Consider the following 54,488-nt stretch of genomic DNA (forward strand, 5'->3'; position numbering starts at 1 on the left):
CCGTAAACCCCCAGGCCGGCCCAGCCGCTGGCGGCTGTGCGTTCGGGCGCTTGCGAAGCAGTGCTTCGCAAGCAAAGCGCCCTCACCCATGGGGGCTTGGCCGCGGCATCCATGCCGCGGACACTCCCGCAACCGGACCCACCCCGCCTTCGACAGTTTTCCGCGATCTGTCGGAACGGCGTACTGCTCTGGTAGGTGTCGACCTTGGTCGACACGGTAGATCCACGTCATGCGTGGATGAATTCACTCAATATCTGACAGATGTGTCGACCAAGGTCGACACCTACCAACAGCCGCGTGAACCTGTCGAAGGTGGGGCGGTGTCGGAGTGCGGGGTGTCAGCCGCATGGGCCCGAGGCATGCCTCGGGCGGGTTGGGCAGGACGCCCAACCCCGGTCTTGCCGTGTGCGCAGGAAAGCGCACACGAGCAAGCGGCTGCCAAGCCTGCATGGACGTACTTGCGGCGTCCCCGCACTCCGACACCGCCCCGCCAACCCACGGAATGCCAGCTTCTGCTGTTGCCGTTGAGGTTGCCGGCCAGCGGCCGGCACTACCAGGGGGGCAGGGCGCAGCCCTGCCGAAAAACACGCACAAAAAAACAGCAGGCCGAGGCCTGCTGTTTCGGTGTAATGGTGCGCCCGGAGAGATTCGAACTCCCGACCGCCTGGTTCGTAGCCAGGTACTCTATCCAACTGAGCTACGGGCGCCAATTACATAAACTTGTTGTGCTGACTGTGTATGGTGCGCCCGGAGAGATTCGAACTCCCGACCGCCTGGTTCGTAGCCAGGTACTCTATCCAACTGAGCTACGGGCGCGCGGTACACAATCAAATTTTACTGCATTTCCAGCGGCGGATGCTGAAAACCTGTCGAGTGGTGCGCCCGGAGAGATTCGAACTCCCGACCGCCTGGTTCGTAGCCAGGTACTCTATCCAACTGAGCTACGGGCGCCCTGCGACAGGAGCGGAATTATGCGGATGTCGGCGCGTACCGTCAACAGTTTTGTGAAAATTTTCATCCAACTGAATGAAAAAGCGGTCCGCCACAGCGTCAGGGGCCTTCAACCAGGCGAAATGATCCGCACGCGTGCCCAGTTCCTGCGCCGACAGCACGCGCAGCTGCGCGTCCACATTCGGCAGCTTGGCCAGCAATGTCTGCATCGATCCGGTCGGTGCCAACCAGTCGTGTTCCATCAACACCGCCTGCGCGCTGCCATGCACGCGCGCCATCTGTGCGTCGAGGTCTTCGTCCATGCCGGCCGCGGCATAGTGGTTGTTCAGGCCCACGCGCGCCCAGTCGGCGATCAGTCCGCGCGCTTCGGTGCCGCCGAAGCCGAGGCGCCGGCCATGCAGCACGCCCTGGCGCTGTGCGATCCACGGCAGGAAGCGGTAGACCAGTGGCAGCAGCCAGCCCCGCGGTGGCGGGAAGCCGCGCCAGAACGGTGAGCCGCTGGCCGCCAACCACAAGCGGTTGAAGTGCTGCGGATTGCGGCCGGCATGCACGCAGGCCAGCTGACCGCCGAGGCTGTGGCCACCGATGATCCAGGGCAGCGCGCCGGCCTCGTCATCCGCCGCGACAAGGACCGCCTGGCTGGTGGGCAGATCCTGTTCGAGTACCTCGCGATAGCCCCAGTCCTGCGTGCGCGACGGCCGCAGTGAGCTGCTGCCATTGCCGCGCCACTCGTGCAGGTACACCGCCACGCCCTTCGCCGCCAGCGCCTGCGCCAGCGGCAGGTAGTGGCGCGCGGCCACGCCCAGTGCCGGCAGCCACAGCAGGCGCGCGATGGGCTGTGCAGGCACGCAGGCAATCACTTCGTAGCGATGGCCATCAGCGCACTGCACGGCGAGGACGTCCGGTGTGAGGCTCATGCGTGTGGTGCCGCGCCGAAGTGATCGAGCACCAGCACCTCGCTGCGGCCGGGGGCATAGCCCTGCTGCAGGCCGCGTGCAACGTAGTCGATACCGGCTTCGCAGGCATTGGCCAGGCTCAAGCCGTTGCACAGTTGCGCGGCGATGGCCGAGGCCAGCGTGCAGCCGGTGCCATGTGCGTCCAGCGGCAGGCGGGCATGGATGAATTCTTCGCTGCTGACGCCGTCGAAGTAGCGGTCGATCACGCGGTTGCCTTCCTGCAGATGGCCACCTTTGAGCAGCACCGCACCGGCGCCCAGGTCGAGCAGGGCGGAAGCGGCGCGCTCCGCGTCATCGCCGTTGCCGATCTTCCGTCCGACCAGCAGCTCTGCTTCCGGCGTGTTCGGGGTGATCAGCGTGGCCAGCGGGATCAGCCGCTCGCGCATCGCCTGCAGGGCGCTGTCTTCCAGCAGGCGCGCGCCGCTGGTGGCGACCATCACCGGGTCCAGCACCACGTGTGGCGGGCGATGGCGCTCCAATGCATCGGCGACGGCATTGATCACCTCGGCGTTGGCCAGCATGCCGAGCTTCACCGCGTGGATGTCGAAGTCGTCGAAGCAGGCGTCCAGTTGCGCGCGCAGGAAATCGATCGGCGGTACATGCACGGCGATGACGCCGCGGGTGTTCTGCGCGGTCAGTGCAGCAATCGCGGAAAGGCCATGCACGCGATGCGCTGCAAAAGCCTTCAGGTCGGCCTGGATGCCGGCACCGCCGCCGGAGTCGGAGCCGGCGATGGTGAGGGCGGAAACGGGAGTGGTCGGGCTCATCCAGCGATTGTGCCGTGGTCACCGTAAAGGCGGTAGCGTCGCCGCTGATAGATGGGGTCAGATCCCTTTTCCGCAGGAAAAGGGATCTGACCCCCCGGAGCGCCGCCCTCAATGCCGCCAACGCGCCCACTGCTGGTACAGCACATAACCCAGTCCGGTCAGGCCGGTCAGCAGGGCGGGGGCAAGCAGGGCGTCGTACTGCCAGCGCACGAACAGCCAGGCGCCGAGGATGCCGCCGGCGAGGAAGCCGCTGATGATCAGGCCGCTGAGGGTCAGTCGCCGTACCTGCAGTGGCAACCCGCGCAGCAGGTGGCCCAAGCCGATGCCGAGGTCGGTGAACATGCCGCTGAGGTGGGTGGTGCGCACCACCGCGCCGCTGAAGGTGGTGGCCATCGCATTCTGCAGGCCGCAGGCCATGGCGGCGGCCAGTGCACCCCATATCTGGTGCCGTTCGAACAGCGGAATGGCTACCAGCAACAGTGCTGACTCCAGCGCCAGCGCCACGCCGTAGCGTCGGCCCAGCTGCAGGGTGCTGTCCTGGATCAGCAGGCCGCTGAGCATTGCGCCCAGCGAGAACGCGATCAGCAGTCCCCACAGGTGTCCGACCGCGCGCCAGTCACCCTGGGCCAGTGCCATGCCGAGCTGGCTGGTACTGCCGGTCATGTGGCTGACCGCCTGGTGCTCGAAACCGAGGAAGCCGACCACGTTGACCATGCCGGCCACGCACGAGAGCGCGACCGCGCCGATCCAGACCCAGGTGGGCAGGCGTATTCCCATCGGCGGGGCCCCTCAGGGCCCGCCGAAGCCGCCGTTGAACTGCAGCTCGCTGAAGGTGTTGCTGGCCGGGTCGAACACCGCGCCCCAGAACTGCGCGCCGCCATCGCAGACGCGGATCGCTTCGCGGGCCGGATTGATGCCGCTGTCGTCGGGCAGGTGGAAGGCATTGATGTAGATCAGCCGTCGGCCTGCGCTTTCGATGCCGACGTACTGCCGGTCAAAGTCGAGCACCTTCGGCACCTGGGCCTCCAGCGAAGACAGGTTCGCTTCCAGCTGGTCGATCTGCTGCCGGCTGGGTGCCCAGTAGCCGCTGACCCGCCCGGCCTCGCGGCCGGGGCTGGGCCGCGAGCAGGTGTCGAGCACCTGCGCGGCGATGATCGGGCGGGTGACCACCCAGGACTGGCCGGTGCGCTCGGCGGTCGGCACACTGGCCGGGCCGCGCGTAGTGGTGCAGGCGCCCAGCACGGCTGCGAGGGTGATTGCAGCCGTGGGCAGCAGCAGGCGGGTGCGGCGGTTCACAACACCTCCGAAGCGTAATCGGCCAGGCGCGAACGCTCGCCACGGCGCAGGGTGATGTGTGCACTATGCGGCCAGTTCTTGAAGCGATCCACCGCGTAGGTCAGGCCCGAGGTGGTCTCGGTCAGGTACGGGGTGTCGATCTGCTCGACGTTGCCCAGGCAGACGATCTTGGTGCCGGGGCCGGCGCGGGTGATCAGCGTCTTCATCTGCTTCGGGGTGAGGTTCTGCGCCTCGTCCAGGATCAGGTAGCGCGACAGGAACGTGCGGCCGCGCATGAAGTTCATCGAGCGGATCTTGATGCGGCTGGCCAGCAGGTCGTTGGTCGCCTGGCGCCCCCACGTGCCGCCTTCCTGGTTGTGCGTGAGCACTTCCAGGTTGTCGGTCAGCGCGCCCATCCACGGCGTCATCTTCTCTTCTTCGGTGCCGGGCAGGAAACCGATGTCTTCGCCGACGCTGACCGTGGCGCGGGTCATGATGATCTCGCGGTAGCGCTGCTGGTCCATCGTCTGCGCCAGGCCGGCGGCCAGCGCCAGCAGGGTCTTGCCGGTGCCGGCGGTACCCAGCAGCGTGACGAAGTCGATCTCCGGATCCATCAGTGCGTTGAGGGCGAAGTTCTGCTCGCGGTTGCGTGCGCTGATGCCCCACACGGCGTGGCTGCCGTGGCGGAAATCATCGACCAGCGACAGCACCACCTTGCCGTCACCGACCACGCGGCTGACGCGCAGCTCGACTTCATCTTCGCCGGGCAGGTAGACGTACTGGTTCGGGTACCACTCCTCGCCGTCCTGCGCCTGGATTTCGTAATGGGTACGGCCCTTGTCGCTCCAGCTGCGCAGGTCGTCGCCGTGGCGCTTCCAGAAGTCTTCCGGCAGCTCGGTAGCGCCGGTGTAGAGCAGGCTGAAATCGTCCAACGCGCGGTCGTTCTCGTAGTCCTCGGACACGATGCCGGCGATGGCGGCCTTGATCCGCAGGTTGATGTCCTTGGAGACGAACACCACCGGCAGGTCGGGGGTTTCTTCCTTCAGGGCCAGGATCGCGCCGAGGATGGCGTTGTCCGGGATCACCTTGCCGAAGCTCTTGCCAGCGTCGAAATGGCTGGTCTGGAAGCGCAGCTTGCCGGCGCTCTGCTTGCCGCGCAGCTGCAGCCCATTCGGGCGCTGCAGCGGAATGCCGTCGGCCAGGTTGTCCAGGCCGGAGGCCTGCACCAGCTCGTTGAGGAAGCGGCTCACCTGGCGGGCGTTGCGGCTCGCTTCGGAGGTGCCCTTCTTGCCGTTGTCCAGCTCCTCGATCACCTGCATGGGCAGGTAAACGTCGTGCTCCTCGAATTTGAACAGCGCGGTCGGATCGTGCATCAGCACGTTGGTATCCAGCACGTAGATGCGCTTGCCTCGGGTCATCGTCGATTCCTGGTTACGGACAGGGAAAAACCACCACGGCCTGCTGCCTGGCAGGGTGATGGCAGACACAGTAGGCAGTGGGACTCACTTGGACTGGGAGGCCTTCAGTTCGGCGAGAACGGCATCGGCATGGCCGGCGACCTTGACCTTGCGCCAGGACTGCACGATGCGGCTGTCGGGGGAAATCAGGAAGGTGCTGCGTTCGATGCCACGTACCTGCTTGCCGTACATGTTCTTCATCTTGATCACGTCGAAGGCGCTGCACAGCGCTTCGTCGCCATCGCTGACCAGGGGGAAGCCGAAGCCCTGCCTGGCACAGAAATTGTCGTGCGACTTCACCGAATCGCGCGAGACGCCCAGCACGACCGCGCCGGCCTTCTTGAACTTCGGCAGCAGCGCGTTGAAGTCGATGCCTTCGGTGGTGCAGCCGGGAGTGCTGTCCTTGGGGTAGAAGTACAGCACCAGCCACTGGCCGGCATAGTCGCCGAGGGTGGCCTGGTCGCCACCGGACAGCGCCAGCGGCAGGGAGAGGGTGGTGCTGTCCAGGGTATCGCCGTTGTTCATGAGGTCCTTCTGTCGAGCCTGGGTTCTTTCCAAGACAATTGCATGAAACGCCACGCGCCCGTGAGAGGCGCGCGAAAAATCAGGAATTCATTCAGAACTTCATCGGGTCCATGATCGCGTCCAGGTTGAGGTGGTCGCAGAACTCAAGGAAATCGTCGCGCAGCGCGGCGATGTGCATGTTGGCCGGCACGCCGATGGTGACCTGTGCACTGAACATTTCCGCACCGGTCTGCATGGCGCGGTAGCGCGTGCTCTGCAGGTTCTCGATGGTGATGCCCTGGCGGTCGAAGAAGTCGGCCAGCTGGAACAGGATGCCCGGCTTGTCGGCGGCGATCACTTCGACGATGTACGGCAGCAGGTTGGACTGCGCCTGCTTGGCGGCGGTGCGGTACCAGACCAGCTTCAGGCCCTCCTCGCGCTCCAGCCGGGTCAGCATCGCCTCGAGCTTGGCCACCGAGTCCCAGGAGCCGGTGGCCAGGGCGGTGACCGAGACATCGCGGCCGACCGTGGCCAGGCGTGCGTCCACCAGGTTGCAGCCGCTGTCGGCGATGCGGCGGGTGACGGACAGCAGGGGGGACTCCGGATGCGTCGTATAGGCGTTGATCAGGAGGTGGTTTTCGCTCGGCGCGGGGCGCGGGGTGGTGTCGGTCAAGGCGATTCCGGGTAATGCATGCATGAGTCTGAATGCCCGCCAGAGGCGGGGATCCACCGGTGTCCAGCATACTTGCCCGTGCTTTCGCGCCGCAAGTAACATTCAGGCCGCCCCCAGCCTTTCGTGGCGGGCGTTTCCCTTCCCAGCCAAGAGCAGCACGTCCTTGTCCCTTTCCGGCCTCATCACCGCGCTGGCGACCCCGTTCCGGGCCGACGGCGCCCTCGATCCCGATGGTTGGCAGCGCCTGCTGCACCTGCAACTGGAGGGTGGCGTCCATGGCGTTGTCGTGGCTGGCTCGACCGGCGAAGCGGCGACCCTGACCGATGCCGAGTACGACCAGCTGCTGGCCAGCGCCGTCGAACGCATCGGCGGCCGCATCCCGGTCATGGCCGGCACCGGCCTGTCGGGCACCGCCAAGACCATCGAACAGACCCGCCGTGCCGCCGCCCTTGGCGCCAGCCACGCACTGGTGGTCACCCCGCCGTACGTGCGGCCGACCCAGGCTGGCCTGATCGCGCACTATCGCGCGGTGGCCGACCAGGGCGGGCTGCCGGTCGTGCTGTACAACGTGCCCGGCCGTACCGGCTGCGACATGCAGCCGGAGACCGTGGCCGAGCTGGCCAGCCACCCCAATATCGTCGGCATCAAGGAAGCGGTGGGTGACACCGGCCGGGTGCAGGCGCTGCTGGCGCTGCGCAGCCCGACGTTCGCGGTGCTCAGTGGCGACGACGGCACCGCCGCGCGTTCGATCCGGGCTGGCATCGATGGCCTGATCTCGGTCGGTTCCAACGTGCTTCCGGGCGCGTATCGCCGGATGTGCGAGCTGGCTGCCGCGCACGACCACGAAGCCACCGAGTCGTGGGACGCGCGCCTGCATCCCTTCCATGATTTCTGTGGCGTCGAACCCAACCCGATCCCGGTCAAGGCGCTGCTGCGCCGCATCGGCATCGGCCATGACCTGCGCCTGCCGCTGCTGCCGCTGTCGGCAGCACATCATCCCGCGGCCGACCACCTTGCCGGCGACATCGCCGCCCTCGAAGCCCTTTCCAGCCACTGACCTTCCGTCTTGGTCTGACCCAGGAGATTCACATGCGTCAATCCGTTTCCACTGTCCGCGTGCTGTCCTACGCCCTGCTTGCTGTAGCTGTTGCGGCCGGCACCACCGGCTGCTTCAAGCGTGGCGTCAAGGGCGACTACGCCCTGGCCCCGGAAATGCGCCCGCTGGAAGTACCGCCGGACCTGAACCTGCCCAACGCCACCACCGACAACAAGGTGCCGACACTGGCCTCGGCCACCAAGCCGGCGGCGCCGGTCGCCGCAGCCCCGGCGGTGGGCAACACCGGTTTCACCATTGCCGGTGGCAAGGATGAAGCCTTCGCCAAGGTCGGTACCGCACTGGAAGGCGTGGAAGGCGTGACCATTGCCAGCCGCGCGCAGCTGCTGGGCTCGTACGACGTGGCCTACGAAGGCAGCAACTTCCTGGTCCGCGTGGTGGCGGTTGATGCAGGTGCCTACATCTCCGCGGTCGACCCGCGTGGCCTGCCGGCCACCGCCGAAGCGCCGGTGAAGCTGATCGCCGCGCTGAAGGCGAAGCTGGCTCAGTAAGGGTCGCCCTGGTAGAGGCCGACCTTGGTCGGCGCTTCCGTGCCAACCAAGGTTGGCACCTACCGGAAGACGTGCTTGGTAGAGGCCGACCTTGGTCGGCGCTTTTGTGCTAACCAAGGTTGGCACCTACCGGAAGACGTGCCTTGGTAGAGGCCGACCTTGGTCGGCGCTTTTGTGCCAACCAAGGTTGGCACCTACCGAGAACAGAAAAGGGCGCCATGGGCGCCCTTTTCCGTTGCCGCCGCGGGCGCTTCTCAGCGCTCCAGCAGCTTCAGCTTGTCCGGCTTGCCGTCCCATTCGCCGGCGTCGGCGGGCGGGTCCTTGCGCACGGTCAGCACCGGCCATTCCTTCGCCAGCTCGGCATTGAGGGCAACGAAGCCTTCCTGGCCGGCGGGGACGTCGTCCTCGGGGAAAATCGCGTTGACCGGGCACTCCGGCTCGCAGAGGGTGCAGTCGATGCACTCATCCGGGTCGATCACCAGGAAGTTCGGGCCTTCGTGGAAGCAATCCACGGGGCACACTTCCACGCAATCGGTGTGTTTGCACTTGATGCAGTTTTCGGTGACGACAAAGGGCATGGGCTGGGGGTGGATCGATTCCTGAACCCGCCAATTCTAGAACAGGTTGGCCCCCGGTGTCGGGATGGGACGGAAAACGGGCGTCTGGCAGGCGCGGCCATTGGCGGCACGGCAGGGCGTGTGCGAGGCTGCGCGACAACCGGTCCTGGTGGCCGGGCTCCCTTCCCAGCAGGATCGTCCATGTCCCAGGCCCCGTCCCGCACCGCCTCCCACGGTGGTGAAAACACGGCGTTCATCGTCCTGATCAGTTGCGTGGCCACGCTTGGTGGCTTCCTGTTCGGCTTCGACAGTGGTGTCATCAACGGCACGGTCGATGGCCTGCGCCAGGCCTTCAACTCCAGCGAGGCGGCGCTGGGTTTCGAAGTTGCCTCGATGCTGCTGGGCTGCGCGGTCGGTGCATTCCTGGCCGGTTGGTTGGGCGACCGCCTGGGGCGCCGTGGTGTCCTGATCGTGTCCGCGCTGATGTTCCTGGTCTCGGCGCTGGGCGCCGGGGCGGCCCACGCGTCCTGGCTGTTCATCGCGGCCCGCGTGCTGGGCGGCTTTGCGGTGGGGGCGGCCAGCGTGATGTCACCGGCCTACATCGCCGAAGTCGCCTCGGCGCGCTATCGCGGCCGGCTGGCCACGGTGCAGCAGATGGCCATCATCTGCGGTTTGTTCGCGGCCTTCCTCAGCAATTACCTGCTGGCCCACGCTGCCGGCGCCTCGACCGAGCCGCTGTGGCTGGGCCATGAGGCGTGGCGCTGGATGTTCTGGATGCAGGCGCTGCCCTCCGCGCTGTTCCTGCTGTTGCTGCTGGTGATTCCGGAAAGCCCGCGCTTCCTGGTGCTGAAGGGCCGCCAGGGGCAGGCGAGGGCGGTGTTGTCGCGACTGTACGGCGAGGCCGCTGCCCGGGCCAAGCAGGCCGAGATCGAAGCCAGCCTGGCACAGGACCAGCACAAGCCGCGCTTCGGCGACCTGCGCAGCAGGGCTACCGGCAGGCTGCGCCCGATCCTCTGGGTGGGCATCGGCCTGGCCATGTTCCAGCAGCTGGTCGGCATCAACGTGGTGTTCTACTACGGCGCGGTGCTGTGGCAGGCGGTGGGTTTCTCTGAAAGCGACGCACTGCTGATCAATGTGCTGTCCGGCGCGCTGAGCATCGGCGCCTGCCTGCTCACCGTGCTGCTGATCGACCGCATCGGGCGCCAGCCGCTGCTGTGGGTCGGCTCGGTCGGCATGTCGGTGGCGCTGGTGCTGATGGTGGTGGCGTTTGCCAGCGGCAGCCTGGCCGGCGGGCGCCTGCAGCTGTCCGATGGCATGGGACGGCTGGCGCTGGTCGCCGCCAACGTCTACGTGGTGTTCTTCAACATGTCCTGGGGCCCGGTGATGTGGGTGATGCTGGGCGAGATGTTCCCCAACCAGATCCGCGGCCCGGCGTTGGCTGTTGCCGGTGCGGCGCAGTGGACGTCGAATTTCGCGATCACCGTGACCTTTCCGATGCTGCTGGCCGGCATCGGCCTGGCCGGGGCCTATGGCATCTATACGGTGGCGGCGATCCTCTCGATCTTCTTCGTGGTCCGCTACGTGCGCGAGACCAAGGGCAAGGAGCTGGAGCAGATGGAAGGCTGACGGCGACTGGCTTCGGTTGCGTTCCGTTGGCGCCTGCTTGTCCAGAGTGTGAGGGGGCAGGCTGATCTGGCCCCCTCCTGACAGTTTCATGGTGCGTGCGGATGCGGCGAAGCGCTGGTCGGTTGTTGCCGCAGCTGGCGGGAAACCGTCCAGAGTCGGTGGGGTCACCCAGGGCAGGACCGTTGGCGCCAAGGATGGCGCCATCGAGCCCCCATGGATGGGTTCACGGCGTGTCCTGCCCTGGGTGACCCCACCGGCTCGAGCCGATTGCAGGGAGGCGCCAAAGCGACCAACCCGACCGCAATCACTGCAATCCCGGAAAACAGAAAAGCCCGCACAAGGCGGGCTTTTTCGGTTCCTGCTGCGGCGACTGGCGCTCCCTAGGGGACTCGAACCCCTGTTTTAGCCTTGAGAGGGCCACGTCCTAACCACTAGACGAAGGGAGCGTAACTGTGTCGCTGCCGAGGCAGGAGCGCTAGTATATGCACCTCGATGCCATTGGGCAATCCCGAAACTTCAACCGGAAGCGCCAACATCATTTCCTCTGCTACATCACCGTTCAGCCTGCGCGTCATCCCGCGCGACCAGCACACGATCTCCCGCAAGGACATCAGCCCGAACGCCCTGCGCGTGCTTTACCGCCTGCGCGATGCCGGCTTCGGCGCCTACCTTGTCGGCGGCGCGGTGCGCGATCTGCTGGTCAATGGCCAACCCAAGGATTTCGACGTGGCCACCGACGCCACGCCCGAGCAGGTCAAGCAGCTGTTCCGAAACTGCCGCCTGATCGGCCGCCGGTTCCGCCTCGCCCACGTAGTGTTCGGTCGCGAAATCATCGAAGTCGCCACCTTCCGTGCCAACAGCGATGACGGCAGCGGCGACCGCGAGATGGAAAACGGCATGCTCGTGCGCGACAACGTGTACGGCACCATCGAAGACGACGCCATCCGCCGCGACTTCACCTGCAACGCCCTGTACTACGCCATCGAGGACTTCTCGGTGCGCGACTACACCGGTGGCTTCGAGGACGTGCAGGCGCGCCTGATGAAGCTGATCGGCGACCCGGTGCAGCGCTACCAGGAAGACCCGGTACGCATGCTGCGAGCGGTGCGCCTGGCGGCCAAGCTCGGCTTCCAGATCGAAGAGGGTACTGCCGCGCCGATCCCGCACCTGGCCGGCCTGCTCAACGAAGCCGCGCCAGCGCGCCTGTTCGAGGAAGTGCTCAAGCTGTTCCTGTCCGGACACGGCGTGGCCAGCTTCGAAGGCCTTGAGCGTTACGGCCTGCTCGACGTGCTGTTCCCGGAAAGCGCCAAGGCGCTGAAAGCCAACCGTACCGGCGCGCTGCGCCGCATGCTGGTCGAGGGCCTGGCCAATACCGATGCGCGGGTGGCCAACGACGAACCGGTCTCGCCGGCGTTCCTGTTCGCGCTGCTGCTGTGGCCGGCGTTCTGCCGTGCACAGGCGACCCTGCTCAAGCAGGGCGTGGCACCGGAAGAGGCGCAGCGCCGCGCCGCCGACCGCGTCACCGTGCAGCAGTTGAGCACCATCGCGCTGCCGCGCCGCTTCTCGCTGCCGATGCAGGAAATCTGGCTGCTGCAGTCGCGCTTCAGCTCGCGCCAGCGCAAGCGCGTGTTCCGCACCCTGACCCATCCGCGCTTCCGTGCCGCGTTCGATTTCCTCAGCCTGCGCCAGGTGGCGTCGTCCGAGCACGCCGCCGATGTCGAGTTCTGGCGCGAAGCGCAGGCGCAGTCCGGTCGTGAGCTGGAGTCGTCGCTGGATGCGATGCACAGCGAAGATGGCGATGACGAGAGCGGAGCGCCGCGCAAGCGCCGCCGTCGCCGCCGTCGTCCGGGTGCCGCGGCCGGTGCAGCGGGCGAGTAAGCGATGACCCTTGCCTGGATCGGCCTCGGCGCCAACCTCGGCGACGCGGCCGCCACCGTCGGCGCGGCGATTGCCGCGCTGGACGGCCTGCCCGGGACCCGGCTGCGCCAGGCCTCGCGGCTTTACGCAACGCCGGCCTGGGGCAATGAAGACCAGCCGCCGTTCGTCAATGCGGTGGCCTCGGTCGAAACCACCTTGCCGGCCGATGAGCTGCTGCAGGCCATGCTGGCGCTGGAGCAGCGCTTCGGTCGCACGCGTGATCCGGCAGTGCACTGGGGCCCGCGCGCGCTGGACCTGGACCTGCTGCTGTATGGTGCGCAGGCGCTCGACCAGCCTGGGCTGAAGGTGCCGCATCCGTACCTGCACGAGCGTGCCTTCGTGCTGGTGCCGCTGGCCGAAATCGCGCCGGAACTGACAATTCCTGGCCATGGACGCGTGCAGGATGCAGTGATGCGGGTCGATGCCTGCGGGATCGCGCCGATAGGGTGATAATGCCCGGGTTATCTCCCCCGGTTATCAGCACATGAGCACCCACGCAGACAGCAAGCCCTGGACCGTTCCCGCCCTGGCCGAGGCCAAGCGCAATGGCCAGAAGCTGGTCATGTTGACCGCCTACGACGCCGGCTTCGCCCGCACCTTCGATGCCAACGGCGTCGATCTGATCCTGATCGGCGATTCGCTGGGCATGGTCGTGCAGGGTCATGATTCGACCCTGCCGGTGACCGTGGCCGACATGGTCTACCACACCCGGGCCGTGGCCCGCGTGCTGCAGCGTGCGCTGCTGGTGGCCGACCTGCCGTTCGGCGCCGATGCCACCCCGGAACGCGCGCTGGATGCCTCGCTGCAGCTGCTGCAGGCCGGTGCCGAGATGGTCAAGATCGAAGGTGCCGGCTTCAAGGTCGACATCATCCGCTACCTGGTCGAGCGCGAGATTCCGGTCTGCGCGCACCTCGGCCTGACCCCGCAGTCGGTGCTGCGACTGGGCGGCTTCAAGATCCAGGGCCGCGGCGATGCTGCGCGCCAGCTGGTGGAGGACGCCAGGGCCGTGGCCGCCGCAGGCGCCAGCATCATGGTGCTTGAATGCGTGCCGACCCCGGTCGCTGCCGAGGTGACCGCTGCGGTGGATGTGCCGACCATCGGCATTGGCGCGGGCCCGCAGTGCGATGGCCAGGTGCTGGTGCTGCACGATTTCCTCGGCCTGGACAGTGGCCATCGCCGTCCCAAGTTCGTCAAGGATTTCCTTGCCGAAGGTGGCTCGGTGGCCGGTGCCACCCGCGCCTTTGCCGACGCGGTGCGCGACGGCAGCTTCCCCGACGAACAGCACGCCTACGCCCAATGATCCAGACCTTCAACGAGCTCGGCGCGTTGCGCGAGCAGATCGCCCAGTGGAAGCGTGAGGGCCTGCGCGTGGCGCTGGTGCCGACCATGGGCAACCTGCATGGGGGGCACCATTCGCTGGTGACCCTGGCCCGCCAGTACGCCGACAAGGTGGTGGCGAGCATCTTCGTCAATCCGACCCAGTTCGGCCCCAACGAGGATTTCAGTCGCTACCCGCGCACGCCCGAGGCCGACGTGGCCGGGCTGGAGCAGGTCGGCTGCGATGCCGTGTGGCTGCCCAGCGTGGAGACGATGTATCCGCTGGGCGTGGACAGGACCACGCGCATGCACGCGCCGGGTGTCAGTGAAGTGCTGGAAGGCGCCAGCCGCCCGGGGCACTTCGATGGCGTCTGCACGGTGGTGGCGCGCCTGTTCCTGCAGGTGCAGCCGGACGTGGCCGTGTTCGGCCGCAAGGACTACCAGCAGCTCGCCGTGATCAGGCAGATGGTGGCCGAGCTGTCGTTCCCGATCCAGATCGTCGGTGCTGAGATCGTGCGCGACGAGGATGGCCTGGCCAAGAGTTCGCGCAACCAGTACCTGAGCGACGAACAGCGCCCGGTCGCGACCACCATCCACCGCACCCTGCTGGGCATGCGCGAGGGCTACGTGGCGGGGCAGGCACGTGATCGCATCGAAGCCGACGCCACGGCCGCATTGCAGGCAGCCGGGTTCCAGGTCGACTACGCGGTGCTGCGCACCCCGGAGCTGGTCGAGCCGACCTTCGACGGCGGTGGCCGCGTGGCGCTGATTGCCGCGCGCCTGGGAACCACCCGGTTGATCGACAACCTGGAGTTCTGAGTTCCGGCGGCGCCGCGCGATGCATGGGGTCAGATCCCTTTTTCCAGGGGAAAAGGGTTCTGACCCCGGTTTCACCGCCTACCTGAACAGGTTGCCGGCCGTGATGCCCCGCGCTGCGCGGGTGCTAGAATCCGCTCTTTCCTTTGCCGTTGCAGCGCCCCCATGCACCTGTCCCTGCTCAAGACCAAGATCCATCGCGCCACCGTCACCCATTCCGAGCTGAACTACGAAGGCTCGATCGCCATCGATGACAACCTGCTGGCTGCCACCGGCATCCGCGAGTTCGAGCAGGTGCACATCTGGGACGTGACCAATGGTGCGCGTTTCTCGACCTATGCCATCCGCGCCGAAGCCGGCAGCGGCGTTGTCTCGCTCAACGGTGGCGCCGCGCGCCACGTGCAGGTCGGTGACATCATCATCATCGCCGCGTTCGCCAGCATGACCGAGCAGGAAGCTGACAGCTTCAGGCCGAAGCTGGTGTACGTTGATGGCAACAACCAGATCACCCACACCAACGACACGATCCCGACCCAGGCCGCATGACAACGAACAACGGATTCGACTCGCTGCATTCCCACGCCCAGCGCCTGAAGGGCGCAAGCATTCCCAGCCTGCTCGCCGCCGAACCCGGCCGTGTACAGGAGCTGGCGCTGCGGGTCGGTCCGTTGTACGTCAATTTCGCCCGGCAGAAATACGATGCCGCGGCGTTGCAGGCGCTGTTGGCGCTGGCTGCCGAGCGTGATGTCGGTGGTGCCATCACGCGCCTGTTCCGCGGCGAACAGGTCAACCTGACCGAAGGGCGCGCCGCGCTGCATACCGCGCTGCGCGGCGATGTGGTCGATGCGCCGGTGGCGGCCGAGGCCTATGCCACCGCGCGCGCGATCCGCCAGCGCATGGGCGTGCTGGTGCGCGCGCTGGAAGACAGTGGCGTGACCGATGTGGTCAGCGTCGGCATCGGTGGTTCCGACCTTGGCCCGCGCCTGGTCGCCGACGCGCTGCGTCCGGTCAGCGGTGCGCGCCTGCGCGTGCATTTCGTCTCGAACGTGGACGGCGCCGCCATGCAGCGCACGCTGGCCACGCTGGATCCGGCCAAGACCGCCGGCATCCTCATCTCCAAGACCTTCGGTACGCAGGAAACGCTGCTCAACGGCCAGATCCTGCACGACTGGCTGGGCGGCAGCGAGCGCCTGTATGCAGTCAGCGCCAATCCGGATCGCGCCGCCAAGGCCTTCGCGATCGCCGCCGATCGCGTACTGCCGATGTGGGACTGGGTGGGTGGCCGCTATTCGCTGTGGTCGGCGGTCGGTTTCCCGATCGCGTTGGCGATCGGCTTCGAGCGCTTTGAGCAGCTGCTGGAAGGCGCCGCACAGATGGATGCGCATGCGCTGGATGCACCGCTGGAGCGCAACCTGCCGGTGCTGCATGGCCTGACCGACATCTGGAACCGCAACCTGCTGGGCCATGCCACGCATGCGGTGATGACCTACGACCAGCGTCTGGCGCTGCTGCCGGCCTACCTGCAGCAGCTGGTGATGGAAAGCCTGGGCAAGCGCGTGCAGCGTGATGGTGCGCCGGTCACCACCGACACCGTGCCGGTGTGGTGGGGTGGGGCAGGCACCGATGTGCAGCACAGCTTCTTCCAGGCGCTGCACCAGGGCACCAGCGTCGTTCCGGCCGACTTCATCGGCTGTGTGCACAACGATGATCCCTACACGATCAATCACCAGGCCCTGCTGGCCAACCTGTTGGCACAGACCGAGGCGCTGGCCAATGGCCAGAGCAGCGACGATCCGCACCGTGATTACCCGGGCGGGCGGCCGAGCACGCTGATCCTGCTCGACGCGCTCACGCCGCAGGCACTGGGTGCGCTGATCGCCATGTACGAACACGCCGTGTACGTGCAGTCGGTGATCTGGAACATCAACGCGTTCGACCAGTTCGGTGTCGAGCTCGGCAAGCAACTGGCCAGTGGCCTGCTGCCGGCGCTGCAGGGCGAGGATGTGGCGGTTGCCGATCCGATGACCCGCGAGATCCTGGCGCAGCTGAAGCGCTGATGCTCTGGTAGTGCCGGCCGCTGGCCGGCATCCAGGTGATGCTTCAATCGTTCATGAGGTTGCCGGCCAGCGGCCGGCACTACCGCAGCAGATGGGTTGCCGGCCAGCGGCCGGCACTACCGCAGCGGATGGGTTGCCGGCCAGCGGCCGGCACTACCGCGTCACCGGCTCGGGTCGCGCTCCGGGCTTGGCCGCTTGGCCAGTTTGCGCTGCAGCGAGCGCCGGTGCATGCCGAGCAGGCGCGCGGCCGCTGACACATTGCCGCCGGTCTCGTGCATCGCCTGCTGGATGTGTTCCCACTGCAGGCGGCTGATCGGCGTCATCGCATCGGGCACTTCCATTTCGCCATCGTCGGCCGGGCCGTCGTCTTCCTCGCCGAGGGCGCGCAGGATCATCGGCACCGTGGCCGGCTTCGGCAGGTAATCATCCGCACCCAGCTTGATCGCCTCCACCGCGGTGGCGATGCTGGCGTAGCCGGTCACCAGCAGGATCCGCATGTCCGCGCGCAGCGCGCGCAGCGGCTGGATCAGTGCCAGGCCGGAATCGCTGCCCAGCTTCAGGTCGATCAGCGCGAACGCCGGTGGATGCTGCCGGGCCAGCGCCAGCGCACTGGCGGCATCCTGTGCGGTCTGCGTTTCAAGCCCCTTGCGGGCCAGGCTGCGTTGCAGGGTACGCAGGTACAGCTCGTCGTCGTCGACCAGCAGGCCCAGGGTGGAATGGTGAAGGCTCATGGGGTGTCCTCGCGTGGGGCCAGCGGCAGGCGGAAGCCGACGCGGCTGCCGGCCCCCTGGGCCGGGCGCATCCACATCTCGCCGTCGAGGCGTTCGATGGTGGCATGGGACAGGGCCAGGCCGACGCCCATGCCCTCGCTCTTGCTGCTGCCGAACAGCTTGCCCGGCAGCACGGCGGCACGGGCGTCGAAGCCATGGCCGTAGTCGCGGACTTCGCCGATCAGGTCGTCGCCTTCGATGCGCAGGTCCAGGTCCACGCGTGGCCGGCCGGCTTTCTCGCCGGCATCGGCGGCGTTGTTGAGCAGGACCATCAGCAGATGGCCTACGCCCGGGTCCAGCGGCAGCCGCAGCGGCGCATCATCGTTGCGGTGCAGGTCGATGGTCGGCCGCACCAGGCGCCATTGCTCAAGCACCTGCTGTGCGCTGGAATGGCTGCGGCCCGGTGCGTCGGCCGAGGCCGGAGCAGCCAGCGCCAGCACGCGCTCCCGGCACTGCACCAGCAGCTCGCGCAGGGTTTCCATGTCCTCGCGCACTTCCGGCTCTTCGCTGCGCTCGGCCACATCGTCGGCGAGCAGGGTCATGGTCGCCAGCGGCGTGTTCAGTTCATGCGCCACCGAGGCGGCATGGGTGGCCAGCGCGACGATGCCCTCGTTGCGGGCGAAGCGCTCGCGCAGTGCCGACAGTTCCAGTTCGCGCTCCCGCAGGGCCAGCGCCAGCCGGGTGGAGAAGGCCAGTACCACCGCGGCGGAGATCAGGAAGTTGGCGACCACGCCCCAGCGATTCAGGTCCTGCGCGCGGAAATAACCGTCCGGCAATGGCTGGCCGAAGATGCCGCTGGCGGCGTAGCCGAGCAGGCAGGCCAGTGCGACCGCCAATGCCCAGCGCAGGGGCAGGGCGAACGCGGCCAGCGCGATCAGGATCAGGAACAGCGAGCTGAACGGGTTGGCCATGCCGCCGCTCCAGCCGACCATCCAGGTCAGGATGATCACGTCCACCAGGATGTGGCCGAACGCGGTCAGCGGTGCGGTGTCAGCCGCGTCCGGACGCAACTGGGTATAGATGTTGAACAGGGCCAGCACCGCCACGCCGGCCCATAGCGGCAGCTGCGGCAACGGCAGGCCCAGCACCCAGGTGGCAACCAGGATGGTGGCGGCCTGGCCGCCTACGGCAAGCCAGCGCAGGCTGCACAGGGTACGGAGAAACGGGGCGTCGGGACCGGTCATTCACGCTCATCGTATGCGTTCACGGGCGGCTGTGCCTGCGACAATCGGCCGCAGCCGTGCCACCGGCTGAATGCGAGTCACCCGGAATGCGGGGGCGGGCGGTAGAATGCGCCCATGCATGACGCCGTCACCCGCCCGACTCCTCCCTCCGATGCCACCTCCTGGCCCCGCCGCCAGACCCATGCCGTGCAGATCGGCGGGGTCACCGTAGGCGGAGGCAAGCCGGTCGTGGTGCAGTCGATGACCAACACCGACACGTCCGACGTGGCCTCCAGCGTGAAGCAGGTGGCCGAGCTGTGGCGGGCCGGTTCGGAAATGGTGCGTTTGACCGTCAATACCGTGGAAGCCGCTGCGGCGATCCCGCGCATCGTCGACAAGCTGGCGATGATGGGCATCGACGTGCCGCTGATCGGTGATTTCCACTACAACGGCCACCAGCTGCTGACCGCCGAGCCGGCATGTGCCGAAGCGCTGGCCAAGTACCGCATCAATCCGGGCAACGTCGGCTTCGGCAAGAAGAAGGATCTGCAGTTCGCTCAGTTGATCGAGTTCGCGATCCGCTACAACAAGCCGGTGCGCATCGGTGCCAACTGGGGCTCGCTGGACCAGGCCCTGGCGGCGAAGTTGATGGACGAGAACAACCTGCGCGAGCAGCCCTGGGATGCCGGTCGCGTGCTGCGCGAGGCGCTGATCCGTTCGGCGCTGGATTCGGCCGAGCAGGCGGTGGAGCTCGGCCTGCCGCGCGATCGCATCGTGCTGTCGGCCAAGGTCAGTGGCGTGCAGGAGCTGATCGCGGTGTACCGCGACCTGGCCCAGCGCTCCGATTTTGCCCTGCACCTGGGCCTGACCGAGGCCGGTATCGGCAGCAAGGGCATCGTCGCCTCGTCGGCGGCGTTGGGCGTGCTGCTGCAGGAAGGCATCGGTGACACCATCCGCATCTCGCTGACCCCGGAACCGGGCCAGTCGCGCACGCAGGAAGTGATCGTCGCCCAGGAACTGCTGCAGACCACCGGCCAGCGTGCCTTCACGCCGCTGGTCACGGCTTGTCCGGGCTGCGGCCGCACCACCTCCGAGTTCTTCCAGGAACTGGCCAAGGTGGTGCAGAACCACGTGCGCGAGAAGATGCCGCTGTGGAAGATCCACCATCCGGGTGCGGAGAACATGACCCTGGCGGTGATGGGCTGCATCGTCAATGGGCCGGGTGAGTCGCGGCACGCCAACATCGGTATTTCCCTGCCGGGCACCGGTGAAACCCCGGCCGCGCCCGTGTTCGTCGATGGCGAGAAGAAGGTGACCCTGCGTGGCGAGAACATCGCCCAGGAGTTCGTCGCCCTGATCGACGATTACGTCGAACACAAATATGTCCGAAGCGCCGGATAAGCCTGCGATCCTCGCTGCGCCGGAGTCCGCCTCCGGTTTCCGCCACTGGATGGCGCACAATGCCTGGCGCCTGGTGCTGCTGTTCGGTGGCGTGCTGCTGCCGTTGGCGGGTTTCGTCGCGCTGGCCGACGAAGTGCACGAGTTTGAATCGTTCCATTTCGATGCGCCGCTGCTGTGGCAGATGCATGGCCTGCACTCACCGCTGCTGGACCGCTTCTTCGTGCTCATTTCCAGGCTGGGCTACGAATGGTTCCTGATTCCCGCCGACGTGCTGATCATCGGCGTGCTGCTGGGCTACCGGCGTTGGCGTGAGGCCACCTTCGTGGCGGTCAGCTTCGTCGGCTCGGCGCTGCTGAACATGGGCAGCAAGCATTTCTTCCAGCGCCAGCGCCCCAGCCTGTGGGAATCGATCGCGCCGGAATCGACGTTCAGCTTTCCCAGCGGCCACGCGATGGGCTCGATGACCCTGGCCGTGACCCTGGTGCTGCTGGCCTGGAACACCCGCTGGCGCTGGCCGGTGCTGCTGCTGGCGCCCGCGTTCAGCCTGCTGGTCAGCGTCTCCCGGGTCTATCTGGGCGTGCATTACCCCTCCGATATCCTGGCCGGATGGTGTGCCGCGCTGGTTTGGGTGGTAGGGTGCTATCTGGTCATGTTCAGTCGCCGGCATCCTTGGCGACGTCAGGATTCGCCGCCAGCGACGGCCAGCGAAGCATCATCACAGGGGGATTGACGTGGATGGCCCCTCCGGGGCGTCTACGTGATAGATCAGTTGTTTCGTTGCAGCAGGTTCTGCAAGACAGGGGGCAAGCACAACGCGCGGTACTGTGATGCGCAAGGCAGAATGCCCGGGTCGCATCTCGAACGCGCTTGCAGGGGTATCGGCGCCCTGCCTAGCTTGACCTGCAATGGCCGCATTCGAAGAGGTACGTGAATGACGATTCGAGTCTACCTGGTGGATGACCACGCACTGGTCCGCACCGGGATGAAGATGATCCTGTCGGGGGAGACCGACATCGAGGTGGTGGGCGAAGCCGAGACCGGCGAAGATGCGCTGCGCGACGTCCGCCAGTTGCTGCCGGACGTGGTGCTGTGCGACCTGCACCTGCCCGGCGTGAGTGGCATGGAGGTGACCGAGCGCATCGTCCGCAGCCATCGCAACACCCGCGTGGTGATCGTGTCGGTGCTGGAAGACGGGCCGCTGCCGAAGCGCTTGCTGGAAGCCGGGGCTGCGGGCTACATCGGCAAGGGCTGCGATGCACAGGAGCTGCTGCGTGCGGTGCGCGATGTGGCCATGGGCCGTCGCTACCTGGGCACCAGCATCGCGCAGAACCTGGCCTTGTCGACCGTTGAAGGCAACGGCTCTCCATTCGACAGCCTGTCGCCGCGCGAGCTGGAAGTGGCGTTGCTGCTGACCCAGGGCCTGCGCCAGGAAGACATCGCGCGGCGCCTGAGCCTGAGCGCGAAGACAGTGAACACGCACAAGGCGCGGCTGTTCGAGAAGATGGGGATCCACGACAACATCGCGCTGGCGCGCATGGCCAGCCAGTACGGGCTGGTGGATCCGGCACGGCCGCTGTAAGGGATTCGGCCAACGGCTGAGCCCTCCGCAGGGCCACCGACAGGTTCCGTGCGCCGTCACTGCCGATAGAGGAAATGTAGAGCCGAGCCTATGCTCGGCTGCTTTCCGGCCTGCGGGCGCGGAGCCGAGCGTGGGCTCGGCTCTACAGCTGTGTCGGGCTCAGTGGCCGCGTACGCGCTTGATGATCTTCGCGGCGTCGGCGGCGCTGGCGCGCACCTTGTCCCACTGACCGTCGGCGATCCAGCTGCCCGGCACCATCCACGAACCGCCGATGCAGACCACGTTCTTCTGCTCGAGGTACTCGGCGGCGGTGTTTTCGGTGATGCCGCCGGTCGGGCACAGCTTGAGGTCGGCAACCGGGCCGGCCAGACCCTTGATCATCGCCAGCCCCCCCACGGCGGTGGCAGGGAACAGCTTGCACACGCGGAAGCCGCGCGCATACAGCGACAGCAGTTCGGTCGGCGTGGCCGCACCCGGCACTACCGGCAGCGGTGCCGCCGCCAGCGCATCGGCCAGCGCCGGTGGCGTACCCGGGGTCACCAGGAAGTCCGCGCCCGCATCGATCGACTGCTGCATCTGCTCCACGGTCAGCACCGTGCCGGCGCCCACCACCACGTCCGGCAGCTCGCGCTTGAGCATCGCCAATGCTTCCATCGCCACTGGCGTACGCAGCGTCAACTCGATCGCCGGCAGGCCACCTTCCAGCAACGCCGCACTGACCGCACGCGCCTGGTCCAGCGTATGAATCGTCACCACCGGCAGGATGCCCGCCGCACGCAACAGCTCCGCCGCCTTCACCTGATGTTGTTCGATACCCATGCTTTTGCCCTTGCCTTTGCTCTTCTTGATTCAGTGGCCGCAGCGCAAATGACGCGCCGGGAATTGTCCAGGGCGCTCTACTGCCCAGGCCGGGAAGCCTGCCGCGGCTTTTCGCTTCAGGCGTCTTTTGCCTCATGCGGCGCCGCCGCCGCTGCGGCATCGTGCCCCAGCTCGTACTCCGCGTCGTATTCCCACGGCCCGCCATCGGCCGCCGCCGGCCCGCACGAAATCGAAATCGCACCCTGATCGGCCGGCCCCACCACGCGTCGGTTGATCGCGAACAGGTTGCGGCCCAGGTCATGCGCGGCAGGCGCCGTGTTCGGGGCCAGCGGACGCGCGGCCCACTCGGCCGCGTCCACCAGCACTTCCAGCGTGCCGGCCTCACCATCGAGGCGGATCATGTCGCCTTCGCGGACCTTGGCCAGCGGACCACCGCGTGCCGCTTCCGGCGTCACATGGATCGCCGCCGGAATCTTGCCCGAGGCGCCGGACAGGCGGCCGTCGGTGACCAGTGCCACGCGCCGGCCCTGGTTCTGCAGCAGCCCCAGCAGCGGCGCCAGCGAATGCAGTTCCGGCATGCCGTTGGCACGCGGGCCCTGGTAACGCACCACCGCCACGAAGTGCTCGGGCAGCAGGCCGCCGGCATGCAGCTTGTTCAGCACCTGCGGCGCATCGACAACCACGGCCGGTGCTTCGATCGTGCGGTACTGCGGCTTCACCGCCGACAGCTTGATCAGCGACTTGCCCAGGTTGCCGCGCAGCAGGCGCAGGCCGCCCTGGTGCTCGAACGGATTGTCGACGCCACGCACCACTTCGTCATCGGCGCTGTGTTGCAGGCCCGGCAGGTAGACCAGCTGGCCGTCGCGCAGCTGCGGCTCGCGCGCGTAGTCGGCCATGCCGCCGCGCGCCACGCTGACCAGGTCACCGTGCATCAGGCCCGCCCTGATCAGCTCGCCGAACACGAAGGCCGGTCCGCCAGCGGCCGCGAAACGGTTCACGTCGGCCTCGCCGTTCGGATAGACGCGGGCCAGCAGCGGAATCAGCTGCGACAGTTCGTCGAAGTCGTCCCAGGTCAGCACGATGCCGGCGGCACGCGCCACTGCGATCCAGTGGATGGTGTGGTTGGTCGAACCGCCGGTGGCCATCAGCGCGATGACCGCGTTGATGATCGCGCGCTCATCGATGATCCGGCCCAGCGGACGGAAGTCGTCGCCGAGCGCGGTGATGTCCAGTGCACGTTCGGTGGCTTCGCGGGTGAGGGCGTCGCGCAGCGGCGTGCCCGGATTGACGAACGATGCGCCCGGCAGCTGCACGCCCATCGCTTCCAGCAGCACCTGGTTGGAATTGGCGGTGCCGTAGAAGGTGCAGGTGCCGGCGCCGTGGTACGAGGCGGACTCGGCTTCCAGCAGCTCTTCGCGGGTGGCTTCGCCGGCGGCATAGCGCTCGCGCACTTCCGCCTTCTGCTTGTTCGGGATGCCCGGGGTCATCGGGCCAGCCGGCACGAACACCGCCGGCAGGTGGCCGAAGGCCAGCGCGCCGATCAGCAGGCCCGGCACGATCTTGTCGCACACGCCGAGGTAGACGGTGGTATCGAACATGTCATGGCTGAGGCCGATCGCAGTGGCCTGGGCGATCACATCGCGCGAGAACAGCGACAGTTCCATGCCGCCGCGGCCCTGGGTGACGCCGTCGCACATCGCCGGCACGCCGCCGGCCACCTGTGCCGTAGCACCCAGCTCGCGGGCGATCTCGCGGATCTGCTCGGGATAGGTCTCGAACGGCTGGTGCGCCGACAACATGTCGTTGTAGGCGGTGATGATGCCCAGGTTCGGCGTCACGCCGCCCCGCAGGCGGCTCTTGTCGGTACCGCCACAGGCGGCGAATCCATGGGCGAGGTTGCCGCAGCTCAGGCGGCTGCGGAACGGGCCTTCGCGCAGGGAGGCGTCGATCGCGGCCAGGTAGGCGGCACGCGAGGCGGCGCTGCGGCGGATGACACGCTCAGTGATGGCTTGCAATTGCGGATGGAGGCTCATTGGCTACCGGCGTTCAAGGTGGCGAGAGGCAAGCGGCGGCAGGGCACCGCCGCCGACATCAATCAGCCCAGTGGACGCGCAGGCGCGCGCCTTCCAGGTTGATCGCGTTGAGGATCGGATACTGCTGGGCGTCGTTGCTGTCCAACGCTTGGCGCAGCACCTGCAGCTTCTGCTTGCCGCGCAGCAGCAGCAGGCGCTGTCGGCACTGGCGCAGCCCATGCGGGGTCAGCGTGATGCGCAGCGGCCACTGGTTCGCACCCGGGCAGCCGGTGGCATCCAGCGCGGCATAGGGCAGGGTGCTTTCCAGTGCGCGGGCGAGGTCCTTCGAGCCCGGGAACAGCGAGGCGGTGTGGCCGTCGTTGCCCATGCCCAGTGCCACCAGGCTCGGCGGCTGGCTGTGCTGTGCCTGCAGGTTGGCGGTGTACACGCATTCGGGCAGGGGCTTGCCGATCCGCACCAGTGGATCGAAATGCGCACCCTCGGCGCGTTTCAGCAGGTGCTCGCGCACCAGCCAGGCATTGCTGTCGCGATCCTGCGGCGACAGCCAGCGCTCGTCGGCCAGGCTCACTTCCACCCGGTCCCAGTGCACGTCCAACTCGGCCAGCGCCTGGTAGACCGGCGCCGGTGTAGTGCCGCCAGACAGCAGGATGCGGGCGCGGCCCACTTCGTTGATGTCGTGGTTGAGGGTGTGCGCCATCTCGGCGGCAACGGCTTCGATCCAGCCATCGGCATCGCCATGGTTGATGAACTCGATGCGGTCGTCGTGGAAGGTGGTGGGGCTCATGCGGCAACTCCAGGTGCGTCACGTTCGGCGTCGGCGGCATAGGCGGCGGCGCCCAGCAGTCCGGCGTGGGGATGCATCACCGCCAACGAGGGCACGCGCGCCATGATGGAAGAGAACCGGCCCTTGTGCTCGAAGCGCTGGCGGAAACCGGAGTGCTGCAGCGAATCGAGCATCTTCGGGGTCAGCCCGCCGGTCAGGAACACGCCGTCCCAGGCGCCCTGGGTCAGCACCAGATCGCCAGCAATGGCGCCGAACACGGCGCAGAACACATCCACGGTGCGCATCGCCTGCGGATCGCCGTGCAGGGCGCGGGCGGTCACGTCCACCGGCTGCAGCTGGCCCGGATCGATGCCGGCCATCTCGCACACGGCGCGATGGATGTTGACCAGGCCGGGGCCGCAGATCAGGCGCTCGTTGGAGACGCGGCCGAACTGCTCGGACAGGATCTCCAGGATGCGGATCTCTTCCGGGGTTCCCGGCGGGAAGCTGACATGGCCGCCTTCGGTTTCCAGCGGATAGCAACGGCCGTGGCGCATGATCAGGCCGCCGACGCCGAGACCGGTACCGGGCCCGATCACCGCGTAGTTGCGTGGCTGGCCGGGCTTGCCCGGTACCCAGGCAGCCCCGCCGACCTGGACCACGTCATCGGGCTGCAGCAGCGAAATCGCCATCGCCTGTGCGGCGAAGTCGTTGATCAGGTGCAGTTCGTCGAACCCGAGCATGGCAGCGGTGCGGCTGCGCGAGATTACCCACGGATGGTTGGTGATGCGTGCTTCGTCACCATCCACGCGACCGGCCACGGCGAACACGCCGCGGCTTGCCGTGGCGCCGATCTGTTCCAGATGGTGGCGCGCGGCATCACCCAGCGACGGGAACTCCGCCACCGCGTACTCGCGGATGCTGTCCTTCTGCAGCGGTGCGTCCAGCGAGGTGTCGGCCAGGGCGAAGCGCGCGTTGGTGCCACCGATGTCGGCGACCAGCACTGGCTGCGAGCTGGCACTCATGCCGACGCTCCGCTGTCGGGCGCGTCCAGGTCCTGCGGCAGGAACCCGCCCGCATTGCCCGGGCCCCATTGGCCGGCGGGGTAGGGCTCCAGCGGCAGCTTGGCGTCCTTCCAGGCGTCGGCGACGCTGTCGATCCAGGCCCAGGCCGCACGCACTTCGTCATCGCGCACGAACAGCGTGTGGTTGCCGTTGAAGGCATCCAGGAACAAGCGTTCGTAAGCGATACGGCGGTGCAGGCCGGTCGGCACCGACAGTTCCAGCTCCAGCGGATGCAGCTCCAGCGCGCCCCATTCCGGGCCTGCCAGGCTGCTCATCAGGCCCAGTTCGATGTTTTCCTGCGGCTGCAGCTGGAACACCAGGCGGTTCGGTGCGGCCTGCGCGCGCTGCGGGCGCTCGAACAGCCAGTGGGTGACCGGCTTCAGCGTGACCACCACGCGGGTGGTGCGCTCGGGCAGGCGCTTGCCGGTGACCAGGTGGAACGGCACGCCGCTCCAGCGCCAGTTGTCGATATGCGCGGTGACACCGGCGAAGGTTTCCACGTCGCTGCCTTCCGGCGGCTGGTAGGCCTGTGCCGGCTGGCCATTGATGGTGCCGGCGGTGTAGCGGCCACGGATGCTGTCACGCGCGGCGTGCCGGGCATCGAGCGGGCGCAGGGCGCGCAGCACCTTGACCTTCTCGTCGCGGATGCGATCGGCTTCCAGCGATGCCGGCGGTTCCATCGCCACCATGCACAGCAGCTGCAGGATGTGGCTCTGCACCATGTCGCGCAGCGCGCCGGAGCGGGCGTAATAGGCATCGCGGCCATCCACGCCTTCGCTTTCGGCCACCAGGATGTGCACCGATTCGATGTAGTTGCGGTTCCACACCGCTTCCAGCAGCGTGTTGCCGAAGCGCAGTGCGATCAGGTTCTGCACCGCGGCCTTGCCCAGGTAGTGGTCGAGGCGGAACACGCGGTCCTCGTCGATCCACTGGCCGATGGTGCTGATGATTTCCTCGGCGCTCTCGCTGTCGCTGCCGATCGGCTTTTCCAGCATCAGGCGTGCCGGCGCGGCGAGGGCGCCGCCCTTGGCCAGGCCTTCGCAGGTGGAGATGTACAGGCCCGGCGGGATGGCGAGGTAGCTGACGCACTTGCGGTGCACGAGGTCGGCGACCGCGGCGGCAACCGAGTCGACGTCGCGCAGGTCCACAGAGCGGTAGTCGATGCGACGCAGCAGGGCGCTGATGTCGTCCTGCGTGGCCATCGGCATGGCCTGCTGCAGGCGCGGCCGCAGGATGTCATGGAAGGCTTCGGTGTCATGCCCGGACAGGGCCAGCGCACGGATGCGGAAGTCCTCCGGCAGCAGGCCGTCGCCAAGCAGGCGAAGCAGCGAAGGGAACAGGTAGCGCTGGGCCAGATCACCTGTGGCACCGAACAGGAAGAGGGTGTCGTGCATCGCTCGAGTTTCAGATCCGGGTGACATCGTTGTCAATCGCTTCATGGCTGGGTTCGGGGGACATCCGCGCAACTGCCTGTCCGAGGTTCGTCAGGGGCGTTCTCCGGGGTGCCGGAAGACCGTTCCATTCGAAACCACTGCCTCGGCGGAACCTTCGTTCAACCGCCGACGCAGATCGGTGCGCACCGATCATCGGATAGTGCCACGTGAAAACGTTTACATGGCAGAATGGGCAACTGTATTCGATTGCAGTGCTCGCCGTCATGCGGCAAGCGCGCAATCATCACTGCCATCGGGAGGGCCGAGGCAGTCCCAAAAGACAGCCCGGCTTCGGGCGGACCGGATAGGTGATATGGCAAAAGTGCAGTTGCAGGGTGTGCGCAAGGTCTATGACAACGGCCAGGTCGCGGTGAAGGACGCCAGCTTCGAGGTCGCCGATGGCGAGCTGATGGTGCTGGTCGGCCCGTCCGGCTGTGGCAAGTCGACCCTGCTGCGGATGGTGGCTGGCCTGGAGGAGATCAGCGGCGGCACGCTGACCATCGGTGATCGCGTGGTCAACGACGTGGCGCCGAAGGATCGCGACATCGCGATGGTGTTCCAGAGTTATGCGCTGTACCCGCACATGACCGTGGCCGAGAACCTGGCCTTTGGCCTGAAGCTGCGCGGTCACGACAAGGCGACCATCGACAAGCGCATCGCCGAGGCGGCGCAGACGCTGGGCCTGACCGAGATGATGGACAAGCTGCCCAAGGCGATGTCCGGTGGCCAGCGCCAGCGTGTCGCGCTGGGCCGTGCGCTGGTGCGCGAGCCGGCGGTGTTCCTGCTCGACGAACCGCTGTCCAACCTGGATGCCAAGCTGCGCCACAGCGTGCGTACCGAGATCGCGCAGCTGCACCGCAAGCTGGGTACCACCATGATCTACGTGACGCACGACCAGGTCGAAGCGATGACCCTGGGCCAGCGCATCGTGGTGCTGAAGGATGGCGTCATCCAGCAGATCGATACGCCGATGGCGCTGTACGATCGCCCCGCCAACCTGTTCGTGGCCGGCTTCCTCGGCAGCCCGGCGATGAACGTGCTGCGCGGTACGCTGCAGGGCGATGCCGGTGGCGTGACCGTGGTCGATGGTGAGTGGCGTGCACCGCTGGGCCAGGCCACCATCGATCCGGCCTGGCTGCAGAAGCCGATCGCGGTGGGCGTGCGTCCGGAGCACCTGCAGCCGGCGGCCGCCGACGATGCGCATGCGTTCGTCGCACGCATTGAAGGCATCGAACCGGTCGGTAACGAGATCTTCGTCAACCTGAGCAGTGGCCAGCACGCGCTGACCATGCGCGTGGCGCCGCAGGCGCTGCCCGAGGTGGGCGAGCAGATCCGCGTGGCGATCCATCCGCAGGGCCTGCATTTCTTCAACCCGGAAACCGGCGCGCGCCTGTAAGGGGTAGTGCCGGCCGCTGGCCGGCAACCTCAACCCTGCATGGTTGCCGGCCAGCGGCCGGCACTACCATTCCTGCACCCACCCGTGCAGGTCCCCGCCTGCTTCAGCGGGCCAGGCCATCCAGCAACGGCACGCGCTGCGCAATGGCATCGCCCACCTGCAGATCAGCGTCGCTGGCCTCCAGTGGCAGTACCGCCAGTGCCAGGTCGCCGGCCACGCTGGCAATCGTGCCCAGCCCCGCGCCATCCTGCTGCACGCCATCGCCGGCCTGTGCCGGTGCTGCGGTATGCAGCAACTGCACCGCACGCTTGGCCTTGCCGAGGAAGTGGGTGCGGGCGACGATTTCCTGGCCGGGATAGCAGCCCTTCTTCACGCTGTAGCCGTTCAGGCGGTCCAGGCCCAGCTGTTGGGGGGTCCACACTTCGCGCTGGCCTTCTTCCAGCCGCGGCAGGCCGTAGCGCAGGTCGGCCTGGCGCCAGGCCAGGGCGAAAGCGGCCTCATCGGCTTCATTGCCGGCCGCGAACGCGTCGGCGCTGCCAACGCGCAGGGTGCGCGGCAGGGCATCGCTGCCCAGGTCCAGCTCCCAGCCGTCGCCTGCGGTCTGCGCAATCGCCGCGCCGCTGGCGGCCTCGGGCGCGGTGAACGCGCCAGCCGCCGCCAGATCGCTGCGCACCTGCACCTTCACCTTGCGGCGGAACACGAAGCGCTGCAGTTGCGACGCAATCGCATCGGCATCGCCGTCAGCCAGCACCAGCATCACGTGGTCTTCGGCCAGCCGAAGCAGCTGGAACACCGCCAGGGTGCGGCCCTTGGCGCTCAGCCAGGCACTCCACTGCCAGTGCTGCAGGGGCAGGGCGGTGACATCGCTGCTGAACTGGGCGTGGGCAAAGACAGCCGCATCCGGGCCCTGCAGGCTCAGCAGCTGGTGGCCGGGCAGGCGAGGATATCCGACGAAAGCAGGGGGCAGGTTGTCAGGCACGTGAACGAGGTCTAAAATTTGTGCGTTGCGAGACCGAACATGATAGGCCAAACAACCCCCACTCCCGACGACGAATCTGAAGCCCCGCTGGTCCCCGTGGCACCCGTGCCCGTGGAACAGGAAAAAGCGGAAGAATTCGGCGGCCGCGGCGGACTTGATCCGGTGCGGTATGGCGATTGGGAGAAAAACGGACGCTGCATCGATTTCTGATCAGCATTGAGCCAACGCGGCCGTGTGCCGCCCAGCCGAGACAACGAGCCCAGCGAATGGCGACCAGACAACGCCCACTTTCCCCGCACCTTCAGGTGTATCGCTGGCAGATTCAGATGGCCACCTCGATCCTGCATCGAGCCACTGGCGTCTTTCTGTCTGTTGGTGCCCTCATCATCGCCGCCGGCCTGCTGGCCCTGATGATGGGGCCCGAGTCCTGGAACTGCTTCACCGGCCATGCCGGGGCCTGGTATGGCCGCGTGTTCCTGTTCGCGTGGACATGGTCGTTCGCCTATCACCTGTGCAATGGCATCCGCCACGTCGTGCAGGACTTCGCCATCGGCTTCAGCATCCCCGCCTTCATCCGCAGCAGCTGGCTGTCGGTCATCGGCAGCTTGGTGATCACCCTGCTGGTGTGGGCCTATGTGATGTTCGGAGGTGCCGCGTGAGCAAGTTCCGTACCCCGTTGAAGAACGTGCGCGGCCTTGGCTCGGCCAAGACCGGCACCGAGCACTTCGTGCACCAGCGCCTGACCGCCGCCGCACTGGTGGTGCTGGGCATCTGGTTCCTGGTCTTCGTGCTGGGCCTGCTGGGCTCGGACTACGCCACCGCCGCCGCCGCCGTGGCCAAGCCGTGGAACGCGGTGCCGCTGATCGGCCTGCTGATCGCCATGTTCTGGCACGCGCAGCTCGGCATGCAGGTCGTGCTGGAAGACTACATCCACGAATCGCTGCTGGCCCTGGTGCTGCAGACCGCGGTGAAGTTCGTCGCCGTGCTCGGCATGATCGTCAGTGTGTTTGCGGTGGGCCGCATCGCCCTCGGCGTTGCCTGAGCCCAGGCACCTACACAGGAATCCAGATTAGATGTCCGCTTACAAGATCACCGAACACAAGTACGACATGGTCGTGGTCGGCGCCGGCGGTGCCGGCCTGCGCGCCACGTTCGGCCTGGCCGCCAAGGGCCTGCAGACCGTGTGCCTGACCAAGGTCTTCCCGACCCGTTCTCACACCGTTGCCGCCCAGGGCGGTATCTCGGCCGCGCTCGGCAACATGGGCGAGGACGACTGGCGCTACCACTTCTTCGACACCATCAAGGGGTCGGACTGGCTGGGCGACCAGGACGCCATCGAGTACATGTGCCGTGAGGCCATCCCGGCCATCATCGAGCTCGAACATTACGGCGTGCCGTTCTCGCGCACCGCCGAAGGCAAGATCTACCAGCGTCCGTTCGGTGGCATGACCACCAAGTATGGCGAAGGCCCGGCGGCGCAGCGTACCTGCGCGGCGGCCGACCGTACCGGCCACGCGATGCTGCACACGCTGTACCAGCAGTCGCTGAAGCACGACGCGCGCTTCATGATCGAGTACTTCGCGCTCGACCTGATCTTCGACGAGGAAGGCGCCTGCCGCGGCGTGCTGGCCCTGGACATGTCCGACGGCACCCTGCACCTGTTCCGCGCCCAGGGCGTGGTACTGGCCACCGGCGGCTACGGCCGTGCCTACTTCAGCGCCACCTCGGCGCACACCTGCACCGGCGACGGTGGCGGCCTGGCCATGCGTGCCGGCATCGCCATGCAGGACATGGAGTTCGTGCAGTTCCACCCGACCGGCATCTACGGCGCCGGCTGCCTGATCACCGAGGGTGTCCGCGGTGAAGGTGGCATCCTGCGCAACAGCAGCGGCGAGCGCTTCATGGAGCGTTACGCGCCGCACTACAAGGACCTGGCCTCGCGCGACGTGGTCAGCCGTTCGATGACCATCGAGATCCGCGAAGGCCGCGGCGTCGGCGAGCACAAGGACCACATCCTGCTCGACCTGACCCACCTCGGCCCGGGCGTGATCGACGAGAAGCTGCCGGGCATCGCCGAGAGCGCCCGCATCTTCGCCGGCGTCGACGTGCACAAGCAGCCGATTCCGGTCATCCCGACCGTGCACTACAACATGGGCGGCATCCCGACCAATTACCACGGCGAAGTGGTGCAGAAGGTCGGCGACAACGACAACGCGGTAGTGCCGGGCCTGTACGCCATCGGCGAAGCGGCCTGCGTGTCCGTGCACGGCGCCAACCGCCTGGGCTCGAACTCGCTGCTGGACCTGGTGGTGTTCGGCCGTGCCGTGGCCAACCGCTGTGCCGAGACCATCAAGCCGGGCGCTGCGCACAAGCCGCTGCCGGCCGATGCCTGCGACAAGGCGCTGGGCCTGCTGGACAAGCTGCGCCACGCCAACGGCGATACCCCGACCTCGGTCATCCGCGATCGCATGCAGCGCACCATGCAGGCCGACGCGGCGGTCTTCCGCACCAGCCAGACGCTGAAGGAAGGCTGCGAGAAGATGGACAAGATCTTCGACTCGTTCCAGGACGTGAAGGTCTCCGACCGTTCGCTGGTGTGGAACTCGGACCTGATCGAGACCTACGAGCTGAACAACCTGCTGCTCAATGCGGTGGCGACGATCAACTCGGCCGAACAGCGCAAGGAAAGCCGCGGCGCGCATGCGCACGAGGACTTCCCGGACCGCGACGACGTCAACTGGCAGAAGCACACCCTGGTCAGCGTCGACGAGAAGGGCAAGTGCAGCTTCGACTACCGTCCGGTGCACATGTACACGTTGACCGACGACGTGTCCGTGGTGCCGCCGAAGCCGCGCGTGTACTGATCCGACCCCGCCTACCATGCAATCCGCGCCCACGGGCGCGGGCCGCCTGAGCCAACGAGAGCAGCCATGGCCGAGTTTTCACTCCCCAAGAATTCCAAGATCACGAAGGGCAAGCACTTCCCCGTCAAGAACGGCGGCAAGAACGTGCGCACCTTCAAGATCTACCGCTGGAGTCCTGACGACGACAGCAACCCGCGCACCGATACCTATGAAGTCGATCTGGACGCCTGTGGCCCGATGGTCCTGGACGCCCTGATCAAGATCAAGAACGAGATCGACCCGACCCTGACCTTCCGCCGCTCGTGCCGCGAAGGTATCTGTGGTTCGTGCGCCATGAACATCGACGGCACCAACACCCTGGCCTGCACCCGAGCCATCTCGGACTGCGGCAAGAAGGAAGTGCCGATCTACCCGCTGCCGCACATGAACGTGGTCAAGGACCTGGTTCCGGACCTGACCCACTTCTACGCGCAGTACGCGTCGATCAAGCCGTGGATCCGCACCCAGACCCCGGCACCGCCGGACCGCGAGCGCCTGCAGTCGCCGGAAGACCGCAAGAAGCTGGACGGCCTGTACGAGTGCATCCTGTGCGCCTGCTGCTCGACCAGCTGCCCGAGCTACTGGTGGAACGGCGAGCGTTACCTGGGCCCGGCGATCCTGCTGCAGGCCTACCGCTGGATCATCGACTCGCGCGATGAGGACACCGGTGCGCGCCTGGACGATCTGGAAGATCCGTTCAAGCTGTACCGCTGCCACACCATCATGAACTGCGCCCGGACCTGCCCGAAGGGCCTGAACCCGGCACTGGCGATCGCCGAGATCAAGAAGCTGATGATGGAACGCCGCGCCTGATACACGGCGCAGGGTAGTTGCATGACCCCAGTAGAGCCACGCCATGCGTGGCTTTGCTGTATCTGGAGAAACACGATGGAAGAAGATGTTCTGCTGAAGAAGCTGCGCTGGCGCTGCCGCCGCGGCATGCGTGAGCTGGACCAGCTGTTCGGCCGCTACCTGGACCACGAGTGGAGCACTGCGCCGACCGAAGAGCGCGAGGTTTTCCTGTTCCTGCTCGACTGCGAGGACGATAAGTTGTGGCGCTGGTTCATGGGCTACGAGGCCTGCCCGCATGCGCACGCGATCCCCCTCATGCAGAAGATCCTCGCCCTCAAGCCTTGAGTGGCGCCCCTCGCGGCTGCAGGCCGCCGCCCAGTTGGCGGTGCTGCTGGCTGCGCCGTGGCTGCTGCGCGCATCGGATCTGCCTTCACGGCTGCTGATGCCCGCAGTGGTGCTGGCCTGGTGCACGGGCCTGGCCGAACTGGCCTGGCGCCAGCGCAGGCCGCGCGTGCAGGTGCTTCTGCCGCCGCTTCCCGAGCCACTGCAGGTGGCCGGGCAGGACGTTGATACGCCACGGCTGGTGGTGCGTGGCCCATGGCTGTTGTTGCTGTGGCGTGAGGATCGGCGCCGCCAGCGCCTGCTGTTCTGGCCGGATGTGCTCGATTCCGGGCAGCGACGTGAACTGCGACTGGCCGTAGCCGCACGCGCCGTTTCCCGTCAGCCCCGGACGATGGCACCATAAGCTGAATTGACCGGCGTGCCTGCATGTTCAAACCCATTCCCGTGGCCATTGGCCTGCGCTACCTGCGCGCCAAGCGCCGCAACGGCTTCATCTCCTTCATCTCGATGGCATCGATCCTGGGCATCGCGCTCGGCGTTACGGTGCTGATCACCACGTTGGCGGTGATGAGCGGATTCCAGAAGGAAATCCGCAGCCGCCTGCTGCAGATGACCGCGCACACCACCATCAGCCGCGACGGCGAGCCGATGCCGGACTGGATGCGCGTGGTCGACGTGGCCCGCAAGGATCCGCGCGTGGCCGGTGCCGCGCCGTACATCGAGATCCAGTCGATGATCAGCGGCCCGCGCGTGCAGGGTGCGATCATCCAGGGCATCGATCCGGCGCTGGAGCCGAAGGTATCGGTGATCGACAAGAAGGTCACCAAGGGCAGCTATGCCAGCCTGACGCCGGGCAGCTTCAACCTGCTGCTGGGCAAGGAACTGGCGATCTGGCTCGGCGTCGACGTCGGTGACCAGGTGCTGGTGACCTTCGCCGAAGTGCAGGGCACGCCTGCCGGTGCCGTGCCGCGGATGAAACGCTTCACCGTCAGCGGCATCTTCGAGGCCGGCTACAACGAGGTCGACCGGGGCGTCGGCTTCGCCAACATGCAGGACCTGGAGCGCGTGCTGCGCAGCGACGGCGCCACCGGCGTGCGGCTGAAACTGCACGACATGGACCGCTCGCTGGAAGTGGGCGTGGACCTGGCGCAGAGCCTGGGTGGTGCGTACCGGGTAAGTGACTGGACCCAGCAGAACGCCAACCTCTACCACTCGCTGCGCATGGAGAAGGTGGTGATGGGCATCCTGCTGTCGCTGATCATCGCCATGGGTGCGTTCAACCTGGTGTCCTCGCAGGTGATGTTGGTGACCGACAAGCAGGCCGACATCGCCATCCTGCGCACCCTCGGCCTGACCCCGGGCGGGGTGATGCAGGTGTTCATGGTGCAGGGTTCGCTGATCGGCATCTTCGGCACGCTGGCCGGCCTGATCGGCGGCATCACCCTGACCCTCAACCTGGAACGCATCCTCGGTGCCATCGAGAGCGTGTTCAACGTCAAGCTGCTGCCGGAGGATGTGTACTACATCACCGGCCTGCCGACCGACATGCAGACCGGCGACGTGGTGGCGATCACCGTGGTCGCGCTGCTGATGAGCTTCCTGGCCACCCTGTATCCCGCCTGGCGGGCAGCACGCACCCAGCCGGCGGAGGCCCTGCGTTATGAATAAGGTCTTCAACCGCGGCGATGAGGTGATCCGCGCCGAAGCACTGGGCAAGACCTACGCCGAAGGGCGCATGCAGACCCCGGTGTTCGATGGACTGGACCTGACCGTGACCGCCGGCGAGACGGTGGCGATCATCGGTGCCTCCGGTGCCGGCAAGAGCACGCTGCTGCACCTGCTGGGCGGGCTGGATGTTCCGACCGCAGGCGAGGTGTACGTCACGGGCCAGCGCATGTCGGCGCTGTCGGATACCGCGCGCGGCCTGCTGCGCAACCAGGCGCTGGGCTTCGTCTACCAGTTCCACCACCTGTTGCCGGAATTCACCGCGCTGGAAAACGTGATGATGCCGGTGCTGCTGGCCGGCACTGCCGTGGCCGAAGCGAGCAGCCGGGCCACCACGCTGCTGGAAGCGGTCGGCCTCGGACATCGCCTGGACCACAAGCCGGGCGAGCTGTCCGGCGGCGAACGCCAACGTGCCGCGGTGGCACGTGCGCTGGTCAATCATCCGGCCTGCGTGCTCGGTGACGAGCCGACCGGCAACCTGGATGACCGCACCGCGGGCACCGTGTTCGAGCTGATGCTGGAACTCAACCGTGCGCGTCATACCAGCCTGGTGCTGGTTACCCACGACCGCAGCCTGGCGCGGCGCCTGGACCGGGTGCTGGAGCTGCGCGAAGGGCGCCTGCACGCACTGGCCCACGCCGACGTCTGAGCGGCCGGCAACGGCCGCCTCCCGGCGCCTGAACGGGTTTACCTGCCATCGCGCCGGCCGCACATCGGCCGGCGCATGATCGCAGCAGGTTCCCCGAGGAGATCGCCATGAAGACCCCGATCCTGATCGCCGGACTCTGCCTGGCGCTGGCCGCCTGCGCGACCACCGGCCGGCTCAGCAGTACCGAGAAACTGGATCTGTACCGCGCCCACGCCGGCGCGCCGCAGAACGACATGCAGTTCTTCGGCAGCCTCAATGGCTGGACCGAACTGGGTGACAGCGCGCTGGCGGTGTGGACCCGGCCGAGCGAGGCTTACCTGCTGGAACTGAGTGGTCCGTGCCCGGACCTGTCGTACGCCACCGCCATCGGGTTGACCAGCAGCATGGGCCGCGTGTCATCGCGTTTCGACAAGGTGCTGGTGCGCGACCCGACCGGTGGCCCGCGCATGCCGTGCTTCATCAACAGCATCCGCAAGCTGGACGTGAAGGCACTGCGTGCCTCCGAGCAGGAGCTGCGCCAGGCGCAGGTGCAGGAGCGCGAGGAAAATACGAAATAGCGCGGTAGTGCCGGCCGCTGGCCGGCAACCTGGCATCTGCGCGATGCCGGCCAGCGGCCGGCACTACCTGTGGGTCAGGCTTCCGGGGTGAAGCCGGCAGGCTTTTCCGCGTCCTTCTCGAACAGGAACTTGACCAGTTCGCCCTCAAGGAATGCGCGATGCTCCGGGGTGCGCGGCGACAGGCGGTTTTCGTTGATCAGCATGGTCTGGTGCGCAAGCCACGCGGCCCAGGCCTGCTTGCCGATGTTGCTGAAGATGCGCTGGCCCAGTTCGCCGGGGTAGGGCACGAAGTCCAGGCCCTCGGCATCGCGTTGTTCGTACTGGCAGAAGACGGTTCGGGACATGGTACTCACTCGTGGTTGCGGGGTTTCTTGGGCGTTCGTTTCGGCGCCTTGACCGTGGCGCCATCGAGCAGCTTGCGGATGGGGGCCGGCAGGCCCAGCGCGGGCAGTTCGTCGGTGGCGACCCAGCGCAGCGTGGGTTCTTCCACGCGCAGGCCGTGCACCTGCCGCGACAGTACCTGCAGGTGCAGCTTGTAATGGCTGAAGGTGTGCTGCAGCACGGGCAGCTCCTCGGCGTCTTCCAGCGAACCTTCGACGTGCGCGTCGAACCAGTCCTGCAGTACGCTGCCGGCATCGGCCTGCGGCAGCGTCCACAGCTGCGCCCAGATGCCGGTGTCCGGCCGCTTCTGCAGCAGCACGCGCTGCTGGGCATCGCGCAGCAGCAGGGCCACGGCTTCGCGCTCGGGCAGGGTCTTGCTGGGCTTGGGCGTGGGCAGTTCGGCGGTACGGCCTTCGCGGCGCGCCACGCACGCGTCCTGCAGCGGGCAGATCACGCAGGCTGGCTTGGCGCGGCTGCACACCGTCGCACCCAGGTCCATCTGCGCCTGGGTGTAATCAGCCATTCGCCCGGCCGGCACCTGCGCCACGTGCGCCTCGGCAATCGACCACAACTGTTTCTCGATGGCCGGCAGGCCGGGAAAGCCGTCGATGCCGTGGTAACGGCTGAGCACGCGCTTGACGTTGCCATCGAGGATCGCGAACGGACCGTTCCAGGCCTGGCTGAGGATCGCACCTGCGGTGCTGCGGCCGATGCCGGGCAGGGCATGCAAGGCATCGAAATCGCGCGGCAGGTCGCCGTCGTGCAGTTCCACGCAGCGCTTCGCGGCGGCATGCAGGTTGCGTGCGCGGGCGTAGTAGCCGAGCCCGGCCCACTGCGCCATCACCGCGTCATTGCTGGCGGCGGCGAGGTCGGGCAGCGTCGGGAAATGCTGCAGGAACCGCTGGAAGTACGGGATCACCGTGGCTACCTGGGTCTGCTGCAGCATGATTTCCGACAGCCAGACCCGATAGGGGCTGCGTGGGTGCTGCCAGGGCAGGTCGTGGCGACCATGGTCGTCGAACCAGTGCAGCAGGCGGGCGACGAAACCGTCCCGTTCTGCAGTTTCGGCGCTGGCGTGCGGCTGGCGGGGCATTGGAGTTCCAGAGAGGCAGCCACCCGTGGGGTGGCTCTACCAGGCTGCGGTAGAGCCACGCCATGCGTGGCTGCGCGGTGTATCAGGCGCCCAGCGCTTCGGGCAGCAGGGCGTCGACGAACGCTTCCGGATCGAACACGCGCAGGTCTTCCGGGCGCTCACCGATACCGGCAAAGCGGATCGGGATGCCGAACTCGCGGGCCAGCGCGAACACCACGCCGCCCTTGGCAGTGCCGTCCAGCTTGGTCACCACCAGGCCGGTCACGTTCACTGCGGCATTGAACTGGCGCAACTGCGACAGCGCGTTCTGGCCGGTGGTGCCATCGATCACCATCAGCACTTCGTGCGGGGCGGTGGGGTCGATCTTGCCGAGCACGCGGCGGATCTTGCCCAGCTCGTTCATCAGGCCGGACTGGGTATGCAGGCGGCCGGCGGTATCGGCGATCAGCACCGAGGTGCCGCGGGCCTTGCCGGCCTGCAGCGCGTCGAACGCCACCGAAGCGGCATCGGCGTTCTGCCCCTGCGCGACCACGGCTACGCCGTTGCGCTCGCCCCAGGCCTGCAGCTGGGCCACGGCGGCGGCGCGGAAGGTATCGCCGGCAGCCAGCATCAGGCTGTGGCCGTCGTCCTTGAAGCGCTTGGCCAGCTTGCCGATGGTGGTGGTCTTGCCGACGCCGTTGACGCCGACGGTGAGCACCACGAAGGGCTTGGCGTTGCGATCGATCACCAGCGGCTTGGCCACCGGCTGCAGGATCGCGATCAGCTCGGCGCGCAACGCGGCCAGCAGCGCATTGGCGTCGGCGAACTCGCGCGACTTCATGCGCTTGCGCAGGCCCTCGACCAGATCGGTGGTGGCGCCCACGCCGACGTCGGCGGTGATCAGTGCGGTTTCCAGTTCGTCCAGCAGATCGTCGTCGAGCTTGGGGTTGCGCGAGAACAGTCCACCGAAGCTGCGCGCGATGACGCTGTTGCGCAGGCGTTCGCGCCAGCCGGGCTTGCCGGCAGGCGCCGGAACGGCATCGATCGAGGCGGCGGCAGGCAGGTCGTCGGTGACCGGTGCCGGGGTGGGCTGAGGCAGTGGCGCGGGTGCCGGTTCGATGGCCGGGGCCGCCACCGGGGCGACGTCGATCCGGGCGGCCGGTTGCGGAGCGCTCGGAGCGGGAACGACCGGTGCCGGAACCACCGGGGTGGGCTCGACAGCGACCGGAACGACGGCTGCCGGCGGCGGCTCGGCCGGCGCAGGCGCGGCCGGTACGGCTACCGGTGCTGGCTCTTTGTCCTCGACCGGCGCGGCCGACGGGAACGCCGCCGCCAGCTCTTCAGCCGAGTAGTGCTGGGTCTTGGGTGCCTCCGCTGCGGGGGCATCCTGGGGCTTCTTGCGGCGGAAAAAACTGAGCATTGGCAAAAGGCGCTGAAATCAGGGGGATATGCTACCACTCGGGCCTGTCGGGCCGATGTGGACTCAAGGTCGCTGCCCGCCGGCCGTTAACCGGTCCGGAGGGCCGCGTCGTGCGGCCCGGAGACCGCCATGGACAACGTGATGGGAATTGCCCTCGGCGGGATGCGTGCGTCCCAGCAGGGCGTGCAGGTGGCTGCGCACAACGTGGCCAACCTGGCGACCCCGGATGCCCAGCGCCTGCAGCTGCAGCGCAGTGCTGCCGGGCAGGGTGGGGTGCAGGCCGCGGTGATTCCCGTCGGCGCCGATGCCGGCGCGCCGCTGGGTGACCTGCTGGCCGCGAAAGCCGAGGTGGTGGCCTTCGCCGCCAATGCCGCGGTGATCCGCCGCCAGGACCAGATGCTGGGTTCGCTGCTGGATCGCGACGCCTGAACCCCTTTCGGCAGGCGCCAACCGCCGCCCCTGGTGGGTGCCAACCTTGGTTGGCACTCTCCACCCGCGCCGGTAGCTGCCAACCTTGGTTGGCACGCTCGATCCGCCCCGGTAGGTGCCAACCTTGGTTGGCACGCTTTTGGGGCGCCAACCAAGGTCGGCCTCTACCAGAGCACCGCCGGGTAAGCCGGGCCATGCCCGGCGACCACCCTGTCGATCAGGCCGACAGCTCCAGCAGCAGCTTGTTCAGCCTCGCCACGTAGGCACCCGGGTCCTTCAGGCTGTCACCGGCGGCCAGCGCGGCCTGGTCGAACAGCACCCGGCCGAGGTCGTCGAAACGCGCGCCATCGGCTTCGGCATCCAGCTTGGCAATCAGTGGGTGGCCCGGGTTGATTTCCAGCACCGGCTTGCTGTCCGGCACCTTCTGCCCGCTGGCTTCCAGGATCTGGCGCATCTGCAGGCCCAGGTCCTGTTCGCCGATGGCCAGCACCGCCGGCGAATCGGTCAGGCGGTGTGACACGCGCACTTCGGCCACGTCATCGCCCAGCACGGTCTTCAGGCGCTCGACCAGGCCCTGCTTGTCCTTCGCCGCGGCTTCCTGTTCCTGCTTGTCCGCTTCGGTTTCCAGCGCGCCCAGGTCGAGATCGCCACGAGCGATGTCGACGAAGCCCTTGCCGTCGAAATCGGTGAGGTAGCCCATCAGCCACTCGTCGATGCGGTCGGTCAGCAGCAGCACTTCCACGCCCTTCTTGCGGAACACTTCCAGGTGGGGGCTGTTGCGCACCTGGCTGTAGCTCTCGCCGGTCAGGTAGTAGATCTTGTCCTGGCCTTCGGTCATGCGGCCGAGGTAATCGGCCAGCGACACCGTCTGCGCATCGCTGTCGCCGCGGGTGGAGGCGAAGCGCAGCAGCCCGGCCACCTTCTCGCGGTTGTTGTAGTCCTCGGCCGGGCCTTCCTTCAGCACTTGGCCGAATTCCTTCCAGAACGTGGCGTATTGCTCCGGCTTGTCGGTGGCCAGCTTGTCCAGCATGTCCAGCGAGCGTTTGGTCAGCGCCGCCTTCATCGAATCGATGACCGGGCCGGACTGCAGGATCTCGCGCGAGACGTTCAGCGACAGGTCGTTGGAGTCGACCACGCCCTTGATGAAGCGCAGGTACAGCGGCAGGAACTGCTCGGCCTGGTCCATCACGAACACGCGCTGCACATAGAGCTTCAGGCCCTTGGGCGCATCGCGGTGGTACAGGTCGAACGGCGCGCGGCCGGGCACGTAAAGCAGCGAGGTGTACTCCAGCTTGCCTTCGACCTTGTTGTGGCTCCACGCCAGCGGATCGCTGTGGTCGTGCGCCACGTGCTTGTAGAACTCGGTGTACTCGGCGTCGCCGATCTCGGTGCGCGGACGGGTCCACAGCGCGCTGGCGCGGTTGACGGTCTCCCACTCGACGGTGGCGCCTTCTTCGCCACCTTCCTTCGGCATCTGGATCGGCAGGCCGATGTGGTCCGAGTACTTCTTGAGGATGCTGCGCAGGCGCCAGCCGTCGGCGAAATCATGCTCGCCATCCTTCAGATGCAGGACGATGCGGGTGCCGCGCTCGGCCTTGTCGACAGTGGCGACGTTGAAATCGCCTTCGCCGCGCGAGGTCCAGCGCACGCCTTCACCTGCGGCCAGGCCGGCGCGGCGCGAGGTCACTTCGACCTCGTCGGCAACGATGAAGGCGCTGTAGAAGCCGACGCCGAACTGGCCGATCAGCTGCGAATCCTTCTTCTGGTCGCCGGACAGCTGGCGCAGGAAATCGCCGGTGCCGGACTTGGCGATCGTGCCGAGATGGGCAATCGCCTCGGCGCGACTCATGCCGATGCCGTTGTCTTCGATGGTGATGGTGTGGGCGGCGGGGTCGAAGCTGACGCGCACGCGCAGTTCGCTGTCGCCTTCCAGCAGGGCCGGCTGGGTCAGGGCCTCGAAGCGCAGCTTGTCGGCGGCGTCGGCGGCGTTGGAGACCAGCTCGCGCAGGAAGATCTCCTTGTTCGAGTACAGCGAGTGGATCATCAGCTGCAGCAGCTGCTTGACTTCGGTCTGGAAGCCAAGGGTTTCGGTCTGGGTGGTCTCGGTCATCGATAGGGCTCCATGTGCAATGCCGCGCCAGCGCGTGCGGCCTCGCCAAGGGGTATGGCTGATTGTCCCGAAATCAAGGGGTTGGTCGGCCGGGCGGCGCCCGGCACCTGCAGAGGCCGAAGCAACAGCAACAGCAACAGCGGGCTATCCGTGGGATGGCGGGGCGGTGTGGGTGGGCAGGACACGCCGTAAACCCCCCTCCGGGGGCCGGCCCAGCCGCTGGCGGCTGTGCGTTCGGGCGCTCGCGAAGCAGTGCTTCGCAAGCAAAGCGCCCTCACCCATGGGGGCTCGATGGCGCCATCCATGGCGCCAACGGTCCTGCCACCCCACACCGCCCCGCCTCTGACAGGTTCACTCGGCTGTTGGTGGGTGTCGACCTTGGTCGACACATCTGTCAGACATCGAAATAAATCTGGGGTCAGATCCGTTTTCCGCAGGAAAACGGATCTGACCCCAAGAGCCGTTCCGACAGATCGCAGGAAACTGTCGAAGGCGGGGTGCATCCAATGGGGTCAGATCCGTTTTCCGCAGGAAAACGGATCTGACCCCAAAAGCCGTTCCGACAGATCGCAGGAAACTGTCGAAGGCGGGGTGGGTCCGGTTGAGGGGGCGTGAGCCGCATGGATGCGGCGACCGAGCTTACATGGACGTACTTGCAGCGTCCCCCTCAACCGGACCCACCCCGCCATCCCACGGGGATGCCCGCTGTTGCTGTTGCTTCGGCTTCTGCGGGTGCCGGGCGCCGCCCGGCCGAACTACAATCCCGCTCATGCTGAATTTCTCGAATTCCTCCCGCCGGGGGCGCCGATGAGCGGCCGCGGTGGCAATGACGGCCAGGTCCGCATCATCGGCGGGCGCTGGCGCAATACCCGGCTGCCGGTGCCGACCCTGCCGGGCCTTCGCCCCAGCAGCGACCGCGTGCGCGAGACCCTGTTCAACTGGCTGATGCCCAAGCTCGGCGGCGCCCGCGTGCTGGACCTGTTCGCCGGCAGTGGCGCGCTGGGCCTGGAGGCGGTCTCGCGTGGCGCTGCCCACGCCACCCTGGTCGAGCGCGATGCGCAGCTGGGACGCAACCTGACCGCCGCCGTCGCCAGGCTGCAGGCCAGCGACCAGATCACCGTCGTGCAGGCCGATGCCCTGCGCTGGCTGCAAGGGGCGCAGGCGCAGCAGGCCGACCTGGTCTTCATCGACCCGCCGTTTGCCGATGGCCTGTGGCAGGACGTGCTGGCCCAGCTGCCGCGGCACCTGGCCGCCGACGCCTGGCTGTACCTGGAATCGCCGGCCGGCCACGTGCCGGTGCTGCCGCCGGACTGGCTGCTGCACCGCGAGGGTGGCACCCGCGAGGTGCGCTTTGCCCTGTACCGCCGTGCCACTGCTACACTTTGACCTCATCTGAACATCTGCATCCGCCCATGACCGTGGCCAACCGCCGCATTGCCGTCTACCCCGGCACGTTCGACCCCATCACCAACGGTCATATCGACCTTGTGAGCCGGGCCGCGCCGCTGTTCGAAAAGGTCGTGGTCGGCGTGGCGCAGAGCCCGTCCAAGGGCCCGGCGCTGCCGCTGGAGCAGCGCGTGCAGCTGGCGCGTGGCGCGCTGGCCCACCACGGCAACGTCGAGGTCATCGGCTTCGATACCCTGCTGGCCCATTTCGTACGTTCGGTGCAGGGCGGGGTGCTGCTGCGCGGCCTGCGCGCGGTGTCCGACTTCGAGTACGAATTCCAGATGGCCAGCATGAACCGCCACCTGATCCCCGAGGTCGAGACCCTGTTCCTGACCCCGGCCGAGCAGCACAGCTTCATTTCGTCCTCGCTGGTCCGCGAGATCGCGCGCCTGGGCGGCGACGTGTCCGGTTTCGTGCCGGCCGCGGTGCTCGAAGCCCTGCGCAAGGTCCGCGAAGCGAAGTCGGCACAGTCGTAAGCCCCGCTGTACCCGCACCCCATTACGTACACCACCACGCACCATTCCGGGAGGAAACCCATGAACACCACCATGCGCGCGATGCTGATCGCTTCGTTGGCCCTGGCATTCACCGCCTGCAAGAAGGAAGAGGCCGCTCCGGTCGACGAGGCCAAGCAGGCCCTGGTCGCCCCGGCCAAGGACGACGATGCAGGCTGGAAGAAGTACCTGCAGGAAGTGGCGATCCAGAACATGGGCAACATCACCAACAGCCCGTTCCTGTACTACCTCTCGCCGGAATCGGACCCGGACTTCCAGGCCAAGTACGAGCGCCAGACCGAAAGCGCGACCCAGGCCGTGGCCCGTGGCGTGCAGCCGGGCAACATGCTGGCCTTCGGTTCGTCGGCCTCGGGCAAGATGGCTGACATGATCCAGGCCGTGTTCAAGGACGTGTCGCCGGATTCGATGAAGGGCGTGCGCGTCGTCTTCATCGGCCAGTCGGCCGACAACGCCCGCGTGCAGGCTGCGATCCAGCCGACCGGTGCCGAGTACATTTTCGTCGAAGCCAAGTAATACCGAGCCATGGCGGCCATGCTCCGGCATGGCCCGGGCGGCATCCTGCAAGGGCGCCGCTGATGACCTGACCGGCCCGCGCGCCCGCGCTGGCCGGTCCTTTGTCCCAGGGCGCGGGCGAGGAGTATCGCCGTGTCGCTGAAAATCAACGAGCTCTGCGTCAACTGCGACGTATGCGAGCCGGCCTGCCCCAACCAGGCCATTGCGATGGGTGAAACCATCTACGTGATCGACCCTGCGCGCTGCACCGAATGCGTGGGTCATTTCGACGAGCCACAGTGCGTGGTCGTCTGCCCGGTCGAGTGCATCGACCCGGACCCGGAGATCGTGGAAACGGAAGACCAGCTGCTGGCCAAGCTGCGCCAGCTGCAGCACGATCACCCCGAACTCTACGCGGAGCCCCCATCCGAATGAAGACGCTGATCGTCCGCCCCCTGTTGCTGCTCGGCCTGCTGCTGAGCCCGATGGCCTGGGCCGACAGCCCGGCCCGTGCCGATCGCCCTGATGGCGCGGCCATTGCCAGCGGCCACGCACTGGCCACCCAGGCCGGCATCGACATCCTGGCGCAGGGCGGCAACGCCTTCGACGCTGCAGTGGCGGTGTCGTCCACGCTGGCGGTGGTCGAGCCGATCAGTTCCGGGTTGGGCGGCGGCGGCTTCTTCCTGCTGCACGACGCGGCCACCGGCAAGGATGTGATGCTGGATGCGCGCGAGACCGCCCCGGCTGCGGCGACCCCGCAGGCCTTCCTCGACAAGCAGGGCAACCTGGACCGTGATCGTTCGGTCAACGGTGCCTGGTCGGCGGGTATTCCCGGCCTGCCCGCAGCGCTGGTCGAGCTGTCGGCCAAGCATGGCAAGCTGCCGTTGTCGGCCTCGCTGCAGCCGGCGATCCGCATCGCGCGCGAAGGTTTCCCGGTGTACGACCGCATGGCCAAGGGCTACGCGTCGCGGCGTGAAGTGATGGAGCGCTATCCCGGCACGCGCGAGGTCTACCTGCGCAATGGCAAGCCGATCGCCAGCGGTGACCTGTTCAAGCAGCCGGAACTGGCGCAGACGCTGGAGCGCCTGGCCGCGGGTGGCTTTGATGGCTTCTACAAGGGCCAGACCGGAAAGCTGCTGCTGGCGGGCGTGAAGCAGGCTGGCGGCAAGTGGACCGCTGAAGAACTGGCCGGTTACCGCGTCAAGCAGCGCGAGCCGATCGTGTTCAACTACAACGGCTGGAAGATCACCACCGCGCCGCCGCCGTCGTCCGGTGGCATCGCGCTGGCCAGCATGCTGCAGATCCTGGAAGGCTGGGACATCAGGAAGATGGACCCGGCCCACCGCACCCACCTGGTGGTGGAGTCGATGCGCCGCGCCTACCGCGACCGCACCTTCTTCCTCGGCGATCCGGACTTCGTGCAGATCCCGCAGAAAGTGCTGACCAGCAAGGATTATGCGCAGGGCCTGCGGGCGACCATCCATCCGGAGAAGGCCACGCCCAGCGACCTGCTGTCGGGCAATCCGACGCCGCTGGAAGACGACGAGACCACGCACTTCTCGATCATCGACCGCGACGGCAACCGCGTCGGCGCCACCCAGACCGTCAACCTGCTGTATGGCTCGGGGCTGATTCCCAAGGGCACCGGCGTGCTGCTGAACAACGAGATGGACGACTTCGCGCTGAAGCCGGGCACGCCCAATGCGTTCGGCGTGATGGGTTACGAGGCCAACGCGCCGAAGGCCGGCAAGCGCATGCTCAGCTCGATGACGCCGACCTTCATGGAGAACGCCGACAAGGTCGTGGTGCTGGGCACCCCGGGTGGCAGCCGCATCATCACCATGGTGCTGCTGGGCATCCTCGGCTACGACGACGGCCTGGATGCACAGCAGGTTGCCGCGCTGCCGCGCTACCACCACCAGTGGCTGCCGGACCTGATCGAAGCCGAGGACGATGCGTTCGACGCGGCGACGGTGAAGCAGTTGCAGGCGATGGGCCACAAGATCGACCTGCCGGGTGACGTCGCCGCAGGCGGCCGCGGTTCCAGTCACGTGTGGGGCAACCTGCAGACCGTGGAATGGGACCGCAAGGCGAACAAGCTGTTCGGCGGCAGCGACCCCCGCAACCCGGTGGGCAGCGCCCAGGTCGTGCCGGCACGCTGATCCGGTAGCGCCGGCTGCTGGCCGGCAATCCGGCAGATTACCGAAACCCCGCCTTTGCCGGCGGGGTTTTCTGTTTCCTTTCTAGCGATTATTTAACGGGCTGGCGCCGATAATCGACGCATGAAACTCTGGTCTATTCGTGGAAACTCGCAGCGCCTCGATGGCGGTGCGATGTTCGGCAACGCACCGCGTGCGTTGTGGGAAAAATGGGCGGCGCCGGACGAGCTCAATCGCATCGAGCTGGCCTGCCGCGCACTGCTTGCCAGTCCGCTGGAAGGCAAGACCGTGCTGTTTGAAACGGGTATCGGGGCGTTCTTCGATCCGCGCATGCGCGAGCGCTACGGCGTGCAGGAAAGCCAGCACGTACTGATCGATTCGTTGCGCGAAGCCGGCTTCGAGCACGAGGATATCGACGTGGTGGTGCTCAGCCACCTGCACTTCGATCATGCCGGTGGCCTGCTGGCGGCATGGAGCGAAGGGCGAGAGCCGGAACTGCTGTTCCCCAATGCGACTTATGTGGTCGGTGCGCAGCATTGGCAGCGCGCCGTGCAGCCGCATCCGCGCGACCGTGCCAGCTTCATTCCGGAACTGCCGGGCCTGCTGCAGGCCAGTGGCCGGCTGGAAGTGGTGGACGGGGAGTACTCGAAGGCACTTGGCCGCAGCGTGCGCTTCAGCTACAGCGACGGGCATACGCCGGGACTGATGCTGGCCGAGATCGTCGGTCACGCGCATGCCGGCGAAAGTGCGCATGGTGGCGTGGTGTTCTGTGCCGACCTGATCCCGGGGCGCTCATGGGTACACGTGCCGATCACCATGGGCTACGACCGCAACGCCGAGCTGCTGATCGACGAGAAGCGGCAGTTCCTTGAAGACAAGCTGGCGCGCAACGTGCGGCTGTTCTTCACCCACGACCCGCAGGTGGCGCTGGCGCAGCTGGGCCGTGATGACAAGGGACGTTTCGTGACCCTGCACGAACAGGGCGAGCTGAAGGCGCGCGCCCTGGGGTAATGAAAAGGCCGGGCAATGCCCGGCCTTTCACTGACGGTGGCAGATCCACGCCATGCGTGGATGGCGTTCGATCCGGACGCGACGATTACGACGACTTCAGGCAGCTGCTCATGAAGGTCTTGCGCGCATCACCGGCCAGCTTCTTCGCGCCCGCGTCAGCGTTGCACTTGCGCATCCGTTCCTGCTGCGGATTGACCGCCTTGGTCTCGGCGGCGTGGCCGCTGAGGCAGGAGCTCTGCGCGGTCTTGTAGGCATCACCCTTCAAGCCCTTGTTCTTGGCCGAGCATTCGGCCATGCGCTGCTGCTGCGGGGTGGTGGCGTTGGCAGCCAGGGGCAGGCCGACCAGCAGGACGGCGGCCAGCAGGAAAGAGGCTTTCATCGGGAGCTCCAAGGGTGGCGGGTGCGCGGAGCATTCGCTTCGGGCCGGCAAGGCCACGTGAAGAATCACGCCAGTGCCGCGCCTGCTTGCGGCAACGTTCAGACCGGCGTATTACTTAGCCATATGGGTAAGTATTATCCTGCCATTGAATATGTCTTCCAGGCACTGGCCGACCCGACCCGTTGCGCGATCGTAGCGGCGCTGGGGCAGGGGCCGCGCACGGTGTCGATGCTGGCCGAACCCTTCGGGATGGCCTTGCCCTCGCTGATGAAACACCTGGCCGTGCTGGAGCGCAGCGGCGTGGTGCGCAGCCACAAGCAGGGGCGCACACGCACCTGCGAACTGGTGCCGGCGCGGCTGGGCCAGGCCGAACAATGGCTCGCAGAACAGCGTGCGGCTTGGGAAGCGCGTTCCGACCGCATGGTCGATTTCGTCGAAACCCTTCACCGACAGGAGCAGGCCCATGGCCGTAGACGCAGGTAACAACCCCGACACCGATCTGGTGATCTGCCGTGTGCTGAACGCACCGCGCGCCGCCCTGTGGCGGGCGTGGACCGACCCGGAACTGCTGCGCCAGTGGTGGTGCCCGAAGCCGTGGACCACCGAGGTACGCGCATTCGACCTGCGCCCCGGCGGGGCCTTCCACACCTTCATGCAGGGTCCCGATGGCGGCAGCAGTGACAATCCGGGCAGTTTCCTGGAGATCGTGCCGCAGCAGCGCCTGGTGTTCACCTCGATGCTGGGTGCGGGCTGGCGACCGCAGTCACCCTGGCTGGGCTTTACCGCCGTGATCACGATGGAGGACGAGGGGCAGGGCTGCCGCTACACCGCGCGGGTGATGCACCCGGACAAGGCGCTGCGTGACCAGCATGAGCAGCTGGGCTTCTTCGACGGCTGGAACACCGCCATCGACCAGCTGGAAGCCTTCGCCGCCGGGCTGTAGGCCGCAATGCGGGGTGGTGGGGTCAGGGCCCTTTCTGCGAAAGGGGTCCGACCCCCGCGATGTTGGGGTCGGATCCCTTTCGCTGTGAAAGGGCTCTGACCCCGGTTCACCGGATCAACCGACGCGGGTACCGAAGATGCGGTCGCCGGCGTCGCCCAGGCCCGGCAGGATGTAGCCCTTGTCGTTGAGCTGGGCATCGATGGCTGCGGTGTAGATCTCCACGTCCGGGTGCACGGCCTTGACCGCTTCGATGCCTTCCGGCGCGGCCACCAGGAAGATGCCCTTGATGCGGCGGGCACCGGCACGCTTGAGCATGTCGATGGTGGCGATCAGGGTGCCGCCGGTGGCCAGCATCGGGTCCAGGATCAGCGCGTCGCGCTCTTCCAGGCGGCCGGTCAGGCGCTCGAAGTAGGGCACCGGCTGCAGGGTTTCCTCGTCGCGCTGCAGGCCGACCACGCTGACACGGGCCGCCGGGATCAGCGACAGCACGCCGCTGAGCATGCCCAGGCCGGCACGCAGGATCGGCACCACGGTGATCTTGGCGCCGGCAATACGCTGCACCGTCACCGGGCCGGCCCAGCCGGGCAGGGTGTGCGGCTCGGTGTCCAGGTCGGCGGTGGCCTCGTAGGCCAGCAGCGTACCCAGCTCGTTGGCCAGTTCGCGGAAATCCTTGGTGCTGAGCGCAGCGTTGCGCATCAGGCCGATCTTGTGCTGCACCAGCGGGTGGCGCACTTCGACGATCTTCATGGTCGGGAAGGGGGAAAAGGAGAGAGGAGGCCATTTTGCCGGATTGGCGTGTCGAACCCCAAACCGGGCCTGGATCTGATGTACATGAAATGTGCAGGCGCATGTCACGGCCATGCAACCTTGTGGACATACCGTGCAGACCCATTCTTAACAGGAATGGGGATTCCCAGTGCATATCAAGACTCCGTTGGCCGTTGCCATCACCCTGACCCTGGCGATGGGGGCCGCGGCACCGCTGCAGGCTGCCGGGCAACAGGCGGTAGCCGCTACCGGCACCGTGGCGGCCGACGCGGTCGACCTGGACCGTATCGAAGTGCGCGCCCAGCTCGAATCGCAGATCCGCGCGGTCGACCTCAAGCGCAGCAGCGACGCCATCGAGGACGCGGTGTCCTCCGATGCCCTGGGCCAGTATCCGGACAAGAACGTGGCCGAATCACTGCAGCGCCTGCCGGGCGTCAGCGTGACCCGCGACCAGGGCGAAGGCCGCTTCGTGGTCATTCGCGGCCTGGATGCCAATCTCAACAGCGTCAGCGTGGATGGCATCGCCATCGGTACGCCGGAAGATTCCAGCCGCGCCGCGCCGCTGGACGTGATCCCATCGGACTCCACCGAGCGCCTGCGCGTGGTCAAGTCGCCGACCCCGGACATGCCCGGTGATGCCATCGGCGGCGCCGTGCTGGTGGAATCGGCGTCGGCCTTCGACCGCGACGGCCGCAGCCTGCGCGGCAAGATCGAGGGCAGCCACCAGCAGCTGTCCGGCGAGACCAGCCCCAAGGCCGCCTTCAACTACAGCGAAGTGTTCAACGACACGTTCGGCGTGGCGCTGGGCGTGAACTACCAGAAGCGGAAGTTCGAGTCGGACAACACCGAAGTGGAATATGACGGCGAGGACGATGCCGCCCCCGGTGACGTGACCGCGATCAACCTGCAGCACCGCAAGTACGAGATCGAGCGCAAGCGCATCGGTGCCAACCTCAACCTCGACTGGCGCCCCAACGAAGACAGCACGTACTACCTGCGCACGCTGTACAGCCAGTTCGACGATGCGGAGACCCGCCAGCGCGTGATCTTCAACTTCGACGACGCGAAGATGGTCAAGACCGGCACCGACCAGTACCGGCTCGATGGCATGCCGAAGGACTCGATCGACAAGCGCATGCGCTACCGCACCAAGAAGGAGAACACCTTTGCGGCCAGTCTTGGTGGCGAGAACAAGCTGACCAACGCCGTGGTCGATTACCGGATCGGCTACACCCGTACCGAAGAGCGCGTGAACGACGAGATGGAGGCGCGCTTCAAGCTCAACGGCAAGGCCTTCAATGGCACCCTGGACCAGAGCAGCCGCCTGCCCAGCTACAGCTTCGACAATCCGCAGTGGCTGGACAACGGCAACTACGCGTTCGACCGCGTCGTGCTTTCGCCCAAGCAGGTGAACGACAAGGAACACAGCGCGCAGGTCAACGTGCGCTTCGACGGCGACAGCAGCAGCATCAAGTTCGGCCTGCTCGGCCGCTGGCGCGACCGCGACGTGAATGTCGATGAGCGCGAACTGCGCGTCGGCCCGAAGGTGGTGCTGTCGAGCTGGACCACCTCTTCGCCGGAGCATCGCCACGGCAACATGGGGGATGGCATGGACTCGGCTGCGATGCGCGCGTTCTGGGCCGCCAATGGTGGCCAGTACAGCGCCCGCCCGCAGGATGTCGGCGGCAATGCGATGACGTCGCTGGAAGAGGATTACGTGGCCAGCGAGGACATCTTCGCCAGCTATGCCATGGGTACCTGGGATGTGGGCGCGCTGCGCATCATCGGCGGCGTGCGCGTGGAGAACACCCGCTTCAAGGCAGTCGGCAACCAGGTGGACGTGGCCGCCAACGGCCGCAGCTTCACCGTCACCCCGCGCGTGGCCAACAGCAGCTACACCAACGTGCTGCCGGGCCTGCATCTGCGCTATGACGCGGCCGATGACTGGGTGCTGCGCGCCTCGGCCAACAAGACCGTATCGCGCCCGTCCTTCGGCGACGTCTCGCCGCGCGTGGGTTACAGCCGCGGTGACGAGGAAGTGCGCCTGGGCAACCCGGAACTGGATCCGTACGAATCGAAGAACATCGACCTGTCGGTGGAGAAGTACATCGGCAGCAGCGGCATCGTTTCGCTGGGCCTGTTCCACAAGTCGATCGATGGCTACATCGTGGAGACCGTGCGGACCAATGATCCGGCCTACGGCGGATTCGACGTGACCCAGCCGATCAATGGTCGCAAGGCCACCGTGCGTGGCGCGGAATTCAACTGGCAGCAGCAGCTGGCCTTCCTGCCGGAGGGCCTGGATGGCCTGCTGGTCGGTGCCAGTGGCACCTGGCTGGACACCACGTTCGATGCCGGCATCAAGGGACGTGAGGGCGAGGACTTCACCCTGCCGCGCGCTTCCAAGCATGTCTACAGCGCACACATCGGCTATGAAAAGTACGGTGTAAGCACGCGTCTGGCGGCCGTGTACCGCAGCGAGTATCTGGACAGCATCGGCAAGGGGCGTGCATTCGACATCTACGTGGCACCCAACACCCAGCTCGATTTCTCGCTGGACTACAAGTTCACCCCGCGCGTGAGCATGTACTTCGAAGCGCAGAACCTGCTGGACAAGCCGCTGGAGCTGTACCAGGGCACCCGCTCGCGCACCCTGCAGATGGAAGAGTACGGCCGCACCTATGCGCTGGGCCTGAAGGTGGCGCTGTGATGGGGCGTGGCGTCACTGTCCTGGCCGCCGCGCTGGCGGCTACACTGGTCGCCGGCTGCACGCCGGCCACCGGCAACGATCCGGTTGCGGGAGCGGCCGCGCCGGCCGCCAATGGCGAGCGCGTGGTGAGCACCATCGCCGAAGCGTTCCTGTCACCGATGACCCCGGCCGACAACATCGACTCGCCGGCGGCCTGGCGCGCGCCGGACGGCGCGCTGTGGCTGATCGCCACCGCCAAGGCCACCGACAAGCTGGTGGTCTACGACGGCAGCACCGGCCAGCACCTGCGTGACGTCGGCAGCAGCGGCACCGCACCGGGGCAGTTCGACCGCCCAAACGGCATCGCGGTGACCGACGATCTGCTGTGGATCGTCGAGCGCGACAATCACCGCGTGCAGGTGCTGAGCCTGCCGGACTTCGCGCCGCTGGCGACCTTCGCTGCGGACGACCTGCGCAAGCCGTACGGTCTGTGGGTCGACCGCCGTGCCGATGGCTACAGCGTCTACGTCACCGATTCCTGGGACAACGGCGAGGATGCGCAGGGGCGTGACATCCTGCCGCCGCTGGCCGAGCTGGACAAGCGCGTGCGCCAGTACCATGTGACCCGCGACGGCGCGAAGGTCGAGGCGAAGCTGGTGGCCAGCATCGGCGATACCACCGAGGCCGGTGCACTGCGCGTGGTCGAGTCGATCTGGGGCGACCCCGAGAACGACCGGCTGCTGATTGCCGAAGAGGACGAGCGCTACGCCAGCGAGTTCAAGGTCTACACCCTGGCGGGCCGCTTCACTGGCACCACCTTTGGCCGCGACGTGTTCAAGGCCCAGGCCGAAGGCGTGACCCTGCGCACCTGCGGCAAGGACGGCTGGTGGATCACCACCGAACAGGGCAAGCAGCGCAGCGTGTTCCACCTGTTCGACCGGCACACGCTGAAGCCGGTCGGCGCGTTCCAGGGCAATACCGTGGCCAACACCGATGGCATCTGGATGATGCAGCAGCCCAGCGCGCGCTTCCCACACGGTGCGCTGTATGCAGTACATGACGACCAGGGCGTGGTGGCCTTCGACTGGGAGAGCATCGCCAAGCAGCTGGCGTTGCCGCTGGAGTGTGGCGCATGAGCGGGCAGTGCGTAATGCGCGCGCTGGCGCTGGGCCTGCTGCTGGCGCTGCCATCGCTGTCGTTCGCGGCGGCCGAACCGAATACCCAGGTGCCGGCAGGTAGCCGCCACTACGCGGCGACGACGGTGCCGGACCGCATCGTCGCCTCGCCGGCGGTTGATTCCAGTCATGGGTTCGCCGTGGCCTGGCGTACCGACGACAGCGTGCAGGCGCCGCTGCTGGAAATCGCGCTGGCCGCAGATTCGCCGGCCATTGAAGGCATCCGCCAGGTGCGTGCGACGACCCGCGCGCTGCAGACCGAGAACGGTCTGTCGCACCACCATCGGGCAGATATCGATGGCCTGCAGCCGGATACCCAGTACGTCTACCGTGTGCAGGGCAATGGCAGCTGGAGCGCCTGGAACCAGCTGCGCACGCTGGCCAGCGCCGATCAGCCGCTGACCCTGCTGTACTTCGGCGATACCCAGAACAAGAACGTCAGCCATGTCAGCCGCGTGGTGCGTGCCGCGCAGAAGGCTGCGCCGCAGGCGCGCATGAGTCTGTTTGCCGGTGACCTGGTCAGCGGAGGCGACAACATGGATGACAGCGAGTGGGGTGAGTGGTTCGCTGCGACCAGTTGGCTGGCGCAGGAAACGCTGGTGGCGCCGGCCATCGGCAACCACGAGTACTTCGAGGAATTCGAGGACACCCCG

General features: G+C 67.0%; 57 protein-coding genes and 4 tRNA genes (1 of these 61 running past the window's edge). 35 read left to right on the forward strand and 26 right to left on the reverse strand.

The window, feature by feature from the left end; genetic code table 11:
* Positions 1–630: 630 nt before the first annotated feature.
* The 10 genes from AC5P7I_RS10290 to AC5P7I_RS10335 form a co-directional block, all read right to left on the reverse strand.
* Positions 631–707 (reverse strand) — tRNA-Arg (locus tag AC5P7I_RS10290).
* Positions 708–739: 32 nt separating this feature from the next.
* Positions 740–816, reverse strand: a tRNA-Arg gene (locus AC5P7I_RS10295).
* Between the two features lie 58 nt (positions 817–874).
* Positions 875–951 (reverse strand) — tRNA-Arg (locus AC5P7I_RS10300).
* Positions 942–1,868 (reverse strand): alpha/beta hydrolase family protein, encoded by a 927-nt coding sequence (locus AC5P7I_RS10305; RefSeq protein WP_142234573.1) that lies wholly within the window; start codon positions 1,866–1,868, stop codon positions 942–944. The genes AC5P7I_RS10300 and AC5P7I_RS10305 overlap by 10 nt, the downstream gene beginning before the upstream one ends.
* The gene (thiD, locus tag AC5P7I_RS10310; RefSeq protein WP_046429932.1) at positions 1,865–2,674 is read right to left on the reverse strand and encodes a bifunctional hydroxymethylpyrimidine kinase/phosphomethylpyrimidine kinase; all 810 of its coding nucleotides are present in this window, start codon (positions 2,672–2,674) and stop codon (positions 1,865–1,867) included. The genes AC5P7I_RS10305 and thiD overlap by 4 nt, the downstream gene beginning before the upstream one ends.
* A 108-nt stretch (positions 2,675–2,782) precedes the next feature.
* Complete coding sequence (locus tag AC5P7I_RS10315; protein ID WP_032957720.1) at positions 2,783–3,451, reverse strand: YoaK family protein; 669 nt, start codon at positions 3,449–3,451, stop codon at positions 2,783–2,785.
* A gap of 12 nt (positions 3,452–3,463) precedes the next feature.
* The gene (locus AC5P7I_RS10320) at positions 3,464–3,970 is read right to left on the reverse strand and encodes a hypothetical protein (protein WP_014646741.1); all 507 of its coding nucleotides are present in this window, start codon (positions 3,968–3,970) and stop codon (positions 3,464–3,466) included.
* On the reverse strand, positions 3,967–5,367 hold the full coding sequence (locus AC5P7I_RS10325) for a PhoH family protein (RefSeq protein ID WP_014646742.1): 1,401 nt from the start codon (positions 5,365–5,367) through the stop codon (positions 3,967–3,969). The genes AC5P7I_RS10320 and AC5P7I_RS10325 overlap by 4 nt, the downstream gene beginning before the upstream one ends.
* A gap of 84 nt (positions 5,368–5,451) precedes the next feature.
* The gene (locus tag AC5P7I_RS10330; RefSeq protein WP_014646743.1) at positions 5,452–5,931 is read right to left on the reverse strand and encodes a peroxiredoxin; all 480 of its coding nucleotides are present in this window, start codon (positions 5,929–5,931) and stop codon (positions 5,452–5,454) included.
* A 91-nt stretch (positions 5,932–6,022) separates the two neighbouring features.
* Positions 6,023–6,607, reverse strand: coding sequence for a glycine cleavage system transcriptional repressor (locus AC5P7I_RS10335; protein WP_227864548.1), 585 nt, complete (start codon positions 6,605–6,607; stop codon positions 6,023–6,025).
* Positions 6,608–6,746: 139 nt separating this feature from the next.
* On the opposite strand from AC5P7I_RS10335, the gene dapA reads away from it, so the two are divergent.
* Both dapA and AC5P7I_RS10345 read left to right on the forward strand, forming a co-directional pair.
* Positions 6,747–7,640: a 4-hydroxy-tetrahydrodipicolinate synthase gene (gene dapA / locus AC5P7I_RS10340; protein WP_032960833.1), complete on the forward strand. Its 894-nt coding sequence runs from the start codon at positions 6,747–6,749 to the stop codon at positions 7,638–7,640.
* Between the two features lie 32 nt (positions 7,641–7,672).
* Positions 7,673–8,188, forward strand: a complete 516-nt coding sequence (locus tag AC5P7I_RS10345) for a hypothetical protein (RefSeq protein ID WP_032960832.1) — start codon at positions 7,673–7,675, stop codon at positions 8,186–8,188.
* Positions 8,189–8,442: 254 nt separating this feature from the next.
* Here the strand turns inward: AC5P7I_RS10345 and fdxA are convergent, their stop codons facing one another.
* The gene (gene fdxA, locus AC5P7I_RS10350; protein WP_005409054.1) at positions 8,443–8,766 is read right to left on the reverse strand and encodes a ferredoxin FdxA; all 324 of its coding nucleotides are present in this window, start codon (positions 8,764–8,766) and stop codon (positions 8,443–8,445) included.
* A gap of 180 nt (positions 8,767–8,946) precedes the next feature.
* Here fdxA and AC5P7I_RS10355 point away from each other — a divergent pair, with 180 nt between their 5' ends.
* The gene (locus AC5P7I_RS10355) at positions 8,947–10,371 is read left to right on the forward strand and encodes a sugar porter family MFS transporter (RefSeq protein ID WP_032960830.1); all 1,425 of its coding nucleotides are present in this window, start codon (positions 8,947–8,949) and stop codon (positions 10,369–10,371) included.
* 371 nt (positions 10,372–10,742) lie between these two features.
* Here the strand turns inward: AC5P7I_RS10355 and AC5P7I_RS10360 are convergent.
* A tRNA-Glu gene (locus AC5P7I_RS10360) sits at positions 10,743–10,817 on the reverse strand.
* A gap of 52 nt (positions 10,818–10,869) precedes the next feature.
* Here AC5P7I_RS10360 and pcnB point away from each other — a divergent pair.
* From pcnB to pgi, 6 genes are all read left to right on the forward strand, one after another.
* On the forward strand, positions 10,870–12,249 hold the full coding sequence (pcnB, locus tag AC5P7I_RS10365; protein ID WP_032960826.1) for a polynucleotide adenylyltransferase PcnB: 1,380 nt from the start codon (positions 10,870–10,872) through the stop codon (positions 12,247–12,249).
* A gap of 3 nt (positions 12,250–12,252) precedes the next feature.
* Entirely contained in the window at positions 12,253–12,738 is a 486-nt protein-coding gene (gene folK / locus AC5P7I_RS10370) for a 2-amino-4-hydroxy-6-hydroxymethyldihydropteridine diphosphokinase (protein WP_032960824.1), read from the forward strand.
* Positions 12,739–12,772: 34 nt separating this feature from the next.
* On the forward strand, positions 12,773–13,588 hold the full coding sequence (gene panB, locus AC5P7I_RS10375; RefSeq protein ID WP_014646749.1) for a 3-methyl-2-oxobutanoate hydroxymethyltransferase: 816 nt from the start codon (positions 12,773–12,775) through the stop codon (positions 13,586–13,588).
* A complete protein-coding gene (gene panC, locus AC5P7I_RS10380; RefSeq protein WP_262087245.1) occupies positions 13,585–14,424 on the forward strand; it encodes a pantoate--beta-alanine ligase in 840 nt (279 codons plus the stop codon). The genes panB and panC overlap by 4 nt, the downstream gene beginning before the upstream one ends.
* A 162-nt stretch (positions 14,425–14,586) precedes the next feature.
* Positions 14,587–14,967, forward strand: coding sequence for an aspartate 1-decarboxylase (panD, locus tag AC5P7I_RS10385; RefSeq protein ID WP_014646751.1), 381 nt, complete (start codon positions 14,587–14,589; stop codon positions 14,965–14,967).
* Complete coding sequence (pgi, locus tag AC5P7I_RS10390; protein WP_049442316.1) at positions 14,964–16,478, forward strand: glucose-6-phosphate isomerase; 1,515 nt, start codon at positions 14,964–14,966, stop codon at positions 16,476–16,478. The genes panD and pgi overlap by 4 nt, the downstream gene beginning before the upstream one ends.
* Before the next feature lie 161 nt (positions 16,479–16,639).
* Here the strand turns inward: pgi and AC5P7I_RS10395 are convergent, their stop codons facing one another.
* On the reverse strand, positions 16,640–17,209 hold the full coding sequence (locus AC5P7I_RS10395; RefSeq protein WP_012510702.1) for a response regulator transcription factor: 570 nt from the start codon (positions 17,207–17,209) through the stop codon (positions 16,640–16,642).
* Complete coding sequence (locus tag AC5P7I_RS10400; protein ID WP_032960817.1) at positions 17,206–18,432, reverse strand: ATP-binding protein; 1,227 nt, start codon at positions 18,430–18,432, stop codon at positions 17,206–17,208. Before AC5P7I_RS10400 ends, AC5P7I_RS10395 begins: the two co-directional genes overlap by 4 nt.
* A gap of 114 nt (positions 18,433–18,546) precedes the next feature.
* Here AC5P7I_RS10400 and ispG point away from each other — a divergent pair, with 114 nt between their 5' ends.
* The 3 genes from ispG (at position 18,547) to AC5P7I_RS10415 (ending at position 21,391) form a co-directional block, all read left to right on the forward strand.
* Entirely contained in the window at positions 18,547–19,812 is a 1,266-nt protein-coding gene (gene ispG / locus AC5P7I_RS10405) for a flavodoxin-dependent (E)-4-hydroxy-3-methylbut-2-enyl-diphosphate synthase (RefSeq protein WP_041863307.1), read from the forward strand.
* A complete protein-coding gene (locus tag AC5P7I_RS10410) occupies positions 19,793–20,542 on the forward strand; it encodes a phosphatase PAP2 family protein (RefSeq protein WP_032958602.1) in 750 nt (249 codons plus the stop codon). Before ispG ends, AC5P7I_RS10410 begins: the two co-directional genes overlap by 20 nt.
* A 201-nt stretch (positions 20,543–20,743) precedes the next feature.
* Positions 20,744–21,391, forward strand: a complete 648-nt coding sequence (locus AC5P7I_RS10415) for a response regulator (protein ID WP_005416124.1) — start codon at positions 20,744–20,746, stop codon at positions 21,389–21,391.
* Between the two features lie 159 nt (positions 21,392–21,550).
* Here AC5P7I_RS10415 and AC5P7I_RS10420 read toward each other — a convergent pair whose 3' ends face one another.
* The 5 genes from AC5P7I_RS10420 to zwf form a co-directional block, all read right to left on the reverse strand.
* Positions 21,551–22,210, reverse strand: a complete 660-nt coding sequence (locus AC5P7I_RS10420) for a bifunctional 4-hydroxy-2-oxoglutarate aldolase/2-dehydro-3-deoxy-phosphogluconate aldolase (protein ID WP_014646757.1) — start codon at positions 22,208–22,210, stop codon at positions 21,551–21,553.
* A gap of 116 nt (positions 22,211–22,326) precedes the next feature.
* Positions 22,327–24,243, reverse strand: coding sequence for a phosphogluconate dehydratase (gene edd / locus AC5P7I_RS10425; protein WP_032958604.1), 1,917 nt, complete (start codon positions 24,241–24,243; stop codon positions 22,327–22,329).
* A gap of 58 nt (positions 24,244–24,301) precedes the next feature.
* Positions 24,302–25,027, reverse strand: a complete 726-nt coding sequence (gene pgl / locus AC5P7I_RS10430) for a 6-phosphogluconolactonase (RefSeq protein ID WP_014646759.1) — start codon at positions 25,025–25,027, stop codon at positions 24,302–24,304.
* On the reverse strand, positions 25,024–26,031 hold the full coding sequence (gene glk / locus AC5P7I_RS10435; RefSeq protein WP_014646760.1) for a glucokinase: 1,008 nt from the start codon (positions 26,029–26,031) through the stop codon (positions 25,024–25,026). Before glk ends, pgl begins: the two co-directional genes overlap by 4 nt.
* Positions 26,028–27,464 (reverse strand): glucose-6-phosphate dehydrogenase, encoded by a 1,437-nt coding sequence (zwf, locus tag AC5P7I_RS10440; RefSeq protein WP_014646761.1) that lies wholly within the window; start codon positions 27,462–27,464, stop codon positions 26,028–26,030. Before zwf ends, glk begins: the two co-directional genes overlap by 4 nt.
* Before the next feature lie 352 nt (positions 27,465–27,816).
* On the opposite strand from zwf, the gene AC5P7I_RS10445 reads away from it, so the two are divergent.
* Entirely contained in the window at positions 27,817–28,899 is a 1,083-nt protein-coding gene (locus AC5P7I_RS10445; protein WP_014646762.1) for an ABC transporter ATP-binding protein, read from the forward strand.
* 103 nt (positions 28,900–29,002) lie between these two features.
* On the opposite strand, the gene ygfZ is transcribed toward AC5P7I_RS10445, so the two are convergent.
* Positions 29,003–29,878 (reverse strand): CAF17-like 4Fe-4S cluster assembly/insertion protein YgfZ, encoded by an 876-nt coding sequence (gene ygfZ / locus AC5P7I_RS10450; protein ID WP_032958610.1) that lies wholly within the window; start codon positions 29,876–29,878, stop codon positions 29,003–29,005.
* Between the two features lie 39 nt (positions 29,879–29,917).
* Here ygfZ and AC5P7I_RS10455 point away from each other — a divergent pair, with 39 nt between their 5' ends.
* The 10 genes from AC5P7I_RS10455 (at position 29,918) to AC5P7I_RS10500 (ending at position 36,846) form a co-directional block, all read left to right on the forward strand.
* Entirely contained in the window at positions 29,918–30,088 is a 171-nt protein-coding gene (locus tag AC5P7I_RS10455) for a DUF1674 domain-containing protein (RefSeq protein WP_080342731.1), read from the forward strand.
* A 56-nt stretch (positions 30,089–30,144) separates the two neighbouring features.
* A complete protein-coding gene (gene sdhC, locus AC5P7I_RS10460; RefSeq protein WP_024958620.1) occupies positions 30,145–30,537 on the forward strand; it encodes a succinate dehydrogenase, cytochrome b556 subunit in 393 nt (130 codons plus the stop codon).
* A complete protein-coding gene (sdhD, locus tag AC5P7I_RS10465) occupies positions 30,534–30,920 on the forward strand; it encodes a succinate dehydrogenase, hydrophobic membrane anchor protein (protein ID WP_005409077.1) in 387 nt (128 codons plus the stop codon). The genes sdhC and sdhD overlap by 4 nt, the downstream gene beginning before the upstream one ends.
* Before the next feature lie 31 nt (positions 30,921–30,951).
* Positions 30,952–32,742 (forward strand): succinate dehydrogenase flavoprotein subunit, encoded by a 1,791-nt coding sequence (gene sdhA, locus AC5P7I_RS10470; RefSeq protein WP_014646765.1) that lies wholly within the window; start codon positions 30,952–30,954, stop codon positions 32,740–32,742.
* A 66-nt stretch (positions 32,743–32,808) separates the two neighbouring features.
* Complete coding sequence (locus tag AC5P7I_RS10475) at positions 32,809–33,594, forward strand: succinate dehydrogenase iron-sulfur subunit (protein WP_005409079.1); 786 nt, start codon at positions 32,809–32,811, stop codon at positions 33,592–33,594.
* Between the two features lie 75 nt (positions 33,595–33,669).
* Positions 33,670–33,918: an FAD assembly factor SdhE gene (locus AC5P7I_RS10480; RefSeq protein WP_005409080.1), complete on the forward strand. Its 249-nt coding sequence runs from the start codon at positions 33,670–33,672 to the stop codon at positions 33,916–33,918.
* Complete coding sequence (locus AC5P7I_RS10485) at positions 33,869–34,318, forward strand: hypothetical protein (RefSeq protein ID WP_041863309.1); 450 nt, start codon at positions 33,869–33,871, stop codon at positions 34,316–34,318. Before AC5P7I_RS10480 ends, AC5P7I_RS10485 begins: the two co-directional genes overlap by 50 nt.
* 23 nt (positions 34,319–34,341) lie before the next feature.
* Positions 34,342–35,583 (forward strand): lipoprotein-releasing ABC transporter permease subunit, encoded by a 1,242-nt coding sequence (locus AC5P7I_RS10490; RefSeq protein ID WP_032958619.1) that lies wholly within the window; start codon positions 34,342–34,344, stop codon positions 35,581–35,583.
* On the forward strand, positions 35,576–36,289 hold the full coding sequence (lolD, locus tag AC5P7I_RS10495; RefSeq protein ID WP_049407617.1) for a lipoprotein-releasing ABC transporter ATP-binding protein LolD: 714 nt from the start codon (positions 35,576–35,578) through the stop codon (positions 36,287–36,289). The genes AC5P7I_RS10490 and lolD overlap by 8 nt, the downstream gene beginning before the upstream one ends.
* Before the next feature lie 107 nt (positions 36,290–36,396).
* On the forward strand, positions 36,397–36,846 hold the full coding sequence (locus AC5P7I_RS10500) for a DUF6491 family protein (RefSeq protein ID WP_032958624.1): 450 nt from the start codon (positions 36,397–36,399) through the stop codon (positions 36,844–36,846).
* Positions 36,847–36,920: 74 nt separating this feature from the next.
* Here the strand turns inward: AC5P7I_RS10500 and AC5P7I_RS10505 are convergent, their stop codons facing one another.
* From AC5P7I_RS10505 to ftsY, 3 genes are all read right to left on the reverse strand, one after another.
* Positions 36,921–37,190 carry an oxidative damage protection protein gene (locus AC5P7I_RS10505; protein ID WP_049442323.1) on the reverse strand — a complete coding sequence of 90 codons (270 nt, stop codon included), beginning with the start codon at positions 37,188–37,190 and terminating at the stop codon, positions 36,921–36,923.
* Between the two features lie 5 nt (positions 37,191–37,195).
* Entirely contained in the window at positions 37,196–38,320 is a 1,125-nt protein-coding gene (gene mutY / locus AC5P7I_RS10510; RefSeq protein ID WP_164077408.1) for an A/G-specific adenine glycosylase, read from the reverse strand.
* 82 nt (positions 38,321–38,402) lie between these two features.
* Complete coding sequence (gene ftsY, locus AC5P7I_RS10515) at positions 38,403–39,719, reverse strand: signal recognition particle-docking protein FtsY (protein ID WP_262087256.1); 1,317 nt, start codon at positions 39,717–39,719, stop codon at positions 38,403–38,405.
* 129 nt (positions 39,720–39,848) lie between these two features.
* On the opposite strand from ftsY, the gene AC5P7I_RS10520 reads away from it, so the two are divergent.
* On the forward strand, positions 39,849–40,148 hold the full coding sequence (locus AC5P7I_RS10520) for a hypothetical protein (RefSeq protein WP_014646771.1): 300 nt from the start codon (positions 39,849–39,851) through the stop codon (positions 40,146–40,148).
* 217 nt (positions 40,149–40,365) lie between these two features.
* On the opposite strand, the gene htpG is transcribed toward AC5P7I_RS10520, so the two are convergent.
* Entirely contained in the window at positions 40,366–42,258 is a 1,893-nt protein-coding gene (gene htpG / locus AC5P7I_RS10525) for a molecular chaperone HtpG (protein ID WP_262087259.1), read from the reverse strand.
* 807 nt (positions 42,259–43,065) lie between these two features.
* On the opposite strand from htpG, the gene rsmD reads away from it, so the two are divergent.
* The 6 genes from rsmD (at position 43,066) to AC5P7I_RS10555 (ending at position 47,881) form a co-directional block, all read left to right on the forward strand.
* Positions 43,066–43,644, forward strand: coding sequence for a 16S rRNA (guanine(966)-N(2))-methyltransferase RsmD (rsmD, locus tag AC5P7I_RS10530; protein WP_014646773.1), 579 nt, complete (start codon positions 43,066–43,068; stop codon positions 43,642–43,644).
* A 26-nt stretch (positions 43,645–43,670) separates the two neighbouring features.
* Entirely contained in the window at positions 43,671–44,180 is a 510-nt protein-coding gene (gene coaD / locus AC5P7I_RS10535) for a pantetheine-phosphate adenylyltransferase (protein WP_014036814.1), read from the forward strand.
* Positions 44,181–44,240: 60 nt separating this feature from the next.
* Positions 44,241–44,732 (forward strand): hypothetical protein, encoded by a 492-nt coding sequence (locus AC5P7I_RS10540; RefSeq protein WP_005409092.1) that lies wholly within the window; start codon positions 44,241–44,243, stop codon positions 44,730–44,732.
* A gap of 132 nt (positions 44,733–44,864) precedes the next feature.
* A complete protein-coding gene (locus AC5P7I_RS10545) occupies positions 44,865–45,146 on the forward strand; it encodes a YfhL family 4Fe-4S dicluster ferredoxin (RefSeq protein ID WP_004153175.1) in 282 nt (93 codons plus the stop codon).
* Positions 45,143–46,873 (forward strand): gamma-glutamyltransferase, encoded by a 1,731-nt coding sequence (gene ggt / locus AC5P7I_RS10550; protein ID WP_014646774.1) that lies wholly within the window; start codon positions 45,143–45,145, stop codon positions 46,871–46,873. Before AC5P7I_RS10545 ends, ggt begins: the two co-directional genes overlap by 4 nt.
* Positions 46,874–46,993: 120 nt before the next feature.
* Entirely contained in the window at positions 46,994–47,881 is an 888-nt protein-coding gene (locus AC5P7I_RS10555; RefSeq protein WP_019338337.1) for an MBL fold metallo-hydrolase, read from the forward strand.
* Positions 47,882–47,966: 85 nt separating this feature from the next.
* Here the strand turns inward: AC5P7I_RS10555 and AC5P7I_RS10560 are convergent, their stop codons facing one another.
* Positions 47,967–48,260, reverse strand: coding sequence for a PsiF family protein (locus AC5P7I_RS10560; RefSeq protein WP_046430010.1), 294 nt, complete (start codon positions 48,258–48,260; stop codon positions 47,967–47,969).
* 57 nt (positions 48,261–48,317) lie between these two features.
* Between AC5P7I_RS10560 and AC5P7I_RS10565 the strand changes: the two genes are divergently transcribed.
* Positions 48,318–48,743: an ArsR/SmtB family transcription factor gene (locus tag AC5P7I_RS10565; RefSeq protein WP_262087264.1), complete on the forward strand. Its 426-nt coding sequence runs from the start codon at positions 48,318–48,320 to the stop codon at positions 48,741–48,743.
* A complete protein-coding gene (locus AC5P7I_RS10570) occupies positions 48,724–49,203 on the forward strand; it encodes an SRPBCC family protein (RefSeq protein WP_014646778.1) in 480 nt (159 codons plus the stop codon). The genes AC5P7I_RS10565 and AC5P7I_RS10570 overlap by 20 nt, the downstream gene beginning before the upstream one ends.
* A 114-nt stretch (positions 49,204–49,317) precedes the next feature.
* Here AC5P7I_RS10570 and upp read toward each other — a convergent pair whose 3' ends face one another.
* Entirely contained in the window at positions 49,318–49,950 is a 633-nt protein-coding gene (upp, locus tag AC5P7I_RS10575) for a uracil phosphoribosyltransferase (RefSeq protein ID WP_005409099.1), read from the reverse strand.
* 217 nt (positions 49,951–50,167) lie between these two features.
* On the opposite strand from upp, the gene AC5P7I_RS10580 reads away from it, so the two are divergent.
* The 3 genes in view from AC5P7I_RS10580 to AC5P7I_RS10590 are tightly spaced (each overlapping or abutting the next) and all read left to right on the forward strand, a layout consistent with a single transcriptional unit that may run on beyond the window.
* Positions 50,168–52,681, forward strand: a complete 2,514-nt coding sequence (locus AC5P7I_RS10580; protein WP_425604952.1) for a TonB-dependent receptor — start codon at positions 50,168–50,170, stop codon at positions 52,679–52,681.
* Entirely contained in the window at positions 52,681–53,796 is a 1,116-nt protein-coding gene (locus AC5P7I_RS10585) for an NHL repeat-containing protein (RefSeq protein WP_032959149.1), read from the forward strand. The genes AC5P7I_RS10580 and AC5P7I_RS10585 overlap by 1 nt, the downstream gene beginning before the upstream one ends.
* Positions 53,793–54,488, forward strand: the 5' portion of a protein-coding gene (locus tag AC5P7I_RS10590) for a purple acid phosphatase family protein (protein ID WP_014646781.1). It continues 672 nt past the right edge of the window; the window shows 696 of its 1,368 coding nt (coding positions 1–696); it begins with the start codon at positions 53,793–53,795; its stop codon lies off the right edge, out of view. The genes AC5P7I_RS10585 and AC5P7I_RS10590 overlap by 4 nt, the downstream gene beginning before the upstream one ends.

The organism is Stenotrophomonas sp. YJH_SMC_138, assembly GCF_059369855.1.

Coding starts and splice junctions, on each gene's coding strand:
- AC5P7I_RS10505 (WP_049442323.1), bottom strand. CDS start 37,190: ATGTCCCGAACCGTCTTCTGCCAGTACGAACAACGCGATGCCGAGGGC.
- panB (WP_014646749.1), top strand. CDS start 12,773: ATGAGCACCCACGCAGACAGCAAGCCCTGGACCGTTCCCGCCCTGGCC.
- AC5P7I_RS10325 (WP_014646742.1), bottom strand. CDS start 5,367: ATGACCCGAGGCAAGCGCATCTACGTGCTGGATACCAACGTGCTGATG.
- AC5P7I_RS10445 (WP_014646762.1), top strand. CDS start 27,817: ATGGCAAAAGTGCAGTTGCAGGGTGTGCGCAAGGTCTATGACAACGGC.
- coaD (WP_014036814.1), top strand. CDS start 43,671: ATGACCGTGGCCAACCGCCGCATTGCCGTCTACCCCGGCACGTTCGAC.
- ggt (WP_014646774.1), top strand. CDS start 45,143: ATGAAGACGCTGATCGTCCGCCCCCTGTTGCTGCTCGGCCTGCTGCTG.
- ftsY (WP_262087256.1), bottom strand. CDS start 39,719: ATGCTCAGTTTTTTCCGCCGCAAGAAGCCCCAGGATGCCCCCGCAGCG.
- AC5P7I_RS10520 (WP_014646771.1), top strand. CDS start 39,849: ATGGACAACGTGATGGGAATTGCCCTCGGCGGGATGCGTGCGTCCCAG.
- edd (WP_032958604.1), bottom strand. CDS start 24,243: ATGAGCCTCCATCCGCAATTGCAAGCCATCACTGAGCGTGTCATCCGC.
- panC (WP_262087245.1), top strand. CDS start 13,585: ATGATCCAGACCTTCAACGAGCTCGGCGCGTTGCGCGAGCAGATCGCC.
- AC5P7I_RS10540 (WP_005409092.1), top strand. CDS start 44,241: ATGAACACCACCATGCGCGCGATGCTGATCGCTTCGTTGGCCCTGGCA.
- sdhC (WP_024958620.1), top strand. CDS start 30,145: ATGGCGACCAGACAACGCCCACTTTCCCCGCACCTTCAGGTGTATCGC.
- AC5P7I_RS10480 (WP_005409080.1), top strand. CDS start 33,670: ATGGAAGAAGATGTTCTGCTGAAGAAGCTGCGCTGGCGCTGCCGCCGC.
- zwf (WP_014646761.1), bottom strand. CDS start 27,464: ATGCACGACACCCTCTTCCTGTTCGGTGCCACAGGTGATCTGGCCCAG.
- lolD (WP_049407617.1), top strand. CDS start 35,576: ATGAATAAGGTCTTCAACCGCGGCGATGAGGTGATCCGCGCCGAAGCA.
- folK (WP_032960824.1), top strand. CDS start 12,253: ATGACCCTTGCCTGGATCGGCCTCGGCGCCAACCTCGGCGACGCGGCC.
- pgi (WP_049442316.1), top strand. CDS start 14,964: ATGACAACGAACAACGGATTCGACTCGCTGCATTCCCACGCCCAGCGC.
- AC5P7I_RS10395 (WP_012510702.1), bottom strand. CDS start 17,209: ATGAGCCTTCACCATTCCACCCTGGGCCTGCTGGTCGACGACGACGAG.
- AC5P7I_RS10335 (WP_227864548.1), bottom strand. CDS start 6,607: ATGCATGCATTACCCGGAATCGCCTTGACCGACACCACCCCGCGCCCC.
- AC5P7I_RS10345 (WP_032960832.1), top strand. CDS start 7,673: ATGCGTCAATCCGTTTCCACTGTCCGCGTGCTGTCCTACGCCCTGCTT.
- AC5P7I_RS10330 (WP_014646743.1), bottom strand. CDS start 5,931: ATGAACAACGGCGATACCCTGGACAGCACCACCCTCTCCCTGCCGCTG.
- AC5P7I_RS10560 (WP_046430010.1), bottom strand. CDS start 48,260: ATGAAAGCCTCTTTCCTGCTGGCCGCCGTCCTGCTGGTCGGCCTGCCC.
- AC5P7I_RS10585 (WP_032959149.1), top strand. CDS start 52,681: ATGGGGCGTGGCGTCACTGTCCTGGCCGCCGCGCTGGCGGCTACACTG.
- AC5P7I_RS10420 (WP_014646757.1), bottom strand. CDS start 22,210: ATGGGTATCGAACAACATCAGGTGAAGGCGGCGGAGCTGTTGCGTGCG.
- AC5P7I_RS10475 (WP_005409079.1), top strand. CDS start 32,809: ATGGCCGAGTTTTCACTCCCCAAGAATTCCAAGATCACGAAGGGCAAG.
- upp (WP_005409099.1), bottom strand. CDS start 49,950: ATGAAGATCGTCGAAGTGCGCCACCCGCTGGTGCAGCACAAGATCGGC.
- AC5P7I_RS10455 (WP_080342731.1), top strand. CDS start 29,918: ATGATAGGCCAAACAACCCCCACTCCCGACGACGAATCTGAAGCCCCG.
- sdhA (WP_014646765.1), top strand. CDS start 30,952: ATGTCCGCTTACAAGATCACCGAACACAAGTACGACATGGTCGTGGTC.
- AC5P7I_RS10580 (WP_425604952.1), top strand. CDS start 50,168: ATGGGGGCCGCGGCACCGCTGCAGGCTGCCGGGCAACAGGCGGTAGCC.
- thiD (WP_046429932.1), bottom strand. CDS start 2,674: ATGAGCCCGACCACTCCCGTTTCCGCCCTCACCATCGCCGGCTCCGAC.
- AC5P7I_RS10485 (WP_041863309.1), top strand. CDS start 33,869: ATGCGCACGCGATCCCCCTCATGCAGAAGATCCTCGCCCTCAAGCCTT.
- AC5P7I_RS10355 (WP_032960830.1), top strand. CDS start 8,947: ATGTCCCAGGCCCCGTCCCGCACCGCCTCCCACGGTGGTGAAAACACG.
- AC5P7I_RS10555 (WP_019338337.1), top strand. CDS start 46,994: ATGAAACTCTGGTCTATTCGTGGAAACTCGCAGCGCCTCGATGGCGGT.
- AC5P7I_RS10500 (WP_032958624.1), top strand. CDS start 36,397: ATGAAGACCCCGATCCTGATCGCCGGACTCTGCCTGGCGCTGGCCGCC.
- AC5P7I_RS10415 (WP_005416124.1), top strand. CDS start 20,744: ATGACGATTCGAGTCTACCTGGTGGATGACCACGCACTGGTCCGCACC.
- AC5P7I_RS10570 (WP_014646778.1), top strand. CDS start 48,724: ATGGCCGTAGACGCAGGTAACAACCCCGACACCGATCTGGTGATCTGC.
- pgl (WP_014646759.1), bottom strand. CDS start 25,027: ATGAGCCCCACCACCTTCCACGACGACCGCATCGAGTTCATCAACCAT.
- ispG (WP_041863307.1), top strand. CDS start 18,547: ATGCATGACGCCGTCACCCGCCCGACTCCTCCCTCCGATGCCACCTCC.
- htpG (WP_262087259.1), bottom strand. CDS start 42,258: ATGACCGAGACCACCCAGACCGAAACCCTTGGCTTCCAGACCGAAGTC.
- AC5P7I_RS10305 (WP_142234573.1), bottom strand. CDS start 1,868: ATGAGCCTCACACCGGACGTCCTCGCCGTGCAGTGCGCTGATGGCCAT.
- AC5P7I_RS10400 (WP_032960817.1), bottom strand. CDS start 18,432: ATGACCGGTCCCGACGCCCCGTTTCTCCGTACCCTGTGCAGCCTGCGC.
- AC5P7I_RS10410 (WP_032958602.1), top strand. CDS start 19,793: ATGTCCGAAGCGCCGGATAAGCCTGCGATCCTCGCTGCGCCGGAGTCC.
- glk (WP_014646760.1), bottom strand. CDS start 26,031: ATGAGTGCCAGCTCGCAGCCAGTGCTGGTCGCCGACATCGGTGGCACC.
- AC5P7I_RS10490 (WP_032958619.1), top strand. CDS start 34,342: ATGTTCAAACCCATTCCCGTGGCCATTGGCCTGCGCTACCTGCGCGCC.
- mutY (WP_164077408.1), bottom strand. CDS start 38,320: ATGCCCCGCCAGCCGCACGCCAGCGCCGAAACTGCAGAACGGGACGGT.
- rsmD (WP_014646773.1), top strand. CDS start 43,066: ATGAGCGGCCGCGGTGGCAATGACGGCCAGGTCCGCATCATCGGCGGG.
- panD (WP_014646751.1), top strand. CDS start 14,587: ATGCACCTGTCCCTGCTCAAGACCAAGATCCATCGCGCCACCGTCACC.
- fdxA (WP_005409054.1), bottom strand. CDS start 8,766: ATGCCCTTTGTCGTCACCGAAAACTGCATCAAGTGCAAACACACCGAT.
- AC5P7I_RS10315 (WP_032957720.1), bottom strand. CDS start 3,451: ATGGGAATACGCCTGCCCACCTGGGTCTGGATCGGCGCGGTCGCGCTC.